Annotated in this window: 61 protein-coding genes (2 of these 61 only partly in view); 23 read left to right on the forward strand and 38 right to left on the reverse strand. The window is 56.3% G+C overall.

Going from position 1 to position 55,479, the window contains the following annotated elements:
- Window positions 1–278: the beginning of a ribose-5-phosphate isomerase RpiA gene (rpiA, locus tag AAIR21_RS14380; protein WP_014171530.1), read on the reverse strand. The gene continues 382 nt to the left of window position 1, outside the view; only the first 278 of its 660 coding nucleotides appear in the window; the start codon lies at window positions 276–278; the stop codon falls past the left edge of the window.
- 127 nt (window positions 279–405) lie between these two features.
- Here rpiA and argP point away from each other — a divergent pair, with 127 nt between their 5' ends.
- Entirely contained in the window at window positions 406–1,299 is an 894-nt protein-coding gene (argP, locus tag AAIR21_RS14385; RefSeq protein WP_434681329.1) for a DNA-binding transcriptional regulator ArgP, read from the forward strand.
- Window positions 1,300–1,346: 47 nt separating this feature from the next.
- Here argP and AAIR21_RS14390 read toward each other — a convergent pair whose 3' ends face one another.
- The 7 genes from AAIR21_RS14390 to tkt form a co-directional block, all read right to left on the reverse strand.
- Window positions 1,347–2,087, reverse strand: coding sequence for an oxidative stress defense protein (locus AAIR21_RS14390; protein ID WP_025203272.1), 741 nt, complete (start codon window positions 2,085–2,087; stop codon window positions 1,347–1,349).
- Window positions 2,088–2,178: 91 nt separating this feature from the next.
- The gene (gene argO, locus AAIR21_RS14395; RefSeq protein ID WP_014171533.1) at window positions 2,179–2,814 is read right to left on the reverse strand and encodes an arginine exporter ArgO; all 636 of its coding nucleotides are present in this window, start codon (window positions 2,812–2,814) and stop codon (window positions 2,179–2,181) included.
- Window positions 2,815–2,960: 146 nt separating this feature from the next.
- The gene (gene mscS / locus AAIR21_RS14400) at window positions 2,961–3,815 is read right to left on the reverse strand and encodes a small-conductance mechanosensitive channel MscS (RefSeq protein ID WP_014171534.1); all 855 of its coding nucleotides are present in this window, start codon (window positions 3,813–3,815) and stop codon (window positions 2,961–2,963) included.
- A gap of 187 nt (window positions 3,816–4,002) precedes the next feature.
- Window positions 4,003–5,082 carry a class II fructose-bisphosphate aldolase gene (gene fbaA, locus AAIR21_RS14405; RefSeq protein WP_014171535.1) on the reverse strand — a complete coding sequence of 360 codons (1,080 nt, stop codon included), beginning with the start codon at window positions 5,080–5,082 and terminating at the stop codon, window positions 4,003–4,005.
- A gap of 91 nt (window positions 5,083–5,173) precedes the next feature.
- A complete protein-coding gene (gene pgk / locus AAIR21_RS14410) occupies window positions 5,174–6,337 on the reverse strand; it encodes a phosphoglycerate kinase (protein WP_014171536.1) in 1,164 nt (387 codons plus the stop codon).
- A 49-nt stretch (window positions 6,338–6,386) separates the two neighbouring features.
- Complete coding sequence (gene epd, locus AAIR21_RS14415) at window positions 6,387–7,406, reverse strand: erythrose-4-phosphate dehydrogenase (RefSeq protein ID WP_014171537.1); 1,020 nt, start codon at window positions 7,404–7,406, stop codon at window positions 6,387–6,389.
- Window positions 7,407–7,788: 382 nt separating this feature from the next.
- Entirely contained in the window at window positions 7,789–9,780 is a 1,992-nt protein-coding gene (gene tkt, locus AAIR21_RS14420; protein ID WP_183516702.1) for a transketolase, read from the reverse strand.
- A gap of 272 nt (window positions 9,781–10,052) precedes the next feature.
- Here tkt and AAIR21_RS14425 point away from each other — a divergent pair, with 272 nt between their 5' ends.
- Window positions 10,053–10,811 (forward strand): M48 family metallopeptidase, encoded by a 759-nt coding sequence (locus AAIR21_RS14425; protein WP_020883714.1) that lies wholly within the window; start codon window positions 10,053–10,055, stop codon window positions 10,809–10,811.
- A gap of 220 nt (window positions 10,812–11,031) precedes the next feature.
- The gene (locus tag AAIR21_RS14430; protein WP_020883713.1) at window positions 11,032–12,300 is read left to right on the forward strand and encodes an OprD family outer membrane porin; all 1,269 of its coding nucleotides are present in this window, start codon (window positions 11,032–11,034) and stop codon (window positions 12,298–12,300) included.
- Between the two features lie 59 nt (window positions 12,301–12,359).
- On the opposite strand, the gene AAIR21_RS14435 is transcribed toward AAIR21_RS14430, so the two are convergent.
- From AAIR21_RS14435 to AAIR21_RS14500, 14 genes are all read right to left on the reverse strand, one after another.
- A complete protein-coding gene (locus AAIR21_RS14435) occupies window positions 12,360–14,000 on the reverse strand; it encodes a thiamine pyrophosphate-binding protein (protein ID WP_183516703.1) in 1,641 nt (546 codons plus the stop codon).
- A gap of 13 nt (window positions 14,001–14,013) precedes the next feature.
- Window positions 14,014–15,483, reverse strand: coding sequence for an aldehyde dehydrogenase (locus AAIR21_RS14440; RefSeq protein ID WP_183516704.1), 1,470 nt, complete (start codon window positions 15,481–15,483; stop codon window positions 14,014–14,016).
- A 9-nt stretch (window positions 15,484–15,492) separates the two neighbouring features.
- Window positions 15,493–16,263 carry an aspartate dehydrogenase gene (locus tag AAIR21_RS14445; protein ID WP_020883712.1) on the reverse strand — a complete coding sequence of 257 codons (771 nt, stop codon included), beginning with the start codon at window positions 16,261–16,263 and terminating at the stop codon, window positions 15,493–15,495.
- Between the two features lie 9 nt (window positions 16,264–16,272).
- Window positions 16,273–17,067: an SDR family oxidoreductase gene (locus AAIR21_RS14450; protein ID WP_183516705.1), complete on the reverse strand. Its 795-nt coding sequence runs from the start codon at window positions 17,065–17,067 to the stop codon at window positions 16,273–16,275.
- A complete protein-coding gene (locus tag AAIR21_RS14455) occupies window positions 17,051–17,821 on the reverse strand; it encodes an alpha/beta fold hydrolase (RefSeq protein WP_183516706.1) in 771 nt (256 codons plus the stop codon). Before AAIR21_RS14455 ends, AAIR21_RS14450 begins: the two co-directional genes overlap by 17 nt.
- Before the next feature lie 9 nt (window positions 17,822–17,830).
- A complete protein-coding gene (locus AAIR21_RS14460; protein WP_014171547.1) occupies window positions 17,831–18,361 on the reverse strand; it encodes a cupin domain-containing protein in 531 nt (176 codons plus the stop codon).
- A 10-nt stretch (window positions 18,362–18,371) separates the two neighbouring features.
- Window positions 18,372–19,628 carry an MFS transporter gene (locus AAIR21_RS14465; protein WP_183516707.1) on the reverse strand — a complete coding sequence of 419 codons (1,257 nt, stop codon included), beginning with the start codon at window positions 19,626–19,628 and terminating at the stop codon, window positions 18,372–18,374.
- Window positions 19,629–19,653: 25 nt separating this feature from the next.
- Window positions 19,654–20,841, reverse strand: a complete 1,188-nt coding sequence (locus AAIR21_RS14470; protein ID WP_183516708.1) for an NAD(P)/FAD-dependent oxidoreductase — start codon at window positions 20,839–20,841, stop codon at window positions 19,654–19,656.
- Window positions 20,838–21,764 (reverse strand): VOC family protein, encoded by a 927-nt coding sequence (locus tag AAIR21_RS14475; protein ID WP_040018853.1) that lies wholly within the window; start codon window positions 21,762–21,764, stop codon window positions 20,838–20,840. The genes AAIR21_RS14470 and AAIR21_RS14475 overlap by 4 nt, the downstream gene beginning before the upstream one ends.
- A 78-nt stretch (window positions 21,765–21,842) precedes the next feature.
- Complete coding sequence (locus AAIR21_RS14480) at window positions 21,843–22,631, reverse strand: IclR family transcriptional regulator (RefSeq protein ID WP_020883705.1); 789 nt, start codon at window positions 22,629–22,631, stop codon at window positions 21,843–21,845.
- A 12-nt stretch (window positions 22,632–22,643) separates the two neighbouring features.
- Window positions 22,644–23,393: an SDR family oxidoreductase gene (locus AAIR21_RS14485; protein ID WP_032678944.1), complete on the reverse strand. Its 750-nt coding sequence runs from the start codon at window positions 23,391–23,393 to the stop codon at window positions 22,644–22,646.
- A complete protein-coding gene (locus tag AAIR21_RS14490) occupies window positions 23,393–24,415 on the reverse strand; it encodes an aromatic ring-hydroxylating oxygenase subunit alpha (RefSeq protein ID WP_020883703.1) in 1,023 nt (340 codons plus the stop codon). The genes AAIR21_RS14485 and AAIR21_RS14490 overlap by 1 nt, the downstream gene beginning before the upstream one ends.
- A gap of 10 nt (window positions 24,416–24,425) precedes the next feature.
- Window positions 24,426–24,734, reverse strand: coding sequence for a recombinase-like helix-turn-helix domain-containing protein (locus AAIR21_RS14495; RefSeq protein WP_014171555.1), 309 nt, complete (start codon window positions 24,732–24,734; stop codon window positions 24,426–24,428).
- Window positions 24,731–25,054 carry a Rieske (2Fe-2S) protein gene (locus AAIR21_RS14500; protein ID WP_020883702.1) on the reverse strand — a complete coding sequence of 108 codons (324 nt, stop codon included), beginning with the start codon at window positions 25,052–25,054 and terminating at the stop codon, window positions 24,731–24,733. The genes AAIR21_RS14495 and AAIR21_RS14500 overlap by 4 nt, the downstream gene beginning before the upstream one ends.
- A 416-nt stretch (window positions 25,055–25,470) precedes the next feature.
- Here AAIR21_RS14500 and AAIR21_RS14505 point away from each other — a divergent pair, with 416 nt between their 5' ends.
- The gene (locus AAIR21_RS14505) at window positions 25,471–26,682 is read left to right on the forward strand and encodes an MFS transporter (protein WP_020883701.1); all 1,212 of its coding nucleotides are present in this window, start codon (window positions 25,471–25,473) and stop codon (window positions 26,680–26,682) included.
- Window positions 26,683–26,685: 3 nt separating this feature from the next.
- On the opposite strand, the gene speB is transcribed toward AAIR21_RS14505, so the two are convergent.
- The 4 genes from speB to AAIR21_RS14525 all read right to left on the reverse strand — a co-directional run bounded on the left by speB (window position 26,686) and on the right by AAIR21_RS14525 (window position 30,170).
- A complete protein-coding gene (gene speB, locus AAIR21_RS14510; protein WP_014071686.1) occupies window positions 26,686–27,606 on the reverse strand; it encodes an agmatinase in 921 nt (306 codons plus the stop codon).
- Between the two features lie 209 nt (window positions 27,607–27,815).
- Window positions 27,816–29,792: a biosynthetic arginine decarboxylase gene (speA, locus tag AAIR21_RS14515; protein ID WP_020883700.1), complete on the reverse strand. Its 1,977-nt coding sequence runs from the start codon at window positions 29,790–29,792 to the stop codon at window positions 27,816–27,818.
- 8 nt (window positions 29,793–29,800) lie between these two features.
- Window positions 29,801–29,932, reverse strand: coding sequence for an acid stress response protein YqgB (gene yqgB / locus AAIR21_RS14520; RefSeq protein ID WP_071605459.1), 132 nt, complete (start codon window positions 29,930–29,932; stop codon window positions 29,801–29,803).
- Between the two features lie 94 nt (window positions 29,933–30,026).
- Entirely contained in the window at window positions 30,027–30,170 is a 144-nt protein-coding gene (locus tag AAIR21_RS14525; protein WP_419763464.1) for a hypothetical protein, read from the reverse strand.
- A gap of 94 nt (window positions 30,171–30,264) precedes the next feature.
- Here AAIR21_RS14525 and AAIR21_RS14530 point away from each other — a divergent pair, with 94 nt between their 5' ends.
- The 9 genes from AAIR21_RS14530 to ruvX all read left to right on the forward strand — a co-directional run bounded on the left by AAIR21_RS14530 (window position 30,265) and on the right by ruvX (window position 37,705).
- The gene (locus AAIR21_RS14530) at window positions 30,265–30,447 is read left to right on the forward strand and encodes a hypothetical protein (RefSeq protein ID WP_025203262.1); all 183 of its coding nucleotides are present in this window, start codon (window positions 30,265–30,267) and stop codon (window positions 30,445–30,447) included.
- A gap of 147 nt (window positions 30,448–30,594) precedes the next feature.
- The gene (gene metK / locus AAIR21_RS14535; protein WP_014171559.1) at window positions 30,595–31,749 is read left to right on the forward strand and encodes a methionine adenosyltransferase; all 1,155 of its coding nucleotides are present in this window, start codon (window positions 30,595–30,597) and stop codon (window positions 31,747–31,749) included.
- A 366-nt stretch (window positions 31,750–32,115) separates the two neighbouring features.
- Entirely contained in the window at window positions 32,116–33,513 is a 1,398-nt protein-coding gene (galP, locus tag AAIR21_RS14540) for a galactose/proton symporter (RefSeq protein WP_014171560.1), read from the forward strand.
- A gap of 58 nt (window positions 33,514–33,571) precedes the next feature.
- Window positions 33,572–34,069 (forward strand): SprT family zinc-dependent metalloprotease, encoded by a 498-nt coding sequence (locus AAIR21_RS14545; protein WP_032670169.1) that lies wholly within the window; start codon window positions 33,572–33,574, stop codon window positions 34,067–34,069.
- A 94-nt stretch (window positions 34,070–34,163) separates the two neighbouring features.
- Window positions 34,164–34,871, forward strand: a complete 708-nt coding sequence (gene endA, locus AAIR21_RS14550) for a deoxyribonuclease I (RefSeq protein WP_020883698.1) — start codon at window positions 34,164–34,166, stop codon at window positions 34,869–34,871.
- A 52-nt stretch (window positions 34,872–34,923) separates the two neighbouring features.
- Window positions 34,924–35,655 (forward strand): 16S rRNA (uracil(1498)-N(3))-methyltransferase, encoded by a 732-nt coding sequence (gene rsmE / locus AAIR21_RS14555; protein ID WP_020883697.1) that lies wholly within the window; start codon window positions 34,924–34,926, stop codon window positions 35,653–35,655.
- Between the two features lie 39 nt (window positions 35,656–35,694).
- The gene (gshB, locus tag AAIR21_RS14560) at window positions 35,695–36,642 is read left to right on the forward strand and encodes a glutathione synthase (protein WP_020883696.1); all 948 of its coding nucleotides are present in this window, start codon (window positions 35,695–35,697) and stop codon (window positions 36,640–36,642) included.
- Between the two features lie 86 nt (window positions 36,643–36,728).
- A complete protein-coding gene (locus AAIR21_RS14565) occupies window positions 36,729–37,289 on the forward strand; it encodes a YqgE/AlgH family protein (RefSeq protein WP_020883695.1) in 561 nt (186 codons plus the stop codon).
- Window positions 37,289–37,705, forward strand: coding sequence for a Holliday junction resolvase RuvX (gene ruvX, locus AAIR21_RS14570; protein WP_014171567.1), 417 nt, complete (start codon window positions 37,289–37,291; stop codon window positions 37,703–37,705). Before AAIR21_RS14565 ends, ruvX begins: the two co-directional genes overlap by 1 nt.
- Here the strand turns inward: ruvX and AAIR21_RS14575 are convergent.
- On the reverse strand, window positions 37,671–38,696 hold the full coding sequence (locus tag AAIR21_RS14575) for a type IV pilus twitching motility protein PilT (RefSeq protein WP_032678947.1): 1,026 nt from the start codon (window positions 38,694–38,696) through the stop codon (window positions 37,671–37,673). The genes ruvX and AAIR21_RS14575 overlap by 35 nt on opposite strands.
- Before the next feature lie 17 nt (window positions 38,697–38,713).
- On the opposite strand from AAIR21_RS14575, the gene AAIR21_RS14580 reads away from it, so the two are divergent.
- From AAIR21_RS14580 to AAIR21_RS14605, 6 genes are all read left to right on the forward strand, one after another.
- Entirely contained in the window at window positions 38,714–39,415 is a 702-nt protein-coding gene (locus AAIR21_RS14580) for a YggS family pyridoxal phosphate-dependent enzyme (protein ID WP_044865459.1), read from the forward strand.
- A 21-nt stretch (window positions 39,416–39,436) separates the two neighbouring features.
- Window positions 39,437–40,003 (forward strand): YggT family protein, encoded by a 567-nt coding sequence (locus AAIR21_RS14585; protein WP_014171570.1) that lies wholly within the window; start codon window positions 39,437–39,439, stop codon window positions 40,001–40,003.
- Window positions 40,000–40,296 carry a DUF167 family protein YggU gene (yggU, locus tag AAIR21_RS14590; RefSeq protein ID WP_014885193.1) on the forward strand — a complete coding sequence of 99 codons (297 nt, stop codon included), beginning with the start codon at window positions 40,000–40,002 and terminating at the stop codon, window positions 40,294–40,296. Before AAIR21_RS14585 ends, yggU begins: the two co-directional genes overlap by 4 nt.
- 3 nt (window positions 40,297–40,299) lie before the next feature.
- Window positions 40,300–40,893, forward strand: coding sequence for an XTP/dITP diphosphatase (locus AAIR21_RS14595; protein ID WP_020883692.1), 594 nt, complete (start codon window positions 40,300–40,302; stop codon window positions 40,891–40,893).
- Complete coding sequence (hemW, locus tag AAIR21_RS14600; protein WP_020883691.1) at window positions 40,886–42,028, forward strand: radical SAM family heme chaperone HemW; 1,143 nt, start codon at window positions 40,886–40,888, stop codon at window positions 42,026–42,028. The genes AAIR21_RS14595 and hemW overlap by 8 nt, the downstream gene beginning before the upstream one ends.
- Before the next feature lie 63 nt (window positions 42,029–42,091).
- Complete coding sequence (locus AAIR21_RS14605; RefSeq protein WP_020883690.1) at window positions 42,092–42,454, forward strand: endonuclease domain-containing protein; 363 nt, start codon at window positions 42,092–42,094, stop codon at window positions 42,452–42,454.
- A gap of 61 nt (window positions 42,455–42,515) precedes the next feature.
- Here AAIR21_RS14605 and AAIR21_RS14610 read toward each other — a convergent pair whose 3' ends face one another.
- From AAIR21_RS14610 to trmB, 3 genes are read right to left on the reverse strand one after another with little or no spacing between them, the layout of a single operon-like run.
- On the reverse strand, window positions 42,516–43,232 hold the full coding sequence (locus AAIR21_RS14610; RefSeq protein ID WP_020883689.1) for a DUF2884 domain-containing protein: 717 nt from the start codon (window positions 43,230–43,232) through the stop codon (window positions 42,516–42,518).
- 56 nt (window positions 43,233–43,288) lie between these two features.
- The gene (locus tag AAIR21_RS14615) at window positions 43,289–43,615 is read right to left on the reverse strand and encodes a YggL family protein (protein ID WP_020883688.1); all 327 of its coding nucleotides are present in this window, start codon (window positions 43,613–43,615) and stop codon (window positions 43,289–43,291) included.
- Window positions 43,615–44,334 carry a tRNA (guanosine(46)-N7)-methyltransferase TrmB gene (trmB, locus tag AAIR21_RS14620; protein WP_020883687.1) on the reverse strand — a complete coding sequence of 240 codons (720 nt, stop codon included), beginning with the start codon at window positions 44,332–44,334 and terminating at the stop codon, window positions 43,615–43,617. Before trmB ends, AAIR21_RS14615 begins: the two co-directional genes overlap by 1 nt.
- 144 nt (window positions 44,335–44,478) lie before the next feature.
- Between trmB and mutY the strand changes: the two genes are divergently transcribed.
- The 4 genes from mutY (at window position 44,479) to AAIR21_RS14640 (ending at window position 48,464) form a co-directional block, all read left to right on the forward strand.
- Entirely contained in the window at window positions 44,479–45,531 is a 1,053-nt protein-coding gene (gene mutY, locus AAIR21_RS14625; protein ID WP_169809773.1) for an A/G-specific adenine glycosylase, read from the forward strand.
- 26 nt (window positions 45,532–45,557) lie between these two features.
- Window positions 45,558–45,830 (forward strand): oxidative damage protection protein, encoded by a 273-nt coding sequence (locus AAIR21_RS14630; RefSeq protein ID WP_013098674.1) that lies wholly within the window; start codon window positions 45,558–45,560, stop codon window positions 45,828–45,830.
- A gap of 56 nt (window positions 45,831–45,886) precedes the next feature.
- A complete protein-coding gene (mltC, locus tag AAIR21_RS14635) occupies window positions 45,887–46,963 on the forward strand; it encodes a membrane-bound lytic murein transglycosylase MltC (protein ID WP_025203253.1) in 1,077 nt (358 codons plus the stop codon).
- A 244-nt stretch (window positions 46,964–47,207) separates the two neighbouring features.
- A complete protein-coding gene (locus AAIR21_RS14640; protein WP_020883685.1) occupies window positions 47,208–48,464 on the forward strand; it encodes a nucleoside permease in 1,257 nt (418 codons plus the stop codon).
- 18 nt (window positions 48,465–48,482) lie between these two features.
- On the opposite strand, the gene citG is transcribed toward AAIR21_RS14640, so the two are convergent.
- The 8 genes in view from citG to AAIR21_RS14680 are tightly spaced (at most 17 nt apart) and all read right to left on the reverse strand, a layout consistent with a single transcriptional unit that may run on beyond the window.
- Complete coding sequence (gene citG / locus AAIR21_RS14645) at window positions 48,483–49,292, reverse strand: triphosphoribosyl-dephospho-CoA synthase CitG (RefSeq protein WP_079231686.1); 810 nt, start codon at window positions 49,290–49,292, stop codon at window positions 48,483–48,485.
- Window positions 49,270–49,809, reverse strand: coding sequence for a citrate lyase holo-[acyl-carrier protein] synthase (gene citX / locus AAIR21_RS14650; protein WP_079231685.1), 540 nt, complete (start codon window positions 49,807–49,809; stop codon window positions 49,270–49,272). Before citX ends, citG begins: the two co-directional genes overlap by 23 nt.
- Before the next feature lie 2 nt (window positions 49,810–49,811).
- Window positions 49,812–51,329, reverse strand: a complete 1,518-nt coding sequence (gene citF / locus AAIR21_RS14655; RefSeq protein WP_079231684.1) for a citrate lyase subunit alpha — start codon at window positions 51,327–51,329, stop codon at window positions 49,812–49,814.
- Window positions 51,330–51,339: 10 nt separating this feature from the next.
- Window positions 51,340–52,215, reverse strand: coding sequence for a citrate (pro-3S)-lyase subunit beta (citE, locus tag AAIR21_RS14660; protein WP_014171585.1), 876 nt, complete (start codon window positions 52,213–52,215; stop codon window positions 51,340–51,342).
- The gene (gene citD, locus AAIR21_RS14665; RefSeq protein WP_020883681.1) at window positions 52,212–52,505 is read right to left on the reverse strand and encodes a citrate lyase acyl carrier protein; all 294 of its coding nucleotides are present in this window, start codon (window positions 52,503–52,505) and stop codon (window positions 52,212–52,214) included. Before citD ends, citE begins: the two co-directional genes overlap by 4 nt.
- A gap of 16 nt (window positions 52,506–52,521) precedes the next feature.
- Window positions 52,522–53,547 (reverse strand): [citrate (pro-3S)-lyase] ligase, encoded by a 1,026-nt coding sequence (citC, locus tag AAIR21_RS14670; RefSeq protein ID WP_079231683.1) that lies wholly within the window; start codon window positions 53,545–53,547, stop codon window positions 52,522–52,524.
- Between the two features lie 10 nt (window positions 53,548–53,557).
- Window positions 53,558–54,421 (reverse strand): fumarylacetoacetate hydrolase family protein, encoded by an 864-nt coding sequence (locus AAIR21_RS14675; RefSeq protein ID WP_014171588.1) that lies wholly within the window; start codon window positions 54,419–54,421, stop codon window positions 53,558–53,560.
- Window positions 54,422–54,438: 17 nt separating this feature from the next.
- Window positions 54,439–55,479 carry the 3' portion of a 2-hydroxycarboxylate transporter family protein gene (locus AAIR21_RS14680; RefSeq protein WP_014171589.1) on the reverse strand. Its footprint extends 321 nt past the window's final position, so the window shows 1,041 of its 1,362 coding nt (coding positions 322–1,362); the start codon falls outside the window, past its right edge; the stop codon is at window positions 54,439–54,441.

Genomic DNA, 55,479 nt, shown 5'->3' on the forward strand with positions numbered 1-55,479 from the left:
ATCATCTGCATATGGCCGTTGATTTCATCCGCGCCATCAACGTAGATGCCAAGACGGTCAACTTCATTCAGATCGAAAACGGTGATGCCAAGGCTTTTCAGCTTTTCCGTGGAAGCGTCGGAGCTGGAAACTGCGCCCTCGATCTGCCCTTTCATCGTGCCCAGCGCATCGATAAAGTGTGCCGCCGTCGAGCCCGTACCAACACCGACAATGGTACCCGGTTGCACATACTGGAGAGCGGCCCATCCTACTGCTTTTTTCAGTTCATCCTGCGTCATGATCGTTTAGCCTGTGGTGTGAAAACGTAGGCCGCATTATAGAACACGTCGGATGGATTTCGTCTGCCACGAAGGGAAAATTGTGTCATAGTGCAGATTAAGCAAAATTAAGGAGTCAGCCAGAGCAATGAAACGTCCGGACTACAGAACACTACAGGCACTTGATGCAGTTATTCGTGAACGCGGTTTTGAGCGCGCAGCGCAAAAGCTTTGTATCACTCAGTCCGCCGTATCACAACGCATCAAGCAGCTGGAAAACATGTTCGGGCAGCCTCTGCTGGTACGTACTGTTCCACCGCGTCCAACGGAGCAAGGGCAAAAGCTCCTCGCCCTGCTGCGCCAGGTTGAACTGCTCGAAGATGAGTGGCTGGGTGACGAACAGACCGGCTCAACGCCGCTGCTGCTCTCGCTGGCGGTGAACGCCGACAGTCTGGCAACCTGGCTGTTGCCGGCCCTTGCGCCGGTGTTAGCGGACTCCCCGATTCGCCTGAATCTGCAGGTTGAAGATGAAACCCGTACGCAGGAGCGCCTGCGTCGCGGTGAAGTGGTTGGGGCGGTCAGTATCCAGCCTCAGGCGCTGCCGAGCTGTCTTGTCGATCAGCTGGGCGCACTGGACTATCTGTTTGTCGGCTCAAAAGCGTTTGCCGAGCGCTACTTCCCGAACGGCGTCACCCGCGCCGCGCTGCTGAAAGCCCCTGCGGTAGCGTTCGACCATCTGGACGATATGCATCAGGCCTTCCTGCAGCAAAACTTCGATCTGCCGCCGGGCAGCGTGCCATGTCATATCGTGAACTCGTCTGAAGCGTTTGTGCAGCTCGCACGTCAGGGCACGACCTGCTGTATGATCCCGCACCTGCAGATAGAGAAAGAGTTGAAAAGCGGTGAGCTGATTGACTTAACGCCGGGGCTGTATCAGCGCCGGATGCTCTACTGGCACCGTTTTTCGCCAGAAAGCCGCATGATGCGCAACGTCACCGACGCGCTGCTGGCGTATGGGCATAAGGTGTTGAGACAGGATTAAGGAACAATTCCCCTCTCCTGACGGGAGAGGGGAATTGTGAAGACAGATTACTGCGCTTTTGCCGGCTCAGTCTGCTGACTTTGGGTCGGCTGCAGCTGGAACACCACATCAACCTGATCGTCGAACTGAATCGTCGGCTGCTCATAAGTTTCCTGAGCAGACACCGGCGCCGCGTCGGCCTTCATCATCCGTACCATCGGGCTTGGCTGATAATTTGAGACGTGGTAACGCACGCTGTATACCGGACCGAGCTTACTGTTGAACCCGGACGCCAGCTGTTGCGCCTGATGGATTGCATCATCAATGGCGGCTTTACGCGCCTGGTCTTTGTATTTTTCCGGTTGCGCAACGCCCAGTGAGACGGAACGAATTTCGTTCAGACCCGCTTTCAGCGCGCCATCCAGCAGCGAGTTCAGTTTATCGAGCTGACGCACGGTCACTTCAACGGTGCGCACGGCACGGTAGCCTTTCAGGATGCTTTTACCGTTCTGGTAGTCGTAATCAGGCTGGGTACGCAGGTTGGCAGAGCTGATGTCTTTTTTAGCGACACCGTTCTGCTCCAGGAAAGAGAGATATTGCGCAACACGATCGTCAGCCTGCTTCTTGGCAGAAGCGGCATCTTTCGCGGCCACGTTCACTTCAATTGCCAGCGTTGCAACATCGGGTACCGCATCCACGCTTGCGGTGCCTGAAGTGACGATGTGCGGGCCATCAGGCAATTCACTTGCCTGCACCGACACCGCACCTAAACTCACTAATGCCGCCAGGGCCATCACTTTAAACTTCACTGTCATTCCTCCATGTTGCGAAGAGTGCCCAACAACAGGGCGCATGCCAGCAAGCTTAGCGGCTCTCGCTCAGTTGTCCATAAGACAACGCTTAGTTGAGCAATTCCTGAACATGATGAATCCCCTCTTTTGCCAGCTGAAAGGCAATAAACCACATCACCACGCCCACCAGCGTGTTGATGATCCGCTGGGCTTTAGCGGTACGCAGACGCGGGGCCAGCCATGCCGCCAGAATCGCGAGACCGAAGAACCACAGGAATGAGGCGCTGACGGTACCCAGGGCAAACCAGCGTTTTGGCTCAACGTCGAGCTGCCCACCCAGGCTGCCCAGCACCACAAAGGTATCCAGATAAACGTGCGGGTTGAGCCAGGTGACCGCCAGCATGGTGACGATAATCTTCCAGCGGCCCTGCTTCATGACCTCGGCGCTCGCCAGTTCGAGATTGCTGCTCATTGCCGTTTTCAGCGCCCCAAACCCATACCACAGCAGGAACGCTACCCCACCCCAGGTCACCAGCGCCAGAAGCCATGGAGACTGCATCAGCAGCGCACTGCCGCCAAAGATTCCGGCGCAGATCAGCAGCAAATCGCTCACCGCGCACAGCAGGGCAATCATGAGATGATACTGACGGCGAATGCCCTGGTTCATCACGAACGCGTTTTGCGGGCCAAGGGGAAGGATCATGGCCGCACCTAATGCAAGGCCTTGAAAATAATAAGATAACATGAATAAATTCTCAGCAAGTTGTCCTGGGAGCTGACTATACTGCGAGAACCTTATTAGAGGAAATTGATAATATTAATTGGTGATTAGTATTGCTAATAAAAAGGCCCGGTGGCGTTGCCGCTCACCGGGCCTGCTGAGGAAGAGGATTACTCGGCTTCTTTTTCGCGTTTAAGGTTCACGTCCATCTGTGGATACGGGAAGCTGATCCCGTTGGCATCAAAATCACGTTTGATACGTTCCAGAACATCCCAGTAAACGTTTTGCAGATCGCTGCTTTTGCTCCAGATGCGCACGACAAAGTTGATGGAGGATGCCCCCAACTCGTTCAGGCGAACGGTCTGCTCTTTATCTTTCAAAATACGATCGTCGGAGGCAATGATATTGGCGATCAGCGATTTCACCTGATCGATATCAGAGTCATACGCCACGCTGATAATCAGCTCGTTACGACGCACCGGCTCGCGGGAGAAGTTAATGATGTTGCCCGCGATAATTTTCCCGTTCGGTACCACCACGATACGGCCATCCACAGTTCGCAGGGTGGTTGAGAAAATCTGCACCTGCAGTACGGTGCCGGCAATACCGCCCAGGTCAACGTACTCGCCAGAGCGGAACGGACGGAAGGTTACCAGCAACACACCCGCTGCCAGGTTCGAGAGCGACCCCTGCAGTGCCAGACCAATGGCCAGACCGGCGGCACCGAGAACAGCAATCACCGAGGCAGTCTGTACGCCAACACGCCCCAGTGCAGCAATCAGCGTAAAGGCAATAATACCGTAGCGCACCAGTGCAGAGAGGAAGTCAGCCACAGTAGCGTCAATGTGACGCGCCAGCATCACGCGGTTTACGGCGTTTGATACGATACGCGCCACGATCATCCCGACAATGATGATGGCAATCGCCGCGACGATGTTAACGGCATAGCTCAACAGCAGCGCCTGGTTGCGCACCAGCCAGTTACCGGCATTATTGATGCTGTCTACAACATCGAGTTGTTCCATTTAGTCTTCCTTTTGTTATCCCAAAAACACAAAATCCATCCCCCATGGAGACAGGCAGGTCAGTAAAGGGTAAACAAAAAGGACCGGTTTTGCCAAACAGATCACATAAACGGGCCGGGCAGACCATTGAAAAAACATAAAAAAAGGCCCGCATTCGCGGGCCTTCTGATGCTATGAGGAGCTTAAATTACAGAACGTCAACCGCGTTCAGTTCTTTGAAAGCCTGCTCCAGACGCGCCACCATGGAAGTCTGCGCAGCACGCAGCCATACACGTGGATCGTAGTATTTCTTGTTCGGCTGGTCTTCGCCTTTCGGGTTGCCCAGCTGGCCCTGCAGGTAAGCTTCGTTCGTTTTGTAGTACTGCAGGATACCGTCCCATGTTGCCCACTGGGTGTCGGTATCGATGTTCATTTTCACTACGCCGTAGCTTACGGAGTCTTTGATTTCCTGAGCAGAAGAACCGGAACCGCCGTGGAAGACGAAGTTCAGGCTGTTGTGCGGCAGGTTGTGTTTCTTAGAAACGTATTCCTGAGAATCACGCAGGATAGTTGGGGTCAGAACCACGTTACCTGGTTTGTAAACGCCGTGTACGTTACCGAAGGACGCTGCGATGGTGAAGCGTGGGCTGATTTTGCTCAGCTCGGTGTAAGCGTAATCAACGTCTTCTGGCTGGGTGTACAGTGCAGAAGCGTCCATGTGGCTGTTGTCCACGCCGTCTTCTTCACCACCGGTGCAACCCAGTTCGATTTCCAGGGTCATGTCCATTTTGGCCATGCGCGCCAGGTACTTAGAGCAGATTTCGATGTTTTCGTGCAGGGACTCTTCAGACAGGTCGATCATGTGAGAAGAGAACAGTGGCTTACCGGTCGCTGCGAAGTGTTTTTCGCCCGCGTCCAGCAGACCGTCGATCCACGGCAGCAGTTTCTTCGCGCAGTGGTCAGTGTGCAGGATAACCGGAACACCGTAGTGTTCAGCCATCTGGTGTACATGGTGCGCACCAGAGATTGCGCCCAGGATTGCCGCGCCCTGAGGAACGTCAGTTTTCACGCCTTTACCAGCGATGAATGCTGCGCCACCGTTAGAGAACTGAACGATAACCGGTGCTTTAACTTTTGCAGCAGCTTCCAGTACGGCGTTAATGGAGTCGGTACCAACGCAGTTAACTGCTGGCAGAGCGAAGTTGTTTTCTTTAGCTACCTGGAACACTTTCTGAACGTCATCACCAGTGATCACGCCAGGTTTTACGAAATCAAAAATTTTAGACATGTTGCTTAGTCCTGTATCTTCGGCCGTTAGAAAAGGTGCGAGCTCTTAAAGCGCGCTGAAAATTGGGCAGGTTTCCCTGCCCTTGAATGGCTTACTTCTTAGCGCGCTCTTCGAGCATTGCTACTGCTGGCAGTACTTTGCCTTCCACGAACTCGAGGAATGCGCCGCCACCAGTGGAGATGTAGGAGATCTTGTCAGAAATACCGAACAGGTCGATTGCTGCCAGCGTATCACCGCCGCCTGCGATAGAGAACGCTTCGCTGTCTGCGATAGCGTTAGCAACGATTTCAGTACCTTTGCGGAAGTTCGGGAATTCGAACACGCCAACAGGACCATTCCACAGGATAGTTTTTGCGTTTTTCAGGATTTCAGCCAGTTTCTGTGCAGAAACGTCGCCCAGGTCCAGAATCTGCTCATCATCTTTGATGTCGTTAACAGATTTCAGGGTCGCTGTCGCTGTTTCAGAGAACTCAGTCGCGACGCGAACATCCGTTGGAACCGGGATATCGCAGGTGGTCAGCAGACGTTTTGCTTCGTCAACCAGATCCGCTTCGTACAGGGATTTACCGACGTTATGGCCTTGTGCCGCCACGAAGGTGTTCGCGATACCACCGCCAACGATCAGCTGGTCAGCGATTTTAGACAGCGAATCCAGTACGGTCAGTTTGGTAGAAACTTTAGAACCACCAACGATTGCAACCATTGGACGAGCAGGTTCTTTCAGCGCTTTACCCAGTGCGTCCAGCTCAGCAGCCAGCAGAGGACCGGCACACGCAACGTCTGCGAATTTACCGATACCGTGGGTTGAAGCCTGCGCACGGTGAGCAGTACCGAAAGCGTCCATCACGAATACGTCACACAGTGCAGCGTATTTTTTGGACAGCGCTTCGTCGTCTTTCTTTTCGCCTTTGTTGAAGCGAACGTTTTCCAGAACAACCAGTTCACCGGCAGCGATGTCTACGCCGTCCAGGTAATCTTTTACCAGGCGAACCGGGTTGGACAGTTTGTCTTTCAGGTAATTAACAACTGGCAGCAGAGAGAACTCTTCATTGTACTCGCCTTCAGTTGGACGACCCAGGTGGGAGGTCACCATCACTTTAGCGCCCTGCTTCAGAGCCAGTTCGATGGTTGGCAGAGATGCACGGATACGCGCGTCGCTGGTCACTTTGCCATCTTTAACCGGTACGTTCAGATCAGCACGGATGAAAACGCGTTTACCAGCCAGATCCAGATCGGTCATCTTAATTACAGACATGGTGAATCCTCTCGTTGATTCTTAAAGTTTTGCAGACGCACGATGCGTCTTACCTGAAACCTTGAGCGGCCATTGCTAACGTGGTGTCGAGCATTCGGTTAGCAAAGCCCCATTCGTTATCACACCAGACCAGCGTCTTGATAAGGTGTGCGCCACTGACGCGCGTTTGAGTGCCATCGACAATGGCGCTGTGCGGGTCGTGGTTAAAATCTACTGAGACCAACGGTAATTCCGTATAGTCAACTATACCATGAAATGCCCCCTGTGCCGCTTTTTGCAGCAACAGGTTGACTTCACAGGCTTTTACCGGTTTTTTCACCGTCACGCTCAGGTCAATTGCGGTGACGTTAATCGTCGGTACACGTACGGCAATTGCTTCAAAACGATCGTTAAACTGCGGGAAAAAACGGGTGATACCTGCCGCCAGTTTTGTGTCCACCGGAATGATTGACTGGCTCGCGGCTCGCGTGCGTCGTAAGTCCGGATGGTAGGCGTCAATCACCTGCTGATCGTGCATCGCTGAATGAATCGTGGTTACGGTGCCGGATTCAATGCCATACGCATCGTCTAACAGTTTGATGACCGGAATAATGCAGTTGGTGGTGCAGGAGGCGTTGGAAACAATGCGGTGTTCGGCTTGCAGCTCATGCTGATTCACGCCAAATACGACGGTCGCGTCGAGGTCGTTGCTGCCAGGATGGGAAAACAGGACTTTTTTCGCACCTGCTGTCAGATGCGCTTCGCCATGCTCGCGGTTACCGTATACGCCAGTACAGTCAAGTACGATATCCACACCCAGTTCACGCCACGGTAGCCCGGCAATACTGCTCTCATGCAGCACGCGGATGGCATCGTCGCCGACAAACAGCTGATCTCTTTCCTGGCGAACATCCCAGGCAAAGCGTCCGTGGCTGGTGTCATATTTCAACAAATGCGCCATGCCCGCAGCATCCGCCAGTTCGTTGATAGCCACCACGGTTATTTCCGCCCGACGCCCGGATTCATATAAAGCACGAACCACGTTACGCCCGATGCGACCGAAGCCATTAATCGCTACGCGTACGGTCATAGATCTCCTGCAAAGCTATCCCTGAGTTTGAGGTGGCTGAAAGAGTAATCCAGCTACGCCCGAAGGGGAATCCTTGCTGTCACAAACTGCGATTGATTGGTCAATTGTCGAACATTTAATCGACTGAAACGCTTCAGCTAGAATAAGCGAATCAGGGAATAAAAGGAATGTCTGTCCAGAGCAATAAGCGCGCTATATGACTTGCGTCACATTTTGGATGGAATAATTCACAGGAACGTTACATGTTTGAGGAATAGTGGACATATAAGGCGGATTGCGTGAAAAAAACAAAACGGTAACCCAAAGGTTACCGTTTAGGGTGTTTGCGCCCTCTTCTCAGTGGGAGCACGGACAGGGGCTCGCGCCCCTACCCTACAAACGATTACAGCAGTTCTTTTGCTTTCGCGACAACGTTTTCAACGGTGAAGCCGAACTCTTCGAACAGCAGCTCTGCCGGAGCAGATTCACCAAAGGTGGTCATGCCGACGATTGCACCGTTCAGGCCCACATATTTGAACCAGTAGTCAGCGATACCCGCTTCTACTGCCACGCGCGCGGTAACGGCTTTAGGCAGTACGGATTCGCGGTAGGCGTCATCCTGCTTGTCGAACGCATCGGTAGACGGCATGGAAACCACGCGCGCTTTAACGCCTTCGGCAGACAGTTTTTCCCATGCGGCAACAGCCAGCTCAACTTCAGAACCGGTCGCGATGAAGATCAGCTCTGGCTGACCCGCGCAATCTTTCAGCACGTAACCACCACGGGCGATGTTCGCCAGCTGCTCTGGAGTACGCTCCTGCTGTGCCAGGTTCTGACGGGAGAGGATCAGTGCGGTTGGACCGTCCTGACGCTCAACACCGTATTTCCACGCCACGGCGGACTCAACCTGGTCACATGGACGCCATGTGCTCATGTTTGGCGTCACGCGCAGGGAAGCCACCTGCTCTACCGGCTGGTGAGTTGGACCATCTTCGCCCAGACCGATGGAGTCGTGGGTGTAGACCATCACCTGACGCTGTTTCATCAGCGCAGCCATACGCACGGCGTTACGCGCGTACTCGACAAACATCAGGAAGGTAGAGGTGTACGGCAGGAAACCACCGTGCAGGGAGATACCGTTCGCAATCGCGGTCATACCGAATTCACGCACACCGTAGTGGATGTAGTTACCGGCAGTGTCTTCGTTGATTGCTTTAGAACCAGACCAGATTGTCAGGTTAGATGGCGCCAGGTCAGCGGAGCCGCCCAGGAATTCTGGCAGCAGCGGACCGAACGCTTCAATCGCATTCTGAGAGGCTTTACGGCTGGCGATTTTGGATGGGTTCGCCTGCAGTTTAGCAATGAACTCGTTCGCTTTGGCGTCGAAGTCAGACGGCATGTCACCCTTCATACGACGGGTAAATTCAGCCGCTTCCTGTGGGAAGGCTTTCGCATAGGCAGCGAACTTCTCGTTCCATGCGGATTCTTTCGCCTGACCCACTTCTTTAGCATCCCACTGCGCGTAAATTTCAGATGGGATTTCGAAAGCAGGATATTTCCAGCCCAGCGCTTCGCGCGTCAGAGCGATTTCCGCGTCGCCCAGTGGCGCACCGTGGGAATCGTGGGTACCCGCTTTGTTCGGAGAACCGAAACCAATGATGGTTTTGCACATCAGCAGTGACGGCTTGTCCGTCACAGCGCGCGCTTCTTCTACTGCACGTTTAATCGAGTCAGCATCGTGACCGTCAACGCCACGCACAACGTGCCAGCCGTAAGCTTCGAAACGCTTCGCGGTGTCGTCAGTGAACCAGCCTTCAACGTGACCGTCGATGGAGATGCCGTTGTCGTCATAGAACGCAACCAGTTTGCCCAGCTTCAGGGTACCTGCCAGGGAGCACACTTCGTGAGAAATGCCTTCCATCATGCAGCCGTCGCCCATGAATGCGTAGGTGAAGTGGTCAACAATGTCATGGCCTGGACGGTTGAACTGCGCGGCCAGGGTTTTCTCGGCAATCGCCATACCCACCGCGTTAGCAATACCCTGACCCAGCGGGCCGGTGGTGGTTTCTACACCTGCGGTGTAACCCACTTCCGGGTGACCTGGCGTTTTGGAGTGCAGCTGGCGGAAGTTTTTCAGCTCTTCAATTGGCAGATCGTAGCCAGTGAGGTGCAACAGGCTATAGATCAGCATTGAGCCGTGGCCATTAGACAGCACGAAACGGTCGCGGTCAGCCCAGGAAGGGTTCTGCGGGTTGTGGTTCAGGAAATCGCGCCACAGGACTTCGGCGATATCAGCCATCCCCATAGGGGCGCCCGGGTGGCCGGATTTGGCTTTCTGTACTGCGTCCATGCTCAGCGCACGAATAGCATTAGCAAGCTCTTTACGTGAGGACATTTTAACTCCAGATCGGACTGTTAAAGGCCATGCCCTTGACGACAGCGCGTTTTGGGCTACGCCGGAAAAAAGTGCCAACAATGTAACCCAAGCGGCATGTCATGTACATGGAGCATTCTTTTGCAGCTTAAGAAATCTCTGGATCATGCTCGCATGTTGCGCAATCTGCTCGCCCGGCCCCGTAGATATTCCTTATACTTAGCCCGACCCCGGCTTCGTTGCCGGTGCACTTTTCAGATTTTATTCAGATTAACGAGTACGGAAGCGACATCATGAAAATGCGTGCAATAGTGCTGGCCCTGGGTACAACGCTCCTGCTGAGCGGCTGTCAGAATATGGATTCTAACGGCCTGATGTCCTCAGGCGCAGAAGCCTTTCAGGCCTACTCCCTGAGCGACGCACAGGTTAAAGCGCTGAGCGACCAGGCCTGTAAAGATATGGACGGAAAAGCCACGCTTGCCCCGGCCAATAGTACCTACACGCAGCGTCTGAATAAGATAGCCTCCGCGCTGGGTGATAACATTAATGGCCAGCCGGTGAACTATAAGGTGTACATGGCCAAAGATGTAAACGCCTTCGCGATGGCGAACGGCTGCATCCGCGTTTACAGCGGGCTGATGGATATGATGACCGACAACGAAGTTGAAGCGGTTATCGGCCATGAAATGGGCCACGTTGCACTTGGCCACGTGAAGAAAGGCATGCAGGTTGCGTTAGGCACTAACGCCATCCGCGCCGCGGCGGCGTCTACGGGCGGTATCGTCGGCAGCCTGTCACAGTCGCAGCTTGGCGATGTGGGTGAAAAGCTGGTTAACTCTCAGTTCTCGCAGCGTCAGGAATCCGAAGCGGATGACTACTCCTACGATCTGTTGCGCAAACGCGGCATTAATCCATCAGGTTTAGCCACCAGCTTCGAAAAACTGGCCAAACTGGAAGCCGGTCGCCAGAGTTCTATGTTTGATGACCACCCGGCGTCAGAAGAGCGCGCACAGCATATTCGCGACCGTATGGCCGCAGACGGAATTAAATAATTCGAAAGGAGGCATATTTGCCTCCTTTTTATTTCGCATGAATTGTTAATTTAACCGCACATATCGGTAATAGCGCTTGAGTACCTTTCTAAGCCGCGCAAACACTGGCTTATTGCCCTGAAACGTCTCGTCACATAATTATTGCAATCATTTACCATTCGGGTAATTATCGAGCTCGCAGTAATTCAATTTACAATATTAAGACAGAGACGTTCCCTCCGTGAAAAAAGAATTATCATTAATTGCGTTAAGTTTATTCGCCGCATTACCCGCCGTTGCAAGCCAGCAATCCGACAGCAAAGGGTTTGTTGACGACAGCCATTTAGATCTGTTTTTACGCAATGCGTATATCAGCCGTGATTATCATCAGGGCCAGCAGGACAAAGCCGAATGGGGTCAGGGTATCGTTGCCACGTTTGAATCCGGCTATACCGAAGGGCTGGTTGGCTTTGGTGTGGACGGCATTGCCCAGTATGGCGTGCGTCTGGACGGCGGTCGTGGAAAGAGCGGCGCGGGCGGCATTGACTTCTTTAAACAGGAAGACGATGGCCGGGCTAAATCCGATCTGGCGAAATTTGGCGCCACAGCAAAAATGCGTATTTCCAATACCGTGCTGAGCTACGGTAACCAGCGTCCGGAATTACCGATTGTTAATGCCGACAATTCCCGTCTGCTGTTTGAAAGCTTTACCGGCACCATGCTGACCTCAAAAGAGATCGCGGGTCTGGAAGTGAACGCCGGTTACTTCACCGATGAGCAGCGCAAAAGTGACGACCGTCACGACAGCGGCCTGAAGAGCCTCTCCTTCGGCGGTGCGAGCTACCAGTTCAACGACCAGTTCAGCGGTGCGCTGTATGCCTCTCATGTGGAAGAGGTGATGAACAAGCAGTACCTGGGAATGAACTTCAAACAGCCGTTCAGCACCGGGCAACAGCTGGTGCTCGATTTCAACGGCTATAACTCACGCCTGGATCAGCGCTACGCAGACAGCCTTGATACCGGACGCAGCAATAGCATCTGGAGCCTGGCGGCAAGCTACATCTGGGATATTCATACCTTCAAGGTGGCGTATCAGCAGAGCAGCGGCAGCACCGGCTATCACTATGGCAGCTATCGCGATCAGGGTGGCGTAGGTGACGGCGGCAATACCATCTGGCTGGCGAACTCTTACTGGTCTGATTTCAACGGCGAAGATGAGCGCTCATGGCAGGCTTCTTACGCACTGGACTTCGGCGGTCTGGGTTTACCGGGCCTGAGCTGGACCACAGCTTACGTGCGTGGCGACAATATCAAGACCTCTGAAACCAGCAACGGTAAAGAGCATGAGTGGTTTAACCAGATCCAGTATCAGGTGCAGGACGGCCCGGCTAAAGATCTGAAACTGAAACTCCGTTACTCCGTCCTGCGCGTGTCCAGCAACGCCAGCGACTATAACGTGGGCGGGGATGAGATCCGCGCGTACGTGGAATACCCGTTTAACGTGTTCTGATTAAGCCCCTCACCCGCCCTTCTCCCTAAGGGAGAGGGCGGAAGTGAGGGTAAACACGCTTAGTACAACGTCTTCTGCGGCGGCCCGGCAAACTTCAGCGCGCCAATCTGTCCCATCCGCACTTCCACTACCGACGGTCCTGGCATGGCAAGCGCTTCGTTCATCACCGCGTCAAAATCCTCCGCCCGTTCGACGCTCCACGCCTGTAACCCCATCGCATGCGCCAGCTGCGTAAAGTCCGGGGTATGCAGCTCGTTATAATACTGACGCCCGCCGAAATACTTATCCTGAATGCCGCGCATGACGCCGTAACCGCCGTCATTCATCACCAGCAGCGTCACGTTGGCCTTCTCCTGCGCCAGCGTTGCCATCTCGCCCAGATTCAGGCTTACGCCACCATCGCCCACCAGCCCCACCACTTTGCGTTGCGGGTTGGCAATCGCCGTGCCAATCGCCATCGGTAGCCCCATGCCGATGGCGCCTGCCAGCGAGTGAATGTTCATCAGCGGTCCGTTGGCGCGGAACAAACGGCTGCCCCACAGGCTTCCGGATACGGTGATATCACGGACCAGCAGGCCATCTTGCGGCAGCGCGTTCTCGATGGCGTCGTTGAGCTTCGCATAAGCACCGCACTGCTCACGCAGTCCCGCAACGGCTTTCGCCAGCGCCTGCTGCACCTGTGTATCCCACTGTGCATCGCCCCATTCACGCCCCTGAGTTTTAGCCGCCAGCGCGGTTAACAGCGCCGCGCAGTCGGCCACAAGGGTTGTGTCCATCAGATAGTTGCGGCTCGCCGCCGCGGGGTCGATATCAATCTGGACGCGGGGATGCGGTAATTCAAGCGTCCACGAGCGGGTTTCGTTGCTGCGCAGGCGTGAGCCAGCGACCAGCGTAAAGTCGCACTGGGCAATCAACGCCTCAACTGACGGCGAGTTATGAAACGCCCGCAGGCTGGCGCGATGGCTGTCCGGCAGCACGCCGCGCGCGTGGGTGCTGGAGATAACCGTCACTCCCGCATCCGCCAGTTTTTTTACCGCATCAGCGCTACCGAGCGCTCCGCCCCCCAGCCACAGCAGCGGCTGTCTGGCCTGTTTAAGCTGCGCCCACAGCGTGTCGACCACTGCCGTATCAACCGCAGAAACCGACGTCGGTTTCACCGGAGCGGTGATCAGCGACACGGGGATTTTCGCCCCCTGAATATCAATCGGGATCTCCACGGAGACCGGCCCGCACGGCGGAGTTTGCGCCTCCTGAATGGCCTTGTGAAGGATCGCTATCGCCTGGTTTGCATTGCTAATGCGGTATGCCCGTTTTGAGCTGGCCTTCAGGAAGGTCAGCTGGTCGCGGGTTTCGTGGATAAAACCGGTGTCGGCATCCAGCCAGGCTTTTTCCACCTGACCGGTGATGTGCAGCAGCGGCGTGCAGGCATTCATGGCTTCCACCAGCGCGCCGACGGCGTTACCCGCCCCGGCGCCGGTACTGGTCAGCGCCACACCGAGCCCGGAAAAACGGCCGTGGGCATCGGCCATGGTGACCGACCCCGCTTCGCCACGTGCGGGCACAAAGCGAATATTCCCGCGCTGCCCTACCGCATCGGCGATGGGTAAATTGTGGATGGAGATGACGCCGTAGATGGCCTCAACCTGATACTGCTCCAGCGTTCTGGCGATGGCGTCGCCGACGGTTATCATTTCGCTCATTACTCACCCTTTCTCAGTCGCACCAGTGGTTGACGCTATTACCCGTCGCCAGATAAATGCTCTTTTGCTGCATCCAGGCTTTCAGCCCCTGAATGCCCTTTTCGCGGCCCAGACCGCTCTCTTTAAAGCCCCCGAACGGGGTCGAAATTGCAAACACTTTGTAGGTGTTTATCCACACCGTGCCCGCTTCAAGCTGCTCGCTCAGGCGCAGGGCGCGCCCGGTATCCCGCGTCCAGATCCCGGCAGCCAGGCCATAAACGGAGTCATTCGCCTCACGGATCAACGCGGCTTCATCGCTAAAAGGCATCGCCACCAGCACCGGGCCGAAGATCTCCTCCTGACAGGCGCGCGCGCTGTTGGTCAGGCCTTCAATGATGGTGGGCTGGAAGTAACTGCCGTTTGCCAGCAGTGGATCGGCAGGACTCTCCCCGCCACACAGCACGCGGCCCCCTTCACGCTTTGCCAGTTCAACGTAAGCCTGCACGCTCTGGCGGTGCGCGTCGTTAATCAGCGGTCCCACATGGGTGCCGTCGGTAAAGGGATGCCCGACCCGCAGGCCGCGCGTTAATTCGAGCAGCCTCGCCATCAGTGGGGCGTAAAGGCGCTCATGGATAAAAAGTCGCGAACCGGCAATACAGGCCTGACCCGCCGAGCTGAAAATGCCGTAGCAGATCCCGCGCGCAGCCAGCTCAACGTCGGCATCTTCCAGCACAATGGTCGGGGATTTACCGCCCAGTTCCAGCGAGGCCGGGATCAATTTTTCCGCCGCCACGTGCGCCAGATGACGGCCCGTGGTGGTGCCACCGGTAAAGGAGATTTTTCGCACTTTCGGGTGACGCGCCAGCGCATCGCCAATCACCGAGCCTTTGCCCGGCAGCACGCTCAGCAGCCCGGCGGGTAAGCCTGCCTGATCAAAAATACGCGCCAGCTCCAGCGCCATCAGCGGGGTGGCTTCGGCTGGTTTGAGAACCACCGCGTTACCGGCAGCAATGGCCGGCGCCACTTTCTGCATTTCGCTGGCAATGGGGGAATTCCAGGGCGTGATAGCCGCCACCACGCCGAGCGGTTCATATCGGCTGAGGGTAAGCACATCAGGCTGGCGTGGGGTCGGCAGTTCACCTTCCAGCAGCTCGCAGGCAGCGGCAAAATAACGCGCCGTGCCTGCCGCGCTCATCACCAGCCCCCGCGCTTCCGCCAGCGGTTTACCGTTGTCGCGACTCTGCATGCGGGCCAGTTCATCGACGCGGGATTCGATCAGATCCGCCACCTTATGCAGGATCTTCGCACGCGTATGCGGCAGGCTGTTACGCCAGGCAGGATCGCGCCACGCGCGCTCTCCGGCGTCGATAGCCTCCTGCAGATCGTCCAGGCTTGCCGCGTGGAGCGTGGCGTTCACCGCACCGTCTGCCGGGAAATGGCTCTGCATCAGGTTACCACCGCCACGCCGCCAGTTGCCGCCAATGAAAATGTTAAGATCGTCCATCGTCGCTCCTCAGCGCTGCGTCAGTTCACGGCAGGCGCGAACCGCGCTGAGTGCCGCCAGGGTGGAGGTTTTGGGGTTGCTGGCAAGCGGTAGCCCGCTCAGCTCCAGATGGAACTCGCCAAACATCCCTTCGACGTGCAGCGTGTGGGTATTGCGTTGAGTGGCCGGGTCCACCATCAGTTGCACGCGGGTATCATCCATCCCCACGCCGCCAAGTGCCACGGTCGCCGCCACGTTGGCGTTGGCCGGAAACAGTCGTGCAGCTTCACGTGCGCTGCCTTCAAAGAAGATCTGCGCCTCGGACACGGCGTTAAGATCGATAAGCTGCTCGGCATAGCTGCCGCGCCAGCTGGCCGGGCTTTTACGCGACTGGTAGGTCACCTTCTCAAGCCCGCCCTCTTTTGCTGCTGCCAGGCCATCAATGCCCGCCACCGCACCGGAGAGCAACGTCAGCTTTCCGCCTGCGTTAAGCAGACGCTGTTCCAGCGCGCTGTCTGCCAGCGCGCCGGTGGAGATCACCGCCAGATGCCATCCACGGCGTAAAATCGCTTCCCCGTACTGCGCCACCGCCTGCTGGCTGGCACATTCCAGCACCAGATCGGGAGTATCCGTACATAATGCGGGCGAGGTCAGTGCCACCACCGCATCGCCAAACTGCTGGCGAATCGCGGCATGATGCGTCTCGCGCGCCACGATCCAGCCGATGGCAACCTGCTCGGGCAGACGCTCAATGACCGCCTGCGCCATGGCACCGTAGCCGATTAACATGATTTTTTTCATGATGTGTCCTTACAGATGACGGCAGAAGCCGCCGGAAACGTCCAGCGCCGCACCGGTGGTAAACGAAGCCAGCGGCGACGCGAGGAACAGCAGAGCCTGCGCAGGCTCCTGCGGCTTACCGAGACGCGCCATCGGAATGCCGCGTTTGCGGGCGATATCCGCCGTCCACTGCGGCCAACTCTGACTTTTATCCGACCGGTTCTCAAAGCGACGCCGCCACTGGCCGGATTCCACCATGCCAAGCAAAATGGAATTCACGCGGATGCCCTTACTCACCAGCTCTTTCGAGAGCGTGAGCGTCATGTTGAGCAGCGCGGCACGTGCTGCGGAGGTGGCAATCATGTGTTCCTCTGGCTGCAGCGCCAGCAGCGAGTTCACGCAGGTAATGGAGGCAATGTCCGATTGCTCCAGCTGCGTCTGAAAAGCCTGCACGGGGTTAATCACCCCAAACAGTTTCAGTTCGGCTTCATGCAGCCAGGCCTCGCGCGGGGTGTCATTGAAGTGCGCCACATACCCCTGTCCGGCGTTATTAATCAGCAAGTCTGTCCCGCCAAAGCGGGACTTAACGGCCTGGGCAAAGGTCTGAACCTGGTCTGCGTCCAGCACGTCGCAGCGGTGAGAGAAAATCTCGCCATCAGGGAATTCGTTTTGCAGCGACGCATGCGCGCTGGCAAGCCGGTCCGGGTCGCGGCCACAGAACGCCACTTTTGCCCCCTCGCCCAGCAGCAAGCGCAGTGTTTCAAAACCAATGCCAGAAGAACCGCCGGTGACTACCGCTACGCGCCCGTCAATTTGTGCATTCATCGCGCACCTCTTCGTTGATACGTAAAAGCTGTTGATTAAAAAACGCGTCGTTATCGAGATAGCTGGCGTGCCCGGCCAGGGGAATCGCGGTAAACGGCATGCCGTAACGTAGCGCCAGCCCCTGAACCAGCTCAGGCTGGGTAATGGCGTCCTGCTCGCCGCACCAGACTTCAAAGTCACCGGCGTAACGCTTCAGCCAGCCGTGAATATCGTCATGTGCCAGCATCCATGCGGCAGCGAGGTAGCCTTCCGGGCGCAGTTTGCGCATGCCCGCCGCAACGGTGGCAATATCGTCCTCACGCGCGCCCGGGCGTAATAATTTAGCGGCCCGGGTTTGCGCCAGGGTCTCGCCCCCAAGCGCCATCTGCTGCTCCCGGTTACGCCAGACCTGTTCGCGCTGAGCCGGCTCGGCCTGGCCGTAACCCTGCGCGGCATCGGCCAGTACCAGATGCAGTACGCGTTCGGGATACTTCGCCGCAAAGGCGCTTGCCACCAGGGCCCCAAGCGAATGCCCGACCAGAACGACCTGCCAGACGCCCGCGCGATCCAGCATGGCCGCCAGCGCGTCGGCGTAATCCCCCGCGTTGGCGCGCTCAACCGCCAGCATCGGGCTTTCGCCATAACCGGGCATGTCCCACGCCAGCACGCGAAAACCGTTCAGCGCCATCTGTTTATGCCAGGAGGCAGCACCGGAGCTGATGCCGTGGAGCAGCATCAGCGGGATGCCGCTTCCCTGTTCACGAAAGCCCGTCATCGCGCCCCCTTAGTTCCGCTTCACTTTCGACAGCGGGTGATCGGCCGGATAGGTCGGGATTTCCGGCTTGTTGGTGCCGAGCATCACGCACATCAGCGCCTCTTCTTCACCATGATTGAACAGACCGCGATAGATGCCCGGCGGAACGGAGATCAGATCGCGTTCGCGCAGCACGGTTTCGGTGTAGTGATCGCCGTCCTGGATCATCAGCGTGATCTGCCCTTTAAGCATGAAGAACACCTCTTCCACGTCGTCATGCAGATGCAATGGTCCCTCGCACTTCGACGGCAGCACCATGGTGGAGAAGGTAAAGTGCTCAGCCGGCACGGTATTGGTATCGCTTGCCACACCCGTTGCCCCAGTACCGATGTAGCGCATCTGCGCACGGCGGTATTTAGGATCGAAATCGGCCTGGAACTTCAGCGCGTTCCAGTCATATTTACGCCCTTCAAAGCGCGCAATGCGCGACTCGACCCACTCTTCCATGGTCAGATGGTCAGGTTTAATGCCTGGTTTTGCAGTTACGGTTGAATCAGTCATGACACTCTCCTCAGTAACGTCTCAGCAGCGGCAGTAACAGGACGCAGCCCACCGCCGCCATCACCGCCAGAAAAATCAGCCCGGAATCCATGCTGTGGGTGAAGGCGATCAACGCGCCCATCACCGCCGGCGACAGCGCGCCCGCAAAGTTTCCCAGCCCGTTGAAAATACCGCCCGCCGTCGCGCTCACCCGGGGATGGGTAGCCTTCGCCAGCAGTGCGAAAATGTTCGGCGCACCGGTGCCCCACATAAAGGTGCTAAAGCTCATCGCCGCGATAACGGCCAGCGGGGTATCAAGATGCATGACCGCCGTCAGGCCTAACCCCGCGCCAGCCATCGAGATAAAGCAGGCCGCCGCGCGTTTATCGACCCGGTCAGAAAGCCATGCGCCAATCACCTCACCCGCCAGCATGGCGATAAACGGCATCGACGACAGCCAGCCCGCGTGTTCAAGATGAATGCCTTTCCCTTTAATCAGGTAGCCCGGCAGCCAGCCGTTGATCCCCCACAGGTAGGTGAGAAACGCGATGTTAAAGATGCAGATAATCCAGAAGTGCGGACTGACAAACAGCTCGCGCCGCGCGGCACGTCGTTCCTCCTGTGATTCGCGATCCGCAGCCGGTTTGGCACCCAGACGGATCCCGCGCAGGCCAATGCGCACGAACACCAGCACCGGCACGGTGAGCATCGCCATCACAAAGAAGGTGCTCTGCCAGCCGAAGGCATTCAGCAGCCAGATAGAGAGAGGGAAACCAATCGCCGCGCCTACCGGGGTACCCAGCAGCCACAACATGGTGGCTCGCGCCTGCAGATGCTGCGGGAAGTTATGCCGCACAATGGCAAACGCCAGCGGAAACAGCGGCCCTTCTGCCACGCCCAGCAAAATGCGCAGGACGATCATGACCGTGTAGTTATGGGTAAACCCCATGGCTACCATCAGCACGCACCACACCACCATCATGCCGGTGAGCAGGCGAAGCGGTGCAATCTTGTCCCCCAGTCCGCTTAAAAAGACCGATGAGAAGCCGTAGCTCAGCAGGAAGGCGCTCATCAGAATGCCGAGGCGCGTGGTGTCAAAATCAATGCCCATCGCCTGCTGAAAATGGCTGTCGGAAAAGAGCGCCGCAATGCTGATTTTGTCGAAAAATGCCAGCAGCACGCAGGCCAGCAATGACAGCGGGATGGCCCAGCGCACCGCTTTTTCGGGCGTGCGGGTGCCCTCACCGCTTGCCTCAACCGGCGCGGTGTTAGTCTCAAATGTGGTCATGTCTCCCCCTACGGGTGCGGGTTAGCTATCGCAATGACATCAGTGAAAAAGTCGGGTCAGCCAGCGGCACATCGGACAGATCCCTTCCGGCAGCCATCCAGCGCTTCGCCAGCTTGACGGTACGCGCATCGTTGAACGCCACCAGCTGGGTCAACCGTCCGTTTTCATCCAGTGAGAAAAACAGCGCATTATCCCGGGCAAGGGTTGTGCAGCCGGCCTGCGGAATACCGAGGATCTGAATGTTGTGCTGGTATTGATCCGACCACAGCCACGGCGCGTCGTCATAGCCGGGGGCATCGGGATTGAGCATCGCCTTTGCCGTGGCAACCGCCTGATTCTGGGCAAAGGCCCACGACTGAATACACAGCCCATAGTGATGGTGCTGGGCCACATCACCGGCAGCAAAAATAAACGGATCCGACGTTCGCCCCTGAGCGTCCACCACGATCCCGCGCTCAGTCTGCAGACCCGCATCGCGCGCCAGCTCCAGATTGAGATCAACACCGATCCCGACGACCACGGCATCAAAGGTTTCACGCTTGCCGTCACAGTGAATGACCGGCAGACCATTGTTATCTTCCAGCTCCAGCGTTCCGCAGCCGGTGCGGATATCCACGCCCTGTTCGCGGTGAAGTGTTTCCAGCTGCTGCGATACCTCGGCACTCACCGAACGCATGCACAGCGCGGGCTGCTGCTCAAACAGCGTCACGTCGACGCCACATTTACGCGCGGAGGCCGCAATCTCCAGGCCAATCCAGCCTCCGCCGATAATCGCCAGGTTTTGACTCTCTGCCAGGCGCGCCTTCAGCCGCTGTGCGTCCTGCCAGTGGCGCAGGGTATAGACCTGCGGGTGGGCCGCCCACGCGTCGCCCGGCAGACGCGCCCGACCACCGGTAGCGATTAAAAGAATGTTGTAACTAAGGCATTCACCGTTGCTTAAGCGCACCGTTTTCGCGTGACGATCGAGAGATTCCGCGCGCACCGGCCGGCGCCATGTCAGGTTCAATGCCTGTTGCGCCGCTTCAGGAAAGAGACGCGGTAGCGGCGCGTCCGGCTCCAGTAACGCAGCCTTGGACAGCGGCGGGCGTTCGTAGAAATCCCACGCCTCTTCCGCCACGACGCAAATCTCGCCGTCGAAGCCTTCGTCACGCAGGGTTTTCGCCGCCCAGCCACCTGCCTGACCGCCGCCAATAATGACAATGCGCGAGGTCATACCGCCTCCGGCTTTTTCTGCTGACGGCGCGTGTCGTGGTCAATCCCACCCTCTACCGCCCACTCGGTGAACGACACCAGCGAATGTTCCAGCTCGCGCGGCTGCCAGTTTTCGGTGAGGTAATCATCGTTGGTGTAGTATTCAAACGCCCCGCCGGTTGGGCTGTTGACGTACCAGAAATAGGCCGAGGAGACCGGATGACGCCCCGGGCCAATAAAGGTGCTCCAGGCGTTTTTGTTCATCGCTATCCCACCGCCGATCACCTCGTGAATGTCGCGTACGGTAAAGGCCACGTGGTTCAGACCCCGCTTACGGTTAGGCAGCTGAAGAAGGAACAGGTTGTGATGCCCGCCGCGCACGCCACAGCGCAGGAACACCGCACGGTTGATGTAGCGGTCAGACACCTGAAACCCAAGCACCTCACGGTAGAACGTCTCCACCGCCGCCAGCTCCTCCACGAAGAACACCACGTGGCCCACGTTAATAGGCTGGGCACGATCGTAGACCGGGCTTGGCGTGTCGATACGGCGGGCATCGCCCCACTGGTTAATCGGCTCGACGTTCAGCTCCACCGGCACCTGATGGCTGACCTGTACGCGCAGGGTCATGCCGTTCGGATCGCGGCACTCCAGCGCGTCGCCCACCTCACGAAAACCGGGCTGCTTCTCAAGCTTCGGGCGCAGCGCCTCCAGATCGTCCCGGGTGGCGACTGCCCAGGTCATCCGGCGCAACGTATTTCCTGCTTCAAACGCTGGCGGCAGGTCAGGGCTGTCGACAGGATTAAGCTCCACGCGCGCGCCGCTCAGGGTAGTAAAACGCTGGCCGCTGGCATCGCCCGTCAGGCCAAAATCACGCATAAATTTGGCGCAGTGCGTCAGGTTTTCGACGCCAAATTCCAGCTTTTCAATTCCGGTTATACACATCGTTCGTTGCCTCGTCTGGCCCAGATTGGGCGTAAAACATGCCCGACGCAATGAAGCGCCTGGCGTTAACCTGATGATTTAACTGGCCTGTGACAAATACCCTAAGAAGCCAGAAATTTTATCCGCCGCCATGCGGACATCGTTTTGCAGGCGCTCGCGATCGGTCTGCGGGATCTCCTCCGAAGGCACCAGAATGCTCACCACGGCCGCCACCCTTCCGCTGCGGTCATACACCGGATAAACGATGGAGGAGATGCCATGACGGAAGAAGGATTCGCCGATCACATAGCCGCGTGCTTTGTCCTGCTGCACCATCTGCCACAACGCTTCACGGTCGTGGATCTGGCCCGGCGTGTTGCCCGGCAGACGCTCGTGCGGGAACAGCTGTTCGAAATCGGCTCGCGAAATATCGGTCAGCAGCATGCGCCCCAGCGACGTGCAGTGCACCGGCAAACGGGTACCAATGCTCACCTGATTGATGCGAGAACCGGCGGCGCTGACGCGGGCGATATAGATGATGTCGCGCCCGTCACGGATCGCCAGATGACTGCTGCACTGGCTGACGTCACGCAGCTGCTCGATGACCGGCTGACCGACCTGCGCCACATCCAGTGAGGCGATGTATTCAAAGCCCAGACGCAGGACGTTCATGCCAAGCGAGAAGGTATTGGTTCGCGTGTTGCGCTCCAGAAAACCCATGTATTCCAGCGTTTGTACCACGCGGTAGGCGGTGGCTTTCGGCATATCGACCAGCCTGTGCAGCTCGGCAAAGGTCAGTTCACGGTGCTGCTCGCCAAAAGCCAGCAGCAGCTGTAAGCCTCGCTCCAGCCCCGGCACCAGGTACTTCACTTCGTGATCGCTTGCCATATTTGCTTTACCTCAGTTAAAGACAAAACCGCCGTTGACCGGAATCAGCTGTCCGGTGATAAACCGCGACAGATCGCTTAACAGCCAGACCACGCTGCCGGTGACGTCTTCCGGCTGCTGCGCCCCGGTGAGCGCCCGGCCGTTTTCGTAAAGCTGATGCCGCTCTGCAGGGACATATTCCGTCGCTTCGACGCGGGTTAAGCCCGGGGCGATGGCGTTAATACGAATGCGTTTTTCACCCAGCTCACGTGCCATTGAACGGGTCATGGCAATCACGGCGCCCTTGCTGGCTACGTAGGCCATCAGACGCGGCGCGCCCCACAGCGCGGTATCGGAAGCCACATTGACAATGGCTGCCCCTTCGCGCAGCAGCGGTACCGCATCCCGGGTAACCAGCCAGGTGCCTTTGACGTTAACGCTCATCACCCGATCCCACAGATCCGGATCGTAATCAAGCATGTCCTTGCCGCCGACCCCGGTCGCCATCGCCGCGTTATTGACCAGACCGTCGATCGGTCCCTGTTTGCCAATGGTGCTGAACACCCGCGAAATGGAGAGCGGATCGGCCAGATCGATAACGTGTGATTCAATCGCATAGCCCTTCTCACTTAAGCCATGCGCGCTTTCAGCCAGCTCGCCCTGAAGGATGTCGCACATCACCACCGCTGCGCCCTGCTCTGCGCAGGCTTTCGCGAAATGAAAGCCCAGCCCACGCGCGGCACCGGTCACCACGATGCGTTTCCCGTTCAGCAGCCCATTCATCAGGCGGCTCCCTGCTGAGCTTCACGCGCCGCCAGCTGCTCTTTCGCCGCTTTTTGCATCATGCGGCGCAGGCGCGAAAGGCCCACATCATGCTGGTAAAGGTATTCATGTTCCCGTGCATCTGGCGCCATGCTCTCCAGCACCACGCGGTCCTGCTCAAGGACTTCCCAGTGTAGTTTTTCCAGACGGTTACGGTACATGAAACGCCACATATCGCGCTGCCAGCCCTGCACACGGCGGATACGCCAGAAGAAGACGCGGCAGTTATCGTTATCTTCCGGCACCACCATGCCAACAATGAAGAAGTGACCGCCCGGCCCGAAACGCTTCTTATAAGGAATGGACAAACGCATCCAGTAGGTGCCGCTGTTGCCCAGCTCAACCCAGTCGAAGTTGACGCCGCTCTGGCCTTTTTTCTCGAAGATAAACCCGGTTTTCGTCGGCTGCAGAACCATATCCGCTTTGCGATCCCCTTCCGCCATGGAGTGCGACGAAGAGTGCAGATAGGTGCCGTGCATCGGGTCCATCACATTTTCCAGTGCGTACTGGTAATTGCATTTCCACGCGGCGGTGCAGAGAAAATTGCTGTAGGCGTCGGTGTCAGCCAGTTCGTCCGGGAAGCTCAGTTCGTCGGGTTGCTGATCGGCGGTAACGCCAAACCAAAGGAAGATGGCCCCGTGTACTTCCTGCACGTTGTAGCTGCGCACACACTGCTGGCCGACCAGCGGACATTTGTCCACCGCAGGCACATCCTTCACTTCGCCGTTGCCCGCCACTTCCACGCCGTGATACCAGCAGGCGATACGATCGCCCAGATTCCAGCCCATCGACAGACGCGCGCCACGGTGCGGACAACGATCTTCCAGCGCCTGCACCTGGCCATCCTTGTTGCGCCAGACCACAATCTGTTCGCCCAGACGGGTGATCCCCACGGGCGCAGACTGAACTTCCCAGCTGGCCAGCACCGGGTACCAGAGGCCGCGCAGACCTTTATCAAGATAGTTTTGTACGGTAGTCGTCATCGCATTGCCCTCAGTAGCCGTTAACCTGTAAGAAAGCCTGGAAGCTGGCATCGCTCCATGGCTCGCCCTGCTGATCGTGCATACGTACCGCGTTCAGCCCGTTGACCAGTTCCGGCACGGTTTCAGCGCCCTGTTCGAAAAGGTCTTCCAGCGTGGAGATAAGCGTGATTTCCCAGTTTTCCGGTACGCGGCTGCGGGTCTGCCAGATCAGGTTCTGGTAATCACCGGGCTTATGGATGGCGCCGTTACCGCCCTCAGCCGGAGGGGTAAACTGACGGCTTTCCGGCAGCGCCGGGTTGAAGTTCAGACTTTCGCTCATGCCACTGTCTCCTCGACGAAGGTAATCTGGATCTGGTTTTCAAATACCCGAACCGGGTAACGATTGAGGTTACGTCCGCCAGGGCCGTGCAGGCACTGGCCGGTTTTGACATCGAAAACCGCCTCATGCAGCGGACATTCCACTTTACCGTCCTCGACGAAACCCTGACTCAGCAGCGCGTAAGCGTGCGGGCATACGTCTTCCAGCGCGAAATATTCGCCATCAATCAAATAAACGCCGATCTCTTTGCCCTCGACGTTACCGCTAAAAGGGAAATCTTCCTGTACTTGTTCTGCGTCACATACGCCTATCCAGCTCATCACGATCCTCCAGGCTTTTGTTTCATATATGAAACTCTGTTTCTTATTTAATACGGTCAATATAAAAGCGAAGAATGTTTCGTCAAGCGCGAATGTGACGAATTTGTTAATCAGTAGAGGTTTAATTAGCTAAGTGTGCAAGCGATCACGAAAAAATGCAGCGATATGAAATTTTCATTATTCAGGCGTGAATGAATACATTTTTTTGATGATCTTTTATTTTTTAAATAGAGATTGACTTCTTTTATTTTTATTCCTTAAAAATTATATGTGCGCATACCTCTGGTGTTTCACCTGTGAAACTTTAATTTAATTTATCTCATTAAAACAATGAGTTTCACAGGTGAATCATTTTAGTTACGTGACAATAACGTTCATAAAAAATATAAACAGACAGCACGATTAAGGCGGATTAAATGACGGCAAGATGGCAAGGCACGTTGGCACTTCTGGTGCTCATTATTATTTCCTACGTTGACCGCGTAAATATCTCGGTGATGATTTTAAACCCTGAATTTGCCGAACATTTTCAGCTAAATGAAAACAGAATGTTACAAGGAATGCTCATGACCTGCTTTTTGCTGGGTTATGGTTTTTCCGCTTTACTATTGACCCCAGTTATCGAAAGCAAATTACATTACCGACAGGGATTGTTAACCAGCATTGCGATATGGGCCGTGGTCTGCGCCATCTCGCCACTGCTGGGGTCGCTGATGGGCATGCTCATCGCCCGACTGATTTTGGGCATTGCCGAAGGCCCACTCTTTTCACTGAAAACACGCTTTATCAGCGATAACTTTAGCGCCGGGGAAATTGGTAAGCCCAACGCCATTACCGCGCTGGGCGTTTCACTGGGGCTGGCGGTAGGCTTTCCGCTGATCACCTGGCTGATGGCACACCTTGGCTGGGCGGGCTCATTTTATGCCCTCGCGGCGATCAATCTGGCGCTGGGTGGAGGGTTAATCTGGCGTTTCCTGCCGGCCCCTCAACATACGGAAAAGCGCCGAACGTCCGGGTTTGTGCAGACCTTTACGCTTGCCTGGCAGACGCCGCTTCTGGGCTGGATCCTGCTGGTTGAAATCGCCACGCTGAGTTATCTCTGGGGCAGCAGCGCCTGGCTTCCGGCCTGGCTGCGCGATGAACACCACTTCTCCCTGCACGCGACCGGCTTTCTCGCGGCTATCCCCTTTCTGCTGAGTCTTGGCTCAAAGTTTCTGGGCGGTGTGCTGCTCGACAAAATGCGCCCGGACAAGGCACCGCTGCTGTTTGTGGTGGGCGGGATCTTAACGGCGAGTTCCGTCGTCATGCTGATGCTGAGCCACCAGCCCGGCTGGCTGGCGCTGTTTATGCTCTCGGCCAATATTTTCTGGGGACTTCAGGGGGCGGCCATTCCGGCGGTTATCCAGCATCATGCGGTGCGGGAAGCCGTTGGCAGTGCCTACGGGATCATCAACGGGATTGGGAATATTTGCGCGGCGTTTATTCCGCTGCTGATGGGGATGGTGATGAAATCGGTGGGTTCAGTCAGCTCCGGTTTTTCGGTGCTGGTCGTCTCGCAGGTTATCACCCTGCTGGCAGGAGGCATGTTGCTGCTGCGCATGCGTCGCGCAGCAGCAATCCGGGCGTAAGGCTTATTCGCCTTTTTTCGCGGCCTGGATGTAGAGCATTTCCAGCGCGAGGGTGGCCGCTGCCAGAGCAGTGATCTCTGACTGGTCGTAAGCCGGAGCCACTTCCACCACGTCCATACCCACGATGTTCAGATCCTTCAGGCCGCGCACCAGTTTGATGGCGCGGTCAGAGGTCAGGCCGCCGATCACCGGCGTGCCGGTGCCCGGGGCAAACGCCGGATCCAGACAGTCGATATCGAAGGTCAGGTAAACCGGCATATCGCCGACAATCTGTTTTACCTGAGCGATGATGTCATCCACGCCGCGATCGTTCACCTGGCCGGCATCCAGCACGGTGAAGCCATTGTCTTTATCAAACTCGGTACGGATACCGATCTGCACAGAGTGGTTTGGATCGATCAGACCTTCGTTTGGCGCGGTGAAGAACATGGTGCCATGGTCGAATTCACAGCCGTTCGCGTAGGTGTCGGTATGGGCATCAAAATGCACCAGCGCCATCTTACCGAAATGCTTCGCGTGAGCACGCAGCAGCGGCAGCGTGACGAAGTGGTCACCCCCGAAAGAGAGCATGCGTTTACCGGCAGCCAGCAGTTTTTCGGCATGGGCCTGCAGTTTTTCACTCATCTCGCGCGCGTCGCCAAAGGCGTACACCAGGTCACCGCAGTCAACCACGTTCAGGCGCTCGCGCATGTCGAAGTTCCACGGGAAGCGGTTGTGCTCCCAGGCCAGGTTAGTGGAGACCTGACGAATAGCTGCCGGACCATGACGGCCACCAGCACGGCCTGACGTGGCCATATCAAACGGCACGCCGGTGATCACCCAGTCAGCGTCACTGTCGTACGGCTGGAAGTTCATCGGGAGACGTAAAAAACCAAACGCGTTAGATACCAGAGAGTTATCGTACTGATGGCCTAAAGTGCTCATGTCCTGACCTCTTTAAAGTCGATACATTAAAAACAGATGAAAAAAAATCCCCTCCGCGTCGTTAAACCCGACGAGGAAGGGATTGATTTGTAAATCGCTTATTGGGGCGAATTATCGCCGCTAATTCATACGGGTTCAAGTGAGTATAGGCGAGGGTATTGCCCCTTGCCCTCACGCCGCCCCTCTCCAACAGAGAGAGGCAGGTTTACTTACTCGTCTTCCAGATAGGTATATCCGTAAAGACCCGCTTCAAACTCTTCCAGGAACTGCTGCTGCAGCGCGTCGTCCAGACCGGTATTTTTCACCTGGTCACGAAACTGGGTCAGCAGCTTTTTCGGATCCAGCTGAACGTATTCGAGCATATCCGCCACGGTGTCCCCTTCGTCGGACAGCTCAACTTCTACGCTGCCGTCAGGGAAGACAAACACGTCAACCGCTTCGGTGTCACCGAACAGGTTATGCATGTTGCCGAGGATCTCCTGATAAGCACCGACCATGAAGAAGCCCAGCATCGGCGGGTTCTCCGGATCGTACTCTGGCATAGGCATCGTGGTCGCGATACCGTCGCCGTCAACGTAGTGATCGATAGCACCGTCGGAGTCGCAGGTGATGTCCAGCAGCACCGCACGACGTTCCGGGGCGTGGTTCAGCCCTTCCAGCGGCAGAACCGGGAACAGCTGATCGATACCCCAGGCATCCGGCATCGACTGGAACAGCGAGAAGTTGACGTACATTTTGTCCGCCATGCGCTCCTGCAGTTCGTCAATAATCGGACGGTGAGCACGGTTGCTCGGGTCCAGCTGCTGCTGTACGTCGTGGCACATGTTCAGATAAAGCTGTTCTGCCCATGCGCGTTCCTGCAGGCTGAACGTGCCCGATGAATACCCCACATGAATATCATGCAGATCCATCTGGCTGTCGTGCAGCCACTCGCGCAGCGAACGGCGGGTACCCGGCTCGTGCATCTCCTGCCAGGTCTCCCACATGCTTTGCAGCGCACGAGGCGCGTCCTCAGCCGGTGGGGTTACCTCGGAAATTTCACTGCGTTCAACGCCGATAATGTTCGATACCAGCACGGTGTGGTGTGCGGTAACCGCGCGACCAGACTCGGTGATCACCGTTGGGTGCGGCAGGCCGTGCTCTTCACAGGCATCGCCAATCGCCCAGATGATGTTATTGGCATATTCGTTCAGGCCGTAGTTCACGGAGCAGTCGGACTGCGAGCGGGTACCTTCATAATCCACGCCCAGACCACCGCCCACGTCGAAGCACTGAATGTTTACGCCAAGCTTGTGCAGCTCAACGTAAAAACGTGCTGATTCGCGTACGCCGGTGGCGATGTCGCGAATGTTGGCCATCTGCGAGCCGAGGTGGAAGTGCAACAGCTGAATGCTGTCCAGACGACCACGCTCACGCAGAATCTCAACCAGCTGCAGAACCTGGGTCGCCGCGAGACCAAATTTGGATTTTTCGCCGCCTGAGGACTGCCACTTACCGGAACCCTGCGACGCCAGACGCGCACGCACGCCCAGACGCGGGATAACGTTCAGACGCTCTGCCTCTTCCAGCACGATAGCGATCTCTGTCATCTTCTCGATAACCAGATAGACCTTGTGGCCCATCTTTTCGCCAATCAGCGCCAGACGAATGTATTCACGGTCTTTATAACCGTTGCAGACGATCACCGAACGGGTCATGCCAGCATGTGCCAGCACGGCCATCAGCTCCGCTTTGGAACCCGCTTCCAGGCCCAGCGGTTCACCGGAGTGGATCAATGATTCAATCACGCGGCGGTGCTGGTTCACCTTGATAGGGTAAACCAGGAAGTAATCGCCTTTATAGCCGTAAGATTCACGCGCGCGTTTAAACGCGGCGTTAATGGAACGCAGACGATGTTGCAGGATCTGCGGGAAGCAGAACAGTGCAGGCAAACGCTGGCCCTGCGCCTCGCGTGCTTTCACCAGTTTGGCGAGATCCACGCGCGCTTCAGGAACGTCAGGATCCGGGCAAACGCTGATATGGCCCAGTTCGTTGACGTCGTAGTAGTTATTGCCCCACCAGGCAATATTGTAAGTGCGCAGCATCTTGCTGGCTTCCTGGGAGCTCATCGCAACCTCCTGCATGGAACGTAGTACACCCTGTTCGCCCGCTGACGAAGGCGAAAGCGAAGACATGTCGTCAGACATAGCGAACCTCAACTCTTTGTATTAAGTGTAAAACAGTTGACTACTATCGCAGCGTTATACGGCGATAACAACCCATAAACGGATCCATTTCCCAGCAGACTATGCTGAAAACCAGACCGTGCGACCGGTTTCATATTCATATCATTGTAAACACGTGTCCGAACTTAATTATGACAACGTTCGGCGAAACCACGAGAAAACTCTTGTCTTAACAAGAGCGCCCTTGTTCAGTTTTCACAAAGCGTGACCGGCCCTGGAATCCTGAGAAGCCCCGAGATGGGTATAACATCGGCAGGTTTGCAGATTAGAAATGCGGGTTGCGGGAATCAAATACGCGCCAGAACGGCTGCGCTGAATTAGCGGAAAACACTGGTTCATTATCTCGTATCACCTCCACGGCCGCTCCTGCTGAAACGGACCACAAGCCAAAGCTAAAAGTTCACTGCTTAACCCGGCTGGAAGTGGCGACACGATGAGTTCATCGAGCGCTTATTGGTATGAGCCGCGCGCCGCGTTTTATACCGAGAACAGGGGTAAATTGCAAAAGATAAATGCGCGGGTTGCCAGCGCCGTCAGGAAAAATTTCCAGCAGCGAATTCAACTCAGTGAGAGGTTAGTCAAAAAAAACTGGAAATCGGGCGAAGAACTGACCTAAAATAGCCATCCAGATGTTAATCCATCCATACTGATTAACACTCAGACTGCCAGTGTCATTAACCTGCAGGCCTTGGTAGAATTATCTCCTTTGGCTATTCCACACAGCAGCTTGAGCTAAACAAATTCCTTTTAGGTGAAATAAAACATGGCAAAACACCTGTTTACGTCCGAGTCCGTATCAGAAGGACATCCAGATAAAATTGCTGACCAAATCTCCGATGCGGTGCTTGATGCGATCCTGACGCAGGATCCAAAAGCGCGCGTCGCGTGTGAAACCTACGTCAAAACCGGCATGGTTCTGGTTGGCGGTGAGATCACCACCAGCGCATGGGTGGATATCGAAGAGATCACCCGTAACACGGTTCGTGAGATCGGTTATGTCCATTCTGATATGGGCTTTGATGCCAACTCTTGCGCGGTACTGAGCGCAATTGGCAAACAGTCTCCGGACATCAACCAGGGCGTTGACCGTGCCGATCCGCTGGAACAGGGCGCGGGCGACCAGGGCCTGATGTTTGGTTATGCAACCAACGAAACTGACGTGCTGATGCCAGCGCCAGTGACCTACGCACACCGTCTGGTGCAGCGTCAGGCTGAAGTGCGCAAGAATGGCACCCTGCCGTGGCTGCGTCCTGATGCGAAAAGCCAGGTGACCTTCCAGTACGACGACGGCAAAATCGTCGGTATTGACGCGGTCGTTCTGTCTACTCAGCATTCCGAAGAGATCGACCAGAAATCCCTGCAGGAAGCAGTGATGGAAGAGATCATCAAGCCGGTTCTGCCAACTGAATGGCTGAGTTCCGCAACCAAATACTTCATCAACCCAACCGGACGCTTTGTTATCGGCGGCCCAATGGGTGACTGCGGTCTGACCGGCCGTAAAATCATCGTTGATACCTACGGCGGCATGGCGCGTCACGGTGGCGGAGCCTTCTCCGGTAAAGACCCGTCTAAAGTTGACCGTTCTGCTGCGTACGCTGCGCGTTATGTTGCGAAAAACATCGTTGCTGCTGGCCTGGCTGACCGCTGTGAGATTCAGGTTTCCTACGCTATCGGCGTGGCTGAACCGACCTCCATCATGGTTGAAACCTTTGGTACCGAGAAAGTGCCATCCGAGCAACTGACGCTGCTGGTGCGCGAGTTCTTCGACCTGCGCCCATACGGTCTGATTCAGATGCTGGATCTGCTGCACCCAATCTACAAAGAAACCGCTGCATACGGTCACTTTGGTCGTGAACATTTCCCATGGGAAAAAACCGACAAAGCCGCTCTGCTGCGTGAAGCTGCCGGTCTGAAATAATCGACTGACAGCGAATGTTAAAAAGGCCAGCCCCGTGCTGGCCTTTTGCTTTTGTCAGCCAGAGAGCCTGACATTGCGCTTTGCGTGAAACCGATTACACCCCACCCGATATACCTCGCTTTCAGAATAATCTCTTTGCATGATCGCATGTCTTATGCTGTTACATTTCCTTTCAGTTAAGTCTGAAATTCATTCAAACGCGATGCACATCAACTAATTTACCTCTATATTTTCAAAGCTTTAATTTTATTTACGGTTGCACACCAGTGTAACCGATTACACCAATGTGATTTATCTCACATATTTATACGGGTTGCTCACTTACCCTTAACATCGATAAAACTGATAACCCAACTGGAGGGCATAATGCCTGACAATAAAAAACAGGGGCGTACGTCCAATAAGGCGATGACATTTTTCGTCTGCTTCCTCGCCGCCCTGGCAGGATTACTTTTTGGCCTGGACATTGGCGTGATTGCCGGTGCGTTACCCTTTATCACTGAAGAGTTCCAGATAAGCGCTCACACCCAGGAGTGGGTAGTAAGTTCCATGATGTTTGGTGCGGCCGTGGGTGCCGTGGGCAGCGGCTGGCTCTCTTTCAGGCTGGGCCGCAAAAAGAGCCTGATGATCGGTGCAATCCTGTTTGTTGCAGGTTCGCTCTTCTCAGCAGCGGCTCCAAACGTTGAGGTATTGCTGCTTTCTCGCGTGCTGCTTGGTCTGGCCGTGGGTGTGGCATCGTATACCGCCCCACTCTATCTCTCTGAAATCGCACCCGAGAAAATCCGTGGCAGTATGATTTCGATGTACCAGTTGATGATCACCATCGGCATCCTCGGAGCTTACCTTTCCGATACCGCGTTCAGCTACAGCGGCGCATGGCGCTGGATGCTTGGCGTGATCATTATCCCTGCCATTCTGCTGCTGATTGGCGTTTTCTTCCTGCCGGACAGCCCACGCTGGTTTGCAGCGAAGCGTCGTTTCGTCGATGCCGAGCGCGTGCTGCTGCGACTGCGCGATACCAGCGCGGAAGCCAAAAACGAACTGGAAGAGATCCGCGAGAGCCTGAAGGTAAAACAGTCAGGCTGGGCGCTGTTTAAAGAGAACAGCAACTTCCGTCGTGCGGTATTCCTGGGCGTGCTCCTGCAGGTGATGCAGCAGTTCACCGGGATGAACGTCATCATGTACTACGCACCAAAAATCTTTGAACTGGCGGGGTATACCAATACCACCGAGCAGATGTGGGGGACCGTCATCGTTGGGCTGACCAACGTTCTGGCGACCTTTATCGCTATCGGTCTGGTGGACCGCTGGGGCCGTAAGCCAACCCTGACGCTGGGCTTCCTGGTGATGGCCGCCGGTATGGGGGTTCTCGGCACGATGATGCACGTGGGGATTCACTCTCCAACCGCCCAGTATTTCGCTGTGGGGATGTTGCTGATGTTTATCGTCGGGTTTGCGATGAGCGCCGGTCCGCTGATTTGGGTGCTGTGCTCTGAAATCCAGCCGCTGAAAGGGCGTGATTTCGGTATCACCTGCTCCACCGCGACCAACTGGATTGCCAACATGATTGTCGGTGCGACGTTCCTGACCATGCTCAATACGCTGGGCAACGCGAACACCTTCTGGGTCTACTCCGGCCTGAACATCTTCTTTATTGTTCTGACGCTGTGGCTGGTTCCTGAAACCAAACACGTGTCACTGGAACATATTGAACGTAACCTGATGAAGGGTCGTCCACTGCGCGAGATTGGCGCACACGACTAATTCTCTGGCGGGAGGTGCCTCTTGCACCTCCCCGCTTCGCGCTTTATGCTCTGCCCCTATGAAAGCACCCCGTCTCCCCATCGCCCTTCAGCAAGCCGTTATGCGCAGCCTGCGGGAAAAACTCGCCCAGGCCAACCTGAAACTCGGCCGGAATTACCCTGAGCCGAAACTCGTCTACCAACAGCGTGGCACGGCGGCGGGCACGGCGTGGCTCGAATCCTATGAGATCCGTCTGAACCCGGTGCTGATGCTGGAAAATCAGCAGGCGTTTATTGAGGAAGTGGTGCCGCACGAGCTGGCGCACCTGCTGGTATGGAAACACTTTGGCCGCGTGGCACCCCACGGCAAAGAGTGGAAGTGGATGATGGAAGCCGTGCTGGGCGTTCCGGCACGCAGAACCCATCAGTTTGAACTTGAGTCGGTACGCCGCAATACCTTCCCCTACCGCTGCCAGTGTCAGCAGCATCAGCTTACCGTCCGCCGTCATAATCGCGTGGTGCGCGGCGAGGCCACCTACCGTTGCGTCAAATGTGGTGAACCGCTGGTCGCGGAATAACCAACTGAACTTTCAGGAACTTTCCTGATCTGACTGATTGCATACAGGAACAACATTCGTTACGTTGCGGGCTCGTTTTGACACGGAGTGTAAGATGTCCCGTAATTTTTCTCTCGCGGTCGCCTTTCTGGCGACAGCACTCTCCGGCCAGGCTCTGGCCGACGGTATTAACAGTTTCTCCCAGGCAAAAGCGGCGGGCGTAAAGGTCAACGCGGATGTTCCCGGTGATTTTTATTGCGGCTGTAAAATTAACTGGCAGGGTAAAAAAGGGATCGTTGATCTCGAATCCTGCGGCTATAAAGTGCGTAAGAATGAAAACCGCGCCAGCCGCATCGAGTGGGAACACGTGGTGCCGGCATGGCAGTTTGGCCACCAGCGTCAGTGCTGGCAGGATGGCGGTCGTAAAAATTGCGCCAAAGATCCGGTCTATCGCCAGATGGAAAGCGATATGCACAACCTGCAACCCGCGGTTGGCGAGGTGAATGGCGATCGCGGCAACTTTATGTACAGCCAGTGGAACGGCGGAGAGGGTCAGTACGGCCAGTGCGGCATGAAGGTTGATTTTAAAGAGAAAGTCGCTGAGCCTCCGGCCCGCGCGCGCGGCAGTATCGCCCGCACCTATTTCTATATGCGTGACCGTTACGACCTCAACCTTTCCCGCCAGCAGACGCAGCTGTTCAACGCATGGGACAAGCAATATCCGGTGACGGAATGGGAATGCCAGCGTGACGCGCGCATCGCGAAAGTTCAGGGTAATCACAACCCTTACGTCCAGCGGGCTTGCCAGGCGCAAAAGAGCTAACCTACACTAGCGGCAATTCGCTTACACCGCATGACATATGGAATTTCTGACTATGCGCATTCCTCGCATCTACCACCCTGAGCTGATTACCGTCGGCCGCGAAATTGCCCTCTCTGACGATGCCGCCAACCATGTTGGTCGCGTACTGCGCATGGGAGCAGGACAAGCTATTCAGCTGTTTGATGGTTCTAATCAGGTTTTCGACGCGGAAATTACGCGTGCTGATAAAAAAAGCGTGCATGTAACGATATTGCGCGGCGAAGTGGATGACCGTGAATCTCCGCTGCACATACACCTGGGACAGGTGATGTCGCGCGGAGAAAAGATGGAGTTCACCATCCAGAAATCCATTGAACTGGGTGTAAGCCTCATTACGCCACTTTTTTCTGAGCGCTGTGGCGTTAAACTGGATGCGGAACGTCTGAATAAAAAGATCCAGCAGTGGCAGAAAATTGCCATTGCTGCCTGTGAACAGAGTGGCCGCAACCGTATTCCGGAGATCCGCCCGGCGATGGATCTGGAGGACTGGTGTGCTGAAGAGGAAAGCGGGCTGAAGCTCAATCTCCATCCACGCGCCAGCGCCAGCATCAATACGCTGCCGCTACCCGTTGAACGTGTTCGCCTGCTAATTGGTCCGGAAGGCGGCTTGTCCGCTGACGAAATTGCCATGACGGCGCGTTACCAGTTTACTGATATTCTGTTGGGACCTCGCGTTCTGCGTACTGAGACAACGGCACTCACAGCCATTACCGCGCTACAGGTGCGTTTTGGCGATCTGGGTTAACGCTAAGCCTGAGCCCTCAGGCTTTTAACGGAGATGAAAATGATCAAGCTCGGCATCGTGATGGATCCCATCGCAAACATTAACATCAAGAAAGATTCCAGCTTCGCGATGCTGCTGGAAGCGCAGCGTCGCGGCTATGAACTCCACTACATGGAGATGAACGATCTTTACCTGATCAACGGTGAAGCCCGCGCACGCACCCGCATCGTTAACGTCGAGCAGAATTACGACAAATGGTATGAATTCGGCACCGAGCAGGATATTGCCCTTGCCGACCTCAATGTCATTCTGATGCGTAAAGATCCTCCGTTCGACACCGAATACATTTACTGCACCTATATCCTTGAGCGCGCGGAAGAGAAAGGAACGCTGATCGTCAACAAACCGCAAAGCCTGCGCGACTGTAACGAGAAGCTCTATACCGCATGGTTCTCTGACCTGACGCCTGAAACGCTGGTGACCCGCAACAAGGCACAGCTGAAAGCGTTCTGGCAGAAACACGGCGACATCATCATGAAACCGCTGGACGGCATGGGTGGCGCATCTATTTTCCGCGTGAAAGAGAGCGACCCGAATATTGGGGTGATTGCCGAAACGCTGACCGAGCTGGGCACGCGTTACTGCATGGCACAAAACTACCTCCCGGCCATTAAAGATGGCGATAAACGCGTTCTGGTGGTGGATGGTGAACCGGTGCCGTATTGCCTCGCGCGTATCCCGCAGGGCGGCGAAACCCGCGGTAACCTGGCGGCCGGTGGCCGCGGTGAGCCGCGCCCGTTAAGTGAAAGCGACTGGGAAATTGCCCGCCGCGTTGGCCCGACACTGAAAGCCAAGGGCCTGATTTTTGTCGGCCTGGATATCATCGGCGATCGCCTGACCGAAGTGAACGTGACCAGCCCAACCTGTATTCGTGAAATCGAAGCGGAATTCCCGATTTCGATCACCGGAATGCTGATGGACGCCATCGAGAAACGTTTACAGAAATAACCTTTCAATACTATTAGTGACAGCACCCCGGTTTGTCCGCATACTGGGGCTGTCGCTTTTTAAACCAGGAAACAGTACCTCTGACAATGAATTTACAGCATCACTTTCTTATTGCCATGCCTGCTCTCCAGGATCCGATTTTTCGCCGCGCCGTGGTTTATATTTGTGAATACAATGAAGACGGCGCGATGGGCATTATCATCAACAAACCGCTGGAAAACCTGCAGGTTGAAGGGATTCTGGACAAGCTGAAAATTTCGGCTGAAGAGCGTCTGCCGGAAATCAGGCTTGATAAACCGGTGATGCTGGGCGGGCCACTCGCAGAGGATCGCGGTTTTATCCTGCATACGCCGCCGGTCTTCTCTTCCAGTATTCGCATCTCTGACAACACCGTCATTACGACCTCTCGCGACGTGCTCGAAACGCTGGGTACCGCTGAGCAGCCGTCGGAAGTGCTGGTGGCCCTGGGCTACTCCTCCTGGGAGAAAGGCCAGCTTGAGCAAGAGATCCTCGATAACGCCTGGCTGACCGCGCCTGCGGACATGAACATTCTGTTTAAAACCCCTATTGCCGATCGCTGGCGTGACGCCGCAAAACTGATCGGCATTGATATCCTGACTATGCCTGGCGTAGCGGGGCATGCCTGATGAGCGGAACACTTCTGGCCTTCGATTTTGGCACCAAAAGCATAGGCGTCGCCGTGGGTCAGCGAATCACGGGTACCGCACGCCCACTCACGGCCCTGAAGGCCAGTGACGGCACACCGGACTGGAACCTCATCGAGCGCCTGCTAAAAGAGTGGCAGCCGGATGACGTCATCGTTGGGTTACCGCTGAACATGGATGGCACTGAACAACCGCTTACCGCCCGAGCGCGGAAGTTCGCCAATAAAATCCATGGCCGCTTTGGCGTCTCCGTGAAGCTCCACGACGAGCGTCTGAGCACCGTTGAAGCACGTGCAGGTCTTTTTGAACACGGCGGCTTCAGGGCTCTCAACAAAGGCAGCGTTGACTCCGCGTCCGCTGTCATCATTCTCGAAAGCTATTTCGAACAGGGTTATTGAGCGCCGGGGCCTGGAGTTGCCCCTGCGCCCGTCTTTCAGCCAGGCTCTGGTCAAAGTTCTGCATCCCCGCCTGCTGGCCGGTTTGAATAATACCGGGCAATTGCCACGTTTTTCCTTCGCGAATGAGATTCGCCGCCGCCGGAGTATTCACCAGCAGCTCATAAAGCGCCACGCGCCCGCCCTGCGCATCGGGGAGGAGCTTTTGCGCCAGCACCGCCCGCAGGCTGCCGGCCAGCTGATTACGCACCGGATCTTTCTCCTGCGCCGGAAACGTATCAACCAGCCGCTCAATCGCCTGCGCTGCCCCGCGAGTATGCAGTGTCGCGAGCACCAGATGTCCGGTTTCTGCCGCCGTCAGCGCGAGGCGGATTGTTTCACTGTCGCGCAGCTCACCCAGCAGTATGACATCAGGATCCTGGCGTAACGCCCCGCGCAGCGCGTCGGCAAATGACGGGCTGTGTTGGCCAATCTCGCGCTGCTGGATCAGGCAACGTTCGCTCTGGTACAGAAACTCCACCGGGTCTTCGAGCGTCAGAATATGCCCGTCAGTATGGTGATTAAGAAAATCTACCATCGCTGCCAGCGTAGTGGACTTACCGCTGCCGGTTGCCCCGGTGACCAGGATCAACCCGTTGTCACTGGATAACAGCTCAGGAACAACCCGGGGCACCCCCAACGCGGAGAGTTGCGGGCAGACCCCGGGCAACAGCCGCAGCGTCATAGAGACGCCGCTTGTCTGTTTAAACGCGCTTCCGCGCAGGCGCTGATTGCCCGCCAGGGTGACGGCAAAATCCACCTGCCCGTTCGCCCACCACGTTCCCTGCTGTTCGTCGTTAAGCCACGCTTTTAATAGCGTATCGACTTCGGGAGGCGGAAACGGCGCGGGTTCAAGACGACCTGATCTGCGCCAGCGCGGTGGCGAATCACTGCACAGGTGTAGATCGGAGACATTATGCTTTACACTAAGGGCCACAATTTCTTCCACATCCATACAATACTCCTCGGAAAATGAACGACATTGCGCACAACCTGGCACAGGTCCGGGACAAAATCTCAGCTGCAGCAACACGTTGCGGCCGTGCTTCAGAAGAAATTACGTTACTTGCAGTGAGTAAAACCAAGCCTGCGAGCGCCATCGCAGATGCGATTGAGGCGGGTCAGCATGCGTTTGGTGAAAACTACGTGCAGGAGGGCGTGGATAAAATTCGCTTCTTCCAGGAACAGGGGAAGACGGATCTGCAATGGCACTTTATTGGCCCCTTGCAGTCGAACAAAAGCCGTCTGGTCGCTGAACATTTCGACTGGTGCCATACCATTGACCGTTTGCGTATTGCTTCGCGCCTGAACGACCAGCGCCCTGAAGCGTTACCGCCGCTGAATGTGCTGATTCAGGTCAACATCAGTGACGAAAACAGCAAGTCCGGTATTGCGCTGGAAGAACTGGATGCGCTGGCAGCAGACGTCGCGGCACTGCCGCGCTTAACCCTGCGCGGGTTGATGGCCATCCCGGCACCGGAGTCAAGTTATGAAAGGCAGTTTGCCGTGGCACAGCAAATGGCTGTAGCATTTGAGGCGCTTAAAGCGCGCTATCAAACGGTAGACACGCTTTCTCTGGGCATGTCGGATGATATGGAAGCCGCCATCGCGGCAGGCAGCACTATGGTGCGCATCGGCACGGCAATTTTCGGTGCGCGCGATTACACCCAATAATAAGGAAACCTGAGGAACGCCATGAAGACGTTGACTTTCCTGCTTTCAACGGTCATTGAGCTGTATACGATGGCGCTGTTACTGCGCGTCTGGATGCAGTGGGCCCGCTGTGATTTTTACAATCCGTTCTCGCAGTTTGTCGTGAAAATCACGCAACCTATCGTAGGACCGCTGCGTCGCGTCATTCCGGCGATGGGCCCCATTGACAGTGCTTCTCTGCTGGTCGCGTTTATTCTGAGCGTTATCAAAGCGATTGTGCTGTTTATGGTTATCACCTTCCAGCCGATAATCTGGATTGCCGCTGTTCTGATCCTGATAAAAACCGTCGGTCTGCTGATCTTCTGGGTACTGCTGGTCATGGCGATCATGAGCTGGGTGAGCCAGGGCCGTAGCCCGGTGGAGTACGCGTTAATTCAGCTGGCTGAACCGCTGCTGCGTCCAATCCGTAACCTGCTTCCGTCTATGGGCGGCATCGATTTCTCTCCGATGATCCTGGTTCTGCTGCTGTACGTCGTGAATATGGGGATCGCTGAGCTGTTACAGTCCACGGGCGATATGCTGCTGCCGGGGCTGTGGATGGCGCTATGAGTGCAGTGAGCACCTGCGCTGACGGGCTGGTTTTACGGCTGTATATTCAGCCGAAAGCCAGCCGTGACAGTATTGTTGGACTGCATGGCGACGAGCTAAAAGTCGCCATCACTGCCCCACCGGTTGATGGCCAGGCGAATGCGCATCTGACCAAATATCTGGCAAAACAGTTTCGTGTCGCCAAAAGCCAGGTGATCATCGAGAAAGGTGAACTTGGGCGGCATAAACAGGTAAAAATTCTCAACCCGCAATCTATCCCGACGGAAGTCGCGGCGCTGACAGAGCAGGATTAAACCATGCAGAAAGTTGTTCTCGCTACCGGTAACGCCGGTAAAGTGCGCGAGCTGGCCTCGCTATTAAATGATTTTGGACTGGATGTCGTTGCACAGACCGAACTGGGTGTGGATTCCGCCGAAGAGACAGGGCTGACGTTTATCGAAAACGCGATCCTGAAAGCGCGCCATGCCGCACAGATTGCCGGTTTGCCCGCGATTGCCGACGACTCCGGTCTGGCGGTAGATGCCCTTGGCGGTGCGCCGGGTATCTACTCCGCACGCTATTCAGGTATCGATGCCACCGACCAGCAGAATCTGGAAAAGCTGCTTGTCGCGCTGAAAGACGTGCCAGATGATAAACGCCAGGCTCAGTTCCACTGCGTACTGGTCTATCTGCGTCATGCCGAAGACCCTACACCAGTCGTCTGCCACGGCAGCTGGCCGGGTGTGATTACCCGTGAAGCGGCAGGCAGTGGTGGCTTTGGCTACGACCCGGTTTTCTTTGTCCCGTCTGAGGGCAAAACCGCTGCGGAACTGTCCCGCGAAGAGAAAAGCGCGATTTCCCACCGTGGACGCGCCCTGAAACTGTTACTGGAAGCACTGCGTAATGGCTAATTTGCCGCCTCTGAGTCTTTATATTCACATCCCGTGGTGCGTGCAGAAATGCCCGTACTGCGATTTCAACTCGCACGCGCTGAAAGGTGAAGTGCCGCATGATGACTACGTTGCGCATCTGCTGGCCGACCTCGATGCCGATGTACCTTACGCACAGGGACGTGAAGTTAAGACCATTTTCATTGGTGGCGGTACGCCGAGCCTGCTTTCTGGCCCGGCGATGCAAACGCTGCTGGACGGCGTGCGTGCGCGCCTGAACCTGGCCGCGGATGCTGAAATAACAATGGAAGCCAACCCCGGCACCGTTGAAGCCGACCGTTTTGTCGATTATCAACGTGCAGGCGTAAACCGCATCTCGATCGGTGTCCAGAGCTTTAGCGAGCCGAAGCTGAAACGTCTGGGGCGCATTCACGGCCCGGAAGAGGCAAAGCGCGCGGCAAACCTGGCCACTGGCTTAGGCCTGCGCAGCTTTAACCTGGATTTGATGCACGGCCTGCCGGACCAGTCGCTGGAGGAAGCGCTGGACGATCTGCGTCAGGCGATCGCGCTTAACCCACCGCATCTCTCCTGGTATCAGTTGACTATTGAGCCAAACACGCTGTTTGGTTCCCGTCCGCCGGTGCTGCCGGATGATGACGCCCTGTGGGATATCTTTGAGCAAGGTCATCAGCTTTTGACCGCGGCAGGGTATCAGCAATACGAAACCTCCGCATACGCGAAGCCGGGTTACCAGTGTCAGCACAACCTGAACTACTGGCGCTTTGGTGATTATCTGGGGATTGGCTGTGGCGCACACGGTAAAGTGACCTTCCCTGACGGGCGCATCCTGCGTACCGCCAAAACGCGTCATCCGCGTGGTTACATGGAAGGCCGCTACCTTGAACGTCAGCATGATGTTGAGGCGGCGGATAAACCGTTTGAGTTCTTTATGAACCGCTTCCGCTTGCTGGAACCCGCACCACGTGCGGAGTTTGCGCGTTATACCGGATTGCCGGAAGCCACGATTCGTCCGCAGATTGACGAGGCGCTGGCGCAGGGATATCTCACCGAGTGTGAGGATTACTGGCAAATCACCGAGCACGGCAAACTGTTTTTAAACTCCCTGCTTGAGTTGTTCCTCGCAGATGATTCCTGAAGGCTTATTCAGGATTTTGCACCCCATTCTGCCGGCTGAGGAAAAGGCTGGCAGAGTGTGGGGATGGATATTACTCGTACTTATGCAAAACAGCTCAAACGGGAGCTGACAAAAGAAGAAAGACGGCTTTGGTATCTACTGCGCAGCCGCCGCTTCGAAAATTATAAATTTCGTCGACAACATCCTGTAGATCACTACATTCTGGATTTCGCCTGCTGTGCGGCTCATCTGGCTATTGAACTGGATGGCGGGCAACATGATGAAAAGCAGGAATACGATCGTCAAAGAACGTGCTGGCTTAACGAGAAAGGCTGGTATGTCATTCGATTTTGGAACAACGAACTCTGGAATAACGAAGAAGCGGTGTTAGAAAAGATCCTTGAAACACTGCAAATGCTGCAACCCTCACCCCGGCCCTCTCCCTGAAAGGGAGAGGGCGCAAACCATCCCCTCGCCCCTTTGGGGAGAGGGTTAGGGTGAGGGGAAATTACTTCAGCGTTCCCACCAGCGCCTTGCGGCTATCTTCCAGCGACACCACGCGCTTACAGACGTCTTTGCCGAACTGCTGGAAATCGTCTTCCTGGTTCTTCCACTCGTTCTGAATCGAGGTCTGCAGCCCACCCAAACTACCGAGCACGCCCTGCAGTGGGTTACCGCCGCCTTTCAGCACCGCTTTAGCCCCCATCTCGTTAATACTGTCCTGCAGGATGCCACCCATTGCCTGGTTCACCAGCTGCTGACCGTCGGCACGAACCTGATCGATTGCCTTGTAATGGAACGTCAGGCCGTCGGAGCGATGCTCAATAATGCGGTTCATCTGCTCTTTCAGCTGTTTGTCGAGCTTCGTCAGGCGGGTGCGCATGTTACTGCTCTCTCCCACCTCTTTGGTGATGATCTTATCCAGCGCGACGCGGCTCTTCTCTACGCGCGTCAGGGCACCTTCATCAATCCACGGCAGCGCGGTACGCAAATCGGCCTGGTAGTCTTTCGCCTGCTCACGCTGAGCGGGGGTCAGGTTGTACTGTTTACCGTTAAATGTGACGTTCCCGTCCGGCGTAATCACCAGATGACCGTTCTCGCCTTTGACCTGCACGGTTTGCGGGCTTAACACCACGTCATCACGCGGGGTGACGCTACATTTATACTCCGCATGAGCGGTGAATCCGGTTGCCATTAAGGCAACAGCCAGCAACGTTTTGCGCATCTTAAACACTCCCTCAGACAAAATGGGCCAGCTAATGCTGGCCCCTTACTGCTTAATTAGTCCCACCAAACGTCAAAAAGTTCGCTGACGCGGACATCTTCCAGTTTGTGGTCTTCAAGCCATTTGCGCACAAGCGCCTGATGTTCTTCGGTGCATTTACCGACTTCCTGGGTGCAGATCAGACCTTCCCATGCCAGGTAACCGCTACCATCAAAGGCCAGCTTGTTTGGCTCGATCACTTCATTAATGAACGCATCTACGTCCTGATCGATCTGGTCTACGCTGGTGCCTTCCGGGAAACGCCACGCAACGGAGAAGCCCACTTCCTGGAATTCTTCGATGTGCATTTTTTTACGCAGACGACGGCTACGATTCTTTGCCATTATTTCACCCTCTCGAACATTAAGTCCCATACGCCGTGACCAAGACGATGGCCACGCTGTTCAAATTTTGTCACCGGACGTGAATCCGGACGCGGTACATAGTCGTTGCTTGCAGACTGGTTTTTATACCCGTCCAGAGACGACATGACTTCCAGCATATGTTCCGCATAAGGTTCCCAGTCGGTCGCCATATGGAAGACACCGCCCAGTTTCAGCTTACTTTTTACCAGCTCAGCAAACGGCGCCTGAACGATACGGCGTTTATTATGCCGTGCTTTGTGCCACGGGTCAGGGAAAAAGAGCTGAACCATGGTCAAAGAATTGTCAGGAATCATTTTGTGCAGCACTTCAACCGCGTCGTGACACATAACGCGCAGGTTCTCAACGCCCTCTTCATGAGCCGTTGCCAGACATGCGCCTACGCCTGGTGAGTGCACCTCAATGCCGAGGAAATTTTGCTCCGGGCGCGCGTGGGCCATGGTAACCAGTGAAGACCCCATACCGAAGCCAATCTCCAGTGTTACCGGCGCGTCGCGGCCAAACAGCTCGGTAAAGTCCAGAGGCTGCTCGCTGAACTCAACGCCCATCACCGGCCAGTAGTTGTCCAGCGCATGTTGCTGCCCTTTGGTCAGGCGACCCTGACGGCGGACAAAGCTGCGAATACGGCGCAGCGGGCGACCGTTTTCATCAAATTCCGGTGAAATGACGTCGTTTTTCATAAAAGAGTTGTCTGCTTGTGAGAATGTTCGGGAAACGGGCATTATCCAAAGTTAAGGCTTCTATGCAAGCATGGGAAAGATCCGGTTTACAGCAGATTGACGCTGTGCTGCAATCGGCGTCCCTGATTATGCGAATCGATGACCATGCAAGCCTCTCAATTTTCAGCCCAGGTGCTGGACTGGTACGACAAATACGGGCGTAAAACCCTGCCCTGGCAAATTGAAAAAACGCCTTACAAAGTATGGCTCTCCGAAGTGATGTTGCAACAAACGCAGGTTGCCACGGTGATTCCTTACTTCGAGCGCTTTATGGCACGTTTCCCAACGGTGACCGACCTGGCCAATGCGCCATTAGACGAGGTGCTGCACCTGTGGACCGGTCTCGGTTACTACGCCCGTGCGCGCAATTTGCATAAAGCCGCGCAGCAGGTGGCGACCCGACACCACGGCACATTTCCGGAAACCTTCGATGAAGTGGCCGATTTGCCCGGCGTCGGACGTTCAACCGCTGGCGCAATCCTCTCCCTGTCTTTAGGTAAACATTTCCCGATCCTCGACGGCAACGTGAAGCGCGTCCTCGCACGATGCTATGCCGTTGACGGCTGGCCGGGAAAAAAAGAGGTCGAAAAACGGCTGTGGGAGATCAGCGAAGCGGTTACCCCGGCAAAAGGCGTGGAGCGCTTTAACCAGGCGATGATGGACCTGGGGGCCATGGTCTGCACGCGATCAAAACCGAAATGCGAACTTTGCCCGGTCAATAATCTCTGCGTGGCTTATGCGAACCACGCATGGGCGCAGTATCCGGGCAAAAAGCCAAAGCAGACGCTGCCAGAGCGCACCGGCTACATGCTGTTGATGCAGCATGGCGATGGCGTCTTTCTGGCGCAGCGGCCGCCGAGCGGCCTGTGGGGTGGTCTATACTGCTTCCCACAGTTTGAAGATGAAGAATTGTTACGGGAATGGCTTAAACAGCGCGGCATCGCTGCCGATAACCTGACGCAGCTGACCGCGTTTCGTCATACCTTTAGCCATTTCCATCTGGATATTGTACCGATGTGGCTTCCCGTGTCCTCAATCACCGCCTGCATGGATGAAGGAACGGCTCTCTGGTATAACTTAGCGCAACCGCCATCAGTCGGGCTGGCGGCTCCCGTGGAGCGCCTGTTACAGCAATTACGTGCCGGTGCAATGGTTTAGCATCAGCCACCAACAGAGGAATGAGTATGGCCAGAACTATTTTTTGTACTTTCCTGCAGCGTGACGCTGAAGGCCAGGATTTCCAGCTTTATCCGGGCGAACTGGGTAAGCGCATCTATAACGAAATTTCCAAAGAAGCCTGGGGACAGTGGCAGAAAAAACAGACCATGCTGATCAACGAGAAGAAACTCAGCATGATGAACCCGGAGCACCGCAAACTGCTTGAGCAGGAGATGGTGAACTTCCTGTTCGAAGGCAAAGACGTCCACATCGAAGGCTATACGCCGCCGGAAAAATAACAGCGTGCGGGGGCAACTCCGCCGTACAAGCAAACACAACACGCACTCCCGGAATGATGAAAAAATTTTTAGCGCTAGCCCTTGTTGCGCCGTTGCTTGTCTCTTGTTCTTCCAAAAAAGGCGATGATTACAACGAAGCCTGGATAAAGGACACCAACGGTTTTGACATTTTGATGGGGCAGTTTGCCCATAACATCGAAAATATATGGGGATTTAACGAAGTTCTTATTGCCGGACCTAAGGACTACGTTAAGTACACCGACGCCTATCAGACCCGTAGCCACATCAACTTTGATGAGGGGACTATCACGGTTGAAACCATCGCAGGCACCGAACCTGCCGCACGGTTACGTCAGGCGATCGTGAAAACCTTGCTGATGGGTGATGATCCAGGCTCAATCGATCTCTACTCCGACGCCGATGACATCACCATCTCCAAAGAACCGTTCCTGTACGGCCAGGTTGTCGATCAGACCGGACAGGCCATCCGCTGGGAAGGGCGTGCCACAAAATTTGCCGATTATCTGCTGCAGACGCGCCTGAAAAGCCGCTCTAACGGCCTGAAGATCATCTACAGCGTCACCATCAACCTCGTGCCGAACCACCTCGACAAACGTGCGCATAAGTACATTGGCATGGTGCGTCAGGCCTCGCGTAAGTACGGCGTGGATGAGTCGCTGATCCTGGCGATCATGCAGACCGAATCGTCGTTTAACCCGTACGCGGTAAGCCGTTCCGACGCGCTGGGGCTGATGCAGGTCGTGCAGCACAGCGCAGGTAAAGACGTCTTCCGCGCTCAGGGTAAATCCGGTACGCCGAGCCGCAGTTATCTGTTCGATCCGCAAAGCAACATTGATACCGGTACCGCCTACCTGGCGATGCTCAACAATGTCTACCTGGGTGGAATTGATAACCCGACATCACGTCGCTATGCGGTGATCACCGCGTATAACGGCGGTGCGGGCAGCGTCCTGCGCGTCTTCTCGAGTGACAAAGTGCAGGCGGCAAATATCATCAACAGTATGGCGCCGGGGGATGTCTATTCCACGCTCACCACCCGACACCCGTCTGCGGAATCCCGTCGTTATCTGTATAAAGTGAACACGGCGCAAAAAAACTACCGTCGACGCTAAACCCTTTACTCTGCCCTCTTCCTGTGGGAGAGGGCCAGGTGAGGACATCAGACCGCGCCCTCCCCGCTCCCACCCATACGAAAATGTTATTTGCATCACAATCCAAACTGCAAATTAATGTGGATTGCATTTTTTTGCGGGAGGTAACAAAACATAACCTCGCCTGCTGATAGAATTGCATCAAATAACAACCCTGAATGTTCCTATAACAACATATCTCCCGCTCACTTGTGAGGAAAGTAACATGAACCTTAAGCTGCAGCTTAAAATATTGTCGTTTCTGCAGTTCTGCCTGTGGGGTAGCTGGCTGACTACACTCGGCTCCTATATGTTTGTGACGCTCAAGTTCGATGGTGCGTCTATCGGTGCCGTCTACAGCTCGCTCGGTATTGCGGCTGTCTTTATGCCAACGCTGCTGGGTATCGTGGCGGATAAATGGTTAAGTGCGAAATGGCTGTACATGCTTTGCCATCTGGTGGGTGCGGGGACGCTGTTTATGGCAGCCCAGGTCACCACGCCGGGGGCGATGTTCATGGTGATCCTGTTTAACTCGCTGGCCTACATGCCAACGCTTGGCCTGATCAACACCATCTCCTACTACCGCCTGAAATCTGCCGGTATGGAAATCGTCACCGATTTCCCGCCAATCCGTATCTGGGGCACCATCGGCTTTATCATGGCAATGTGGGGCGTGAGCTTCGCAGGCTTCGAACTGAGCCATATGCAGCTCTACATCGGGGCGGCACTCTCCGTGGTGCTGGCGCTGTTCACCCTGACCCTGCCGCATATTCCGGTGTCTAACCAGCAGAAAAACCAAAGCTGGAGCACCATGCTCGGTCTGGACGCCTTTGCGCTGTTTAAAAACAAACGCATGGCGATCTTCTTTATCTTCTCCATGCTGCTGGGTGCGGAACTGCAGATCACCAACATGTTCGGCAACACCTTCCTGCACAGCTTCGACAATAACCCGCTGTTCTCTGGCAGCTTTATCGTTGAACATGCGTCAGTGATGATGTCCATCTCTCAGATCTCTGAGACGCTGTTCATCCTGACCATCCCGTTCTTCCTGAGCCGCTACGGCATCAAGAACGTCATGCTGATCAGTATCGCTGCATGGATGTTGCGCTTCGGTCTGTTTGCCTACGGCGACCCAAGCCCGTTCGGTACCGTGCTGCTGGTTCTGTCGATGATTGTTTACGGCTGCGCCTTCGACTTCTTCAACATCTCTGGTTCGGTGTTTGTGGAAAAAGAGGTGAAACCTGAAATCCGCGCCAGTGCTCAGGGTATGTTCCTGATGATGACCAACGGCTTCGGCTGTATTCTGGGCGGTGTGGTGAGCGGTAAAGTGGTTGAGATGTACACCACTAACGGCATCACCAACTGGCAGCCCGTGTGGCTTATCTTCGCCGCGTACTCGTTGGTACTGTTCTTCGCGTTTATCGCACTGTTCAAGTACAAGCACGTACGCGAACCGCACGCTGCGCAGCCTATCGCGCATTAATGATGATCCCCTCTCCTTTCAGGAGAGGGGTAATTTCGCCAGCACCCATCCTACCGACAATAAATCCGCACTGCCCCCCGGGCTTAAATTCCGTTCAATGAGCGCATTGTCCATCTGTATTAATGCATCACGATCCCAGCCACGCGTCAGTAATGCCCGCGCATAACCCTGCACATAGCGCAGCCCTTCCATACCGCCGCGCGACACCAGGTTACTGTCCTGATTCATCGCCATCAGGCGCAGCAGCAGGTCATGCAGCGCGTGCCCGTTCCATTGCGCCAGCGCTGCACGCACCGTAGCAAAACCGCTTTCCGCTTCGCCCCGCGCGCCGGTTAACCCATACCGCTGAAACTGCCGCTCCCCTGCCGTCGCCTGTCCACTGCGCGCTGCCAGCTCACGCGCTACCAGCCCGCGACAGAGGTGACTCACCTCACTACAAAGGCTCTCAGCCGTGGCGTGTTTCACACGTCCGGCGGCAAAGCACAGCAAACCGAGGGCAAAAATGCCGCCTTTATGCGTATTCACCCCGCACGTTGCAGCGTACATTGCCTGTTCACAGGCAATGCCCATCGGGCGAATGATCCGTAATTGTTCCGCCGCGGGTTTATCCGCATGGGTATGACCCAGTTCTGCAAAGCGCGCAAACCACGGGGTGATGGCCGCAATACTGCGGGCAAACAGCGCATGGTCCATATCGCGGTGTGCACCGTTGTTGAGCTTATCGACCAGACCCGGCTTGGGCGTCAACGTCAGCTCCTGCCATAACGCCTCTTCGGCGAGCCCTGGCACATCGCATGGCTGCGGGTTAGTCGCGAGCAAACCAGTCATCGATCATCTTCTCCACGCGAGCCACCACCTGCTCTACAGGATGCTCACGCGAACGGGAACAGGCGTGGGCAGGCTCATCACATAGCAGACAGCGCCGGAGGTGTGCCCCTAAAGACTGCCGCCCCACATGCCCCTGTGCCGGGCAGATCACATCCAAATCCCACAGCCTGCCGAGCGGGTGAGTCTGCTCCAGATCCGTACAGTGCGCTTTGATTTCCGCCGCCGGATGCGCCACGCACCAGATTGCTTCTGGCCCGGTGGGCAGCCACAGCACCTGGCGGTCCAGCACCTGCCAGCGGTTTTCCCACAGCAGCTGGTCGCACATCTGCAATGCCACGCCCATCGTATTGCGATAGCGCAGGCTGTCTTTGATCTCCCCGGGGGTGACGAGCGTGAGAGAAATCACCGGTTGTTGATAGTGCGTGAGCCAGTCAGTCTGGCGTGCTGCACGGCGCTCTTTCGCCGCCAGCAGCTCCTCCAGGCTGACACCCGCCCGCACGGGTGTCGCTACAGTCATCATTACTCCTTCACCTGTCGAACGGTGTCGATGACGCTGCCGTCGCGGTAGCGGATCACACCGACGATTTTGTCGGTAAACTCAATGGGTTTTGGTACGCCGGTCAGTGATATCGCCCGCTCGAAAAGCGCGTTGATATCGACAACGTTGAGGCCTGCGGCAAGCAGTCGTTCGCGGATTTCCGGGCGTGCCGGGTTAACCGCGATGCCGTGATCGGTAACCAGCACGTCGATGCTCTCCCCGGGCGTCAGCCGGGTGGTCACCCGCTTCACGACGGTTGGAATACGGCTACGCAGCAGGGGGGCGACCACGATGGTCAGGTTTGCCGCCGCGGCCACATCACAATGTCCGCCGGATGCCCCACGCATTACGCCGTCAGAGCCGGTAATAACATTGACGTTAAAATCGACGTCAATTTCCAGGGCGCTGAGGATCACCACATCAAGCTGGTCGCAGCTTGCTGCCTTGCTGCCGGGGTTGGCATAAACGTTGGTGGAGATCTCCACATGATTCGGATTTCGTGCCAGCGAGGCCGCGGCCTCGCCGTCGAAACACTGGGTATCGAGCAGCTTTTCGATCAGGCCTTTCTCGTGCAGATCCACCAGGCTGCCGGTAATGCCCCCGAGCGCGAAGCGCGCCTTCACGCCGCTGCGCTCCATTTTCTCCTCCATAAAGCGGGTACAGGCGGTAGCCGCCGCACCGGAGCCGGTCTGCATGGAAAAACCGGGTTTGAAATAGCCTGAATGTTCAATCACATCCGCCGCGTAGCGGGCAATCATCAGCTCACGCGGATTACTGGTCACGCGAGCTGCACCGACGCTGATTTTCGCCGGGTCACCCACGCTCTCCACCTGCACAATGTAATCCACCTGATCCTGCACCAGGCTGGCGGGCATATTCGGGAACGGCACCAGTTCTTCGGTCAGCAGCACCACCTTGCGGGCGAAATGCGCGTCCACCATTGCATAGCCAAGCGAGCCGCAGCACGATTTCCCGTGCGTGCCGTTGGCGTTGCCAAATTCATCGCTGCACGGCACGCCAAGAAACGCCACGTCAATATTCAGCTCGCCGTCCTGCAACAGCTTCACGCGCCCGCCGTGGGAGTGAATTTGTACCGGCTCGGCCATCAACCCGTGTGAGATAGCGTCCGCCAGCTTGCCCCGCATACCGGAGGTGTAAATCCGGGTGATAACGCCGCTTTCGATGTGTTCGATCAGCGCGTCGTTACAGGTCATCAGCGAGCTGGAAGCCAGCGTCAGGTTTTTAAAGCCCATACGCGCAAGCAGCGCCACGACGGTATTGATCACCCGGTCGCCTTCGCGAAACGCATGGTGGAAGGAGACGGTCATCCCGTCCTGTAACCCGCTGCGTAACACCGCCTCTTCGACCGAAGCACAGAGCTTACGGGTGTGTTTTTCGTCAGGGCTGTTCAGCCATGGCGTTGCGCTGTGGGCGGCATCAAACGGTTTTAAGTCCCGCAGATGGGGGAAATTCACATGGAGAAGTTCTGTCTGATTCATTGTGTAATCCTTAACGACGCACGCCGGAGGCCGCCGCGCGTTCCAGCACCATCTGCGCGTGGTTAATAATAGGGGCATCGACCATTTTGCCGTTGAGCGACACGACGCCCAGGCCGTTACGCTCCCCCTCTTCTGCCGCTTCAATCACCCGTTTCGCGTGATCCACTTCCTGCTGGGTTGGGGCATAGGCGTTATGTAACAGGTCAATCTGACGTGGGTTAATCAGCGATTTACCGTTAAAGCCCATCTTGCGGATCAAATCGACCTCGCGCAGGAAGCCGGCTTCATCGTTAACGTCCGACCACACCACGTCGAAAGCGTCGATACCCGCGGCGCGGGCGGCGTGCAGCACGGCACAGCGGGCATAAAACAGCTCAGTGCCATCCCCGCGTTCCGTCTGCATGTCCATCACATAGTCAAAGGCGGCCAGCGCGATCCCGATTAAGCGCGGAGAACTGCGGGCAATGGCCACGGCGTTAATCACCCCAATCGCCGATTCAATAGCCGCCATGACGCGGGTCGAGCCCGGCTCGCGCCCGCATTCACGCTCGATACGCGCCAGATGCCCTTCCAGCTCATCGATATCCTCCGGGGTGTCGGTTTTCGGCAATCGAATCACGTCCACCCCTGCCCGCACGGCGGCTTCCAGATCCAGCAAGCCAAACGGCGTGCTCAGCGGGTTAATGCGCACCACGGTTTCGATATCCTGATACATCGGGTGCTGCAGGGCATGAAACACCAGCATGCGCGCGGTATCCTTCTCGCGCAGGGCGACGGCGTCTTCAAGGTCAAACATGATGGAGTCCGGGCGGTAGATAAATGCCGTAGAGAGCATGGCGGCGTTTGCGCCCGGCAGGAACAGCATACTGCGGCGGAGTTTGCTCATTTCAGCGCCCCCCAGTTAAGTGTTGGCTCATCGGCTGCGCGCAGGAGCGCGCTTTGCAGGCGGGCGCGGATCACACAGTCCAGCGCCCCTTTGTCTTCAACAATAATTAATCCCTGGTGCACGTTCATGGCGCGCAATGTGTCGTTAACGACCTGGCGAATATGTTCGCCAAACTGCTTAATCACTTCACTGTGGATGATAATTTCCAGCTCACCCTGAGCGGGGGCAATTTTTACCATCAGGTCGCTGGACTCCTGCGTACCGGCCAGCGCCTCCCTTACAATTTTCATGATAAATTCCTGATAGTTATGCGACTTCCGCACTCGCACGGTAATGCGTTTCGAGGTGCGCGAAGGTGGAGTCCGGGACAATCTCCCGGATCCGGGAAAACTGCTGTGTCTTAAGCAAGCGGCGGACTTCCGACGCGGAAATAGCGTTGCCGGTGACCTTGATGCGCGGCATTTCCACCACGTCAATCTGTGAGGCCAGCAGGTCGTGCAGGGTCTGGTTGTACTGGCGGGTGATATCGCAAAACGGCTCCGAGCCGATAAAGCGATGCGTAATACCCAGCGCCGGGGCGATGAAGTCCCGAAAGATCAGCACATCGATTTCGCTCCACGCCTGCTGTACTTTGCCGGTCTCTTTCAGGAAGTAGGCCGGGAACGTGGCGCGGGAGATGATGTACTGCGATCCTTCATGCACAATCACGTTCGGCAGATGCGCCACGCCCGCCCGTACCATCTCTAGCCGGGCGCTGAACGGGAAGAACGAGGCATCCTCGCGCACCACAAACAGATGCAGCGCATCGCACTGCCCCGCGGCCTGCTCGACCAGATGCCGGTGGCCGAGGGTAAACGGATTCGCATTCATCACGATCGCGCCAATCTTCTTCCCGGCCTTGCGCTGACACTTGAGCGCGCGGCAGTAGCGCTGGATCCCCTGCGGGGTGTTCTCCATCAGCACCGCGTTGTTCCCGCTCTGGGCAATCGGCCAGAAGCCGCTGCGGCCAAAGCGATCCTTGTTGCACGGACGGGTGCAGAGGAAGAGGTGAAAATGGCCGCGCTCCAGCGCCGCATTTTCCACCTCTGCCAGCAACCGTGCGCTGAGGTTCTCCCCACGAAGCTGCTCGTTTACCGCCACGCACTTGATGACGTTAGCGGCAAGCCCGGCACAACCCACCAGCTGCGTGCCGGACCAGGCTTCGACAAACAGCGTGATGTCGTTGTCCAGGCCAAGGCCGCTGTCTGCCAGCAGGTAACGGATCTGGCTTAAGCGTTCCGGGTGTTTCGCCACAAGGGTGTGGCGAAAATCGATAGTGGGTTGACTGTTCATGCCGTTTTACTCAGTGTGCTGCCGCAAGCCCGGTGGCGGGCGCTTCCATGATCACATTGCTCAGATGACCGATATGCTCGATCTCCACCTCAATGCGATCGCCCTCTTTCATGAACAGCGGCGGGTTGCGCTTTTTGCCGACGCCGCCAGGGGAGCCGGTGATGATCACATCGCCCGGGCTGAGGCGGGTAAAGGTGCTGATGTATTCGATAAGCTCCGCGACCTTGTGGATCATGCTGCTGGTGTTGTCTTCCTGCACCATACGGCCGTTAAGCCAGGTGCGGATCGCCAGCTGGTGCGGGTCCGGGATCTCATCAGCCGTCGCCATCCACGGGCCAAACGCTCCGGTCTGACGCCAGTTCTTGCCTGCCGTAAACCAGGTGTGCTGCCAGTCGCGGGCGGAGCCGTCCATATAGCAGCTGTAACCTGCCACATGGCGCAGCGCCTCATCACGGCTGATGTTCTCTCCGGCTTTGCCGATAATGACCGCCAGCTCTCCTTCGTAGTCGAATTCACTGGAGTGACGCGGCTTCAGAACCGGTTCGTTGTGGCCGGTCTGTGAATCCGGGAAGCGGACAAACAGCGTCGGCGCCGGGTTGTGCTGGTCAAACTCTTTGCGTTTGTCGGCGTAGTTCATGCCCACGCAGAGGATTTTTTCCGGCTGCTCAATCACCGGTAAGAAGGTGATGGCATTCAGAGGGACATCCACGGCGTCGTTGAGATAACGGGTGGCCTCGGCCAGCCCGTTGCCCTGCAGCAGCGCTTTGAGGTCGCTGTAGCGGTCGCCGAGACGGCGACCTAAATCAATCACACCTTCGGCCTGAACGATGCCGTAGCTGCGTGTTCCCTGGTATAAAAAGCTTGCGAGTTTCATTGTTCTTTCCTGAAAACTTAAACGAGGAAGTTGCCCAGTATCAGCAGAGAGATAGAGACGTTAATCGCGCCGCCGATACGGGTAGCAATCTGGGCGAAGGGCATCAGGCTCATACGGTTGCCTGCGGTCAGAATCGCCACATCACCGGTACCGCCCTGACCGCTCTGGCAGCAGGAGACGATGGCGACATCAATCGGGTGCATGCCAATCTTTTTGCCCACGAAGAAACCGGTCGCCACCAGCGCGGAGACGGTGCTGACAATCACCAGCAGGTTGGTCAGCGTGAATGCGGCGACCAGCTCATGCCAGGGGGTAATGGCCACGCCCACGGCGAAGAGAATGGGGTAGGTTACTGACGTCTGGAAGAATTTATACACCACCTGAGAACCTTCCAGCAGACGTGGAGAAGCACCATTGCAAAGCTTGACCAGCACCGCCATAAACAGCATGCCAACCGGCGCAGGCAGGCCAATCAGCTTGTGGCCGAGCATCCCCAGCATGTAGAGCAGAACGGCCAGCAGTGCGCCAGAAGCGATCGTGGTGACGTCTGCTTTACCGGAGAACGCAGGCTGTGCGGTGGTTTCATCAGTATTCGCACGGTTAGGCATCAGCTGGCCTTCGCCGGTCAGGTGCGGGTAACGTTTACCGAGCTGATTGAGGCAGCCGGAGATGATGATTGCCGTCAGGCCGCCGAGCATAACCATAGGCAGAACGCGACCGAGCGCCACGCCCTGGTCCATATGCAGCAGGGTGGCATAGCCGATGGAGAGCGGGATCGCCCCTTCCCCAACACCGCCCGCCATGATCGGCAGAATGATAAAGAAGAAGATCTGGAATGGCTCAAGGCCCAGCGCTATCCCTACGCCCATGCCAACAATCATGCCGACAATTTCGCCGCACAGCATCGGGAAGAAGATGCGCAGGAAGCCCTGAATCAGCACGGTGCGGTTCATGCTCATGATGCTGCCGACAATGATGCAGCAGATGTAGAGATACAGAATGTTGGTGGATTTGTAGAACTTCGTGGTGGACTCCACCACCACATCCGGCAGCAGACC

The sequence above is a fragment of the Enterobacter sp. PTB genome (assembly GCF_051130085.1).
Taxonomy (GTDB): domain Bacteria; phylum Pseudomonadota; class Gammaproteobacteria; order Enterobacterales; family Enterobacteriaceae; genus Enterobacter; species Enterobacter ludwigii.

Excerpts from the sequence above, each read along its gene's own strand:
- argP (WP_434681329.1), top strand. The coding sequence starts at position 406 with ATGAAACGTCCGGACTACAGAACACTACAGGCACTTGATGCAGTTATT.
- argO (WP_014171533.1), bottom strand. The coding sequence starts at position 2,814 with ATGTTATCTTATTATTTTCAAGGCCTTGCATTAGGTGCGGCCATGATC.
- mscS (WP_014171534.1), bottom strand. The coding sequence starts at position 3,815 with ATGGAACAACTCGATGTTGTAGACAGCATCAATAATGCCGGTAACTGG.
- fbaA (WP_014171535.1), bottom strand. The coding sequence starts at position 5,082 with ATGTCTAAAATTTTTGATTTCGTAAAACCTGGCGTGATCACTGGTGAT.
- pgk (WP_014171536.1), bottom strand. The coding sequence starts at position 6,337 with ATGTCTGTAATTAAGATGACCGATCTGGATCTGGCTGGTAAACGCGTT.
- epd (WP_014171537.1), bottom strand. The coding sequence starts at position 7,406 with ATGACCGTACGCGTAGCGATTAATGGCTTCGGTCGCATCGGGCGTAAC.
- tkt (WP_183516702.1), bottom strand. The coding sequence starts at position 9,780 with ATGTCCTCACGTAAAGAGCTTGCTAATGCTATTCGTGCGCTGAGCATG.
- AAIR21_RS14425 (WP_020883714.1), top strand. The coding sequence starts at position 10,053 with ATGAAAATGCGTGCAATAGTGCTGGCCCTGGGTACAACGCTCCTGCTG.
- AAIR21_RS14435 (WP_183516703.1), bottom strand. The coding sequence starts at position 14,000 with ATGAGCGAAATGATAACCGTCGGCGACGCCATCGCCAGAACGCTGGAG.
- AAIR21_RS14440 (WP_183516704.1), bottom strand. The coding sequence starts at position 15,483 with ATGGACGATCTTAACATTTTCATTGGCGGCAACTGGCGGCGTGGCGGT.
- AAIR21_RS14445 (WP_020883712.1), bottom strand. The coding sequence starts at position 16,263 with ATGAAAAAAATCATGTTAATCGGCTACGGTGCCATGGCGCAGGCGGTC.
- AAIR21_RS14450 (WP_183516705.1), bottom strand. The coding sequence starts at position 17,067 with ATGAATGCACAAATTGACGGGCGCGTAGCGGTAGTCACCGGCGGTTCT.
- AAIR21_RS14455 (WP_183516706.1), bottom strand. The coding sequence starts at position 17,821 with ATGACGGGCTTTCGTGAACAGGGAAGCGGCATCCCGCTGATGCTGCTC.
- AAIR21_RS14460 (WP_014171547.1), bottom strand. The coding sequence starts at position 18,361 with ATGACTGATTCAACCGTAACTGCAAAACCAGGCATTAAACCTGACCAT.
- AAIR21_RS14465 (WP_183516707.1), bottom strand. The coding sequence starts at position 19,628 with ATGACCACATTTGAGACTAACACCGCGCCGGTTGAGGCAAGCGGTGAG.
- AAIR21_RS14470 (WP_183516708.1), bottom strand. The coding sequence starts at position 20,841 with ATGACCTCGCGCATTGTCATTATTGGCGGCGGTCAGGCAGGTGGCTGG.
- AAIR21_RS14475 (WP_040018853.1), bottom strand. The coding sequence starts at position 21,764 with ATGTGTATAACCGGAATTGAAAAGCTGGAATTTGGCGTCGAAAACCTG.
- AAIR21_RS14480 (WP_020883705.1), bottom strand. The coding sequence starts at position 22,631 with ATGGCAAGCGATCACGAAGTGAAGTACCTGGTGCCGGGGCTGGAGCGA.
- AAIR21_RS14485 (WP_032678944.1), bottom strand. The coding sequence starts at position 23,393 with ATGAATGGGCTGCTGAACGGGAAACGCATCGTGGTGACCGGTGCCGCG.
- AAIR21_RS14490 (WP_020883703.1), bottom strand. The coding sequence starts at position 24,415 with ATGACGACTACCGTACAAAACTATCTTGATAAAGGTCTGCGCGGCCTC.
- AAIR21_RS14495 (WP_014171555.1), bottom strand. The coding sequence starts at position 24,734 with ATGAGCGAAAGTCTGAACTTCAACCCGGCGCTGCCGGAAAGCCGTCAG.
- AAIR21_RS14500 (WP_020883702.1), bottom strand. The coding sequence starts at position 25,054 with ATGAGCTGGATAGGCGTATGTGACGCAGAACAAGTACAGGAAGATTTC.
- AAIR21_RS14505 (WP_020883701.1), top strand. The coding sequence starts at position 25,471 with ATGACGGCAAGATGGCAAGGCACGTTGGCACTTCTGGTGCTCATTATT.
- speB (WP_014071686.1), bottom strand. The coding sequence starts at position 27,606 with ATGAGCACTTTAGGCCATCAGTACGATAACTCTCTGGTATCTAACGCG.
- speA (WP_020883700.1), bottom strand. The coding sequence starts at position 29,792 with ATGTCTGACGACATGTCTTCGCTTTCGCCTTCGTCAGCGGGCGAACAG.
- yqgB (WP_071605459.1), bottom strand. The coding sequence starts at position 29,932 with ATGAATATGAAACCGGTCGCACGGTCTGGTTTTCAGCATAGTCTGCTG.
- AAIR21_RS14525 (WP_419763464.1), bottom strand. The coding sequence starts at position 30,170 with ATGAACCAGTGTTTTCCGCTAATTCAGCGCAGCCGTTCTGGCGCGTAT.
- AAIR21_RS14530 (WP_025203262.1), top strand. The coding sequence starts at position 30,265 with ATGAGTTCATCGAGCGCTTATTGGTATGAGCCGCGCGCCGCGTTTTAT.
- metK (WP_014171559.1), top strand. The coding sequence starts at position 30,595 with ATGGCAAAACACCTGTTTACGTCCGAGTCCGTATCAGAAGGACATCCA.
- galP (WP_014171560.1), top strand. The coding sequence starts at position 32,116 with ATGCCTGACAATAAAAAACAGGGGCGTACGTCCAATAAGGCGATGACA.
- AAIR21_RS14545 (WP_032670169.1), top strand. The coding sequence starts at position 33,572 with ATGAAAGCACCCCGTCTCCCCATCGCCCTTCAGCAAGCCGTTATGCGC.
- endA (WP_020883698.1), top strand. The coding sequence starts at position 34,164 with ATGTCCCGTAATTTTTCTCTCGCGGTCGCCTTTCTGGCGACAGCACTC.
- rsmE (WP_020883697.1), top strand. The coding sequence starts at position 34,924 with ATGCGCATTCCTCGCATCTACCACCCTGAGCTGATTACCGTCGGCCGC.
- gshB (WP_020883696.1), top strand. The coding sequence starts at position 35,695 with ATGATCAAGCTCGGCATCGTGATGGATCCCATCGCAAACATTAACATC.
- AAIR21_RS14565 (WP_020883695.1), top strand. The coding sequence starts at position 36,729 with ATGAATTTACAGCATCACTTTCTTATTGCCATGCCTGCTCTCCAGGAT.
- ruvX (WP_014171567.1), top strand. The coding sequence starts at position 37,289 with ATGAGCGGAACACTTCTGGCCTTCGATTTTGGCACCAAAAGCATAGGC.
- AAIR21_RS14575 (WP_032678947.1), bottom strand. The coding sequence starts at position 38,696 with ATGGATGTGGAAGAAATTGTGGCCCTTAGTGTAAAGCATAATGTCTCC.
- AAIR21_RS14580 (WP_044865459.1), top strand. The coding sequence starts at position 38,714 with ATGAACGACATTGCGCACAACCTGGCACAGGTCCGGGACAAAATCTCA.
- AAIR21_RS14585 (WP_014171570.1), top strand. The coding sequence starts at position 39,437 with ATGAAGACGTTGACTTTCCTGCTTTCAACGGTCATTGAGCTGTATACG.
- yggU (WP_014885193.1), top strand. The coding sequence starts at position 40,000 with ATGAGTGCAGTGAGCACCTGCGCTGACGGGCTGGTTTTACGGCTGTAT.
- AAIR21_RS14595 (WP_020883692.1), top strand. The coding sequence starts at position 40,300 with ATGCAGAAAGTTGTTCTCGCTACCGGTAACGCCGGTAAAGTGCGCGAG.
- hemW (WP_020883691.1), top strand. The coding sequence starts at position 40,886 with ATGGCTAATTTGCCGCCTCTGAGTCTTTATATTCACATCCCGTGGTGC.
- AAIR21_RS14605 (WP_020883690.1), top strand. The coding sequence starts at position 42,092 with ATGGATATTACTCGTACTTATGCAAAACAGCTCAAACGGGAGCTGACA.
- AAIR21_RS14610 (WP_020883689.1), bottom strand. The coding sequence starts at position 43,232 with ATGCGCAAAACGTTGCTGGCTGTTGCCTTAATGGCAACCGGATTCACC.
- AAIR21_RS14615 (WP_020883688.1), bottom strand. The coding sequence starts at position 43,615 with ATGGCAAAGAATCGTAGCCGTCGTCTGCGTAAAAAAATGCACATCGAA.
- trmB (WP_020883687.1), bottom strand. The coding sequence starts at position 44,334 with ATGAAAAACGACGTCATTTCACCGGAATTTGATGAAAACGGTCGCCCG.
- mutY (WP_169809773.1), top strand. The coding sequence starts at position 44,479 with ATGCAAGCCTCTCAATTTTCAGCCCAGGTGCTGGACTGGTACGACAAA.
- AAIR21_RS14630 (WP_013098674.1), top strand. The coding sequence starts at position 45,558 with ATGGCCAGAACTATTTTTTGTACTTTCCTGCAGCGTGACGCTGAAGGC.
- mltC (WP_025203253.1), top strand. The coding sequence starts at position 45,887 with ATGAAAAAATTTTTAGCGCTAGCCCTTGTTGCGCCGTTGCTTGTCTCT.
- AAIR21_RS14640 (WP_020883685.1), top strand. The coding sequence starts at position 47,208 with ATGAACCTTAAGCTGCAGCTTAAAATATTGTCGTTTCTGCAGTTCTGC.
- citG (WP_079231686.1), bottom strand. The coding sequence starts at position 49,292 with ATGACTGGTTTGCTCGCGACTAACCCGCAGCCATGCGATGTGCCAGGG.
- citX (WP_079231685.1), bottom strand. The coding sequence starts at position 49,809 with ATGACTGTAGCGACACCCGTGCGGGCGGGTGTCAGCCTGGAGGAGCTG.
- citF (WP_079231684.1), bottom strand. The coding sequence starts at position 51,329 with ATGAATCAGACAGAACTTCTCCATGTGAATTTCCCCCATCTGCGGGAC.
- citE (WP_014171585.1), bottom strand. The coding sequence starts at position 52,215 with ATGAGCAAACTCCGCCGCAGTATGCTGTTCCTGCCGGGCGCAAACGCC.
- citD (WP_020883681.1), bottom strand. The coding sequence starts at position 52,505 with ATGAAAATTGTAAGGGAGGCGCTGGCCGGTACGCAGGAGTCCAGCGAC.
- citC (WP_079231683.1), bottom strand. The coding sequence starts at position 53,547 with ATGAACAGTCAACCCACTATCGATTTTCGCCACACCCTTGTGGCGAAA.
- AAIR21_RS14675 (WP_014171588.1), bottom strand. The coding sequence starts at position 54,421 with ATGAAACTCGCAAGCTTTTTATACCAGGGAACACGCAGCTACGGCATC.